The sequence below is a fragment of the Paenibacillus sp. FSL R5-0341 genome (assembly GCF_037975235.1).
Classification (GTDB): Bacteria; Bacillota; Bacilli; order Paenibacillales; family Paenibacillaceae; genus Paenibacillus; species Paenibacillus amylolyticus_A.
The window spans coordinates 1557132-1614802 of the sequence record NZ_CP150241.1; the positions used below are offsets into that span (position 1 = coordinate 1557132).

At 48.1% G+C, this 57671-nt stretch carries 53 protein-coding genes, 1 pseudogene and 1 riboswitch (2 of these 55 cut by a window edge); of the genes and pseudogenes, 40 read left to right on the plus strand and 14 right to left on the minus strand.

Annotation, left to right across the window (positions count from 1 at the left end):
* From MKX75_RS06905 to MKX75_RS06935, 7 genes are all read left to right on the plus strand, one after another.
* On the plus strand, positions 1–680 hold the 3' portion of the coding sequence (locus MKX75_RS06905) for a type II secretion system F family protein (protein WP_145146481.1). Its footprint begins 190 nt before the window's first position; 680 of the gene's 870 nt are visible here — the last part of the coding sequence; the start codon falls outside the window, past its left edge; its stop codon occupies positions 678–680.
* A gap of 11 nt (positions 681–691) precedes the next feature.
* Entirely contained in the window at positions 692–880 is a 189-nt protein-coding gene (locus MKX75_RS06910; protein WP_062833135.1) for a Flp1 family type IVb pilin, read from the plus strand.
* Positions 864–1538, plus strand: a complete 675-nt coding sequence (locus MKX75_RS06915; protein ID WP_145146482.1) for a TadE/TadG family type IV pilus assembly protein — start codon at positions 864–866, stop codon at positions 1536–1538. Before MKX75_RS06910 ends, MKX75_RS06915 begins: the two co-directional genes overlap by 17 nt.
* A 91-nt stretch (positions 1539–1629) precedes the next feature.
* Complete coding sequence (locus tag MKX75_RS06920; protein ID WP_339169005.1) at positions 1630–3747, plus strand: hypothetical protein; 2118 nt, start codon at positions 1630–1632, stop codon at positions 3745–3747.
* Positions 3744–4808: a pilus assembly protein gene (locus MKX75_RS06925; RefSeq protein WP_339169007.1), complete on the plus strand. Its 1065-nt coding sequence runs from the start codon at positions 3744–3746 to the stop codon at positions 4806–4808. Before MKX75_RS06920 ends, MKX75_RS06925 begins: the two co-directional genes overlap by 4 nt.
* An 11-nt stretch (positions 4809–4819) precedes the next feature.
* The gene (locus tag MKX75_RS06930; RefSeq protein ID WP_339170383.1) at positions 4820–5335 is read left to right on the plus strand and encodes an A24 family peptidase; all 516 of its coding nucleotides are present in this window, start codon (positions 4820–4822) and stop codon (positions 5333–5335) included.
* Positions 5336–5672: 337 nt separating this feature from the next.
* Complete coding sequence (locus tag MKX75_RS06935) at positions 5673–7448, plus strand: DUF6382 domain-containing protein (protein WP_076330021.1); 1776 nt, start codon at positions 5673–5675, stop codon at positions 7446–7448.
* A gap of 25 nt (positions 7449–7473) precedes the next feature.
* Here MKX75_RS06935 and MKX75_RS06940 read toward each other — a convergent pair whose 3' ends face one another.
* Together MKX75_RS06940 and MKX75_RS06945 are read right to left on the minus strand one after the other, a co-directional pair.
* Entirely contained in the window at positions 7474–8385 is a 912-nt protein-coding gene (locus MKX75_RS06940) for a TIGR01777 family oxidoreductase (RefSeq protein WP_076330022.1), read from the minus strand.
* Between the two features lie 160 nt (positions 8386–8545).
* On the minus strand, positions 8546–9013 hold the full coding sequence (locus MKX75_RS06945; RefSeq protein ID WP_062833141.1) for a DUF2621 domain-containing protein: 468 nt from the start codon (positions 9011–9013) through the stop codon (positions 8546–8548).
* A 169-nt stretch (positions 9014–9182) separates the two neighbouring features.
* Here MKX75_RS06945 and MKX75_RS06950 point away from each other — a divergent pair, with 169 nt between their 5' ends.
* Positions 9183–10289, plus strand: a complete 1107-nt coding sequence (locus MKX75_RS06950) for a deoxyribonuclease IV (protein ID WP_339169008.1) — start codon at positions 9183–9185, stop codon at positions 10287–10289.
* Positions 10290–10332: 43 nt separating this feature from the next.
* Positions 10333–11226, plus strand: coding sequence for a formyltetrahydrofolate deformylase (gene purU / locus MKX75_RS06955; RefSeq protein ID WP_062833143.1), 894 nt, complete (start codon positions 10333–10335; stop codon positions 11224–11226).
* Positions 11227–11300: 74 nt separating this feature from the next.
* Here purU and MKX75_RS06960 read toward each other — a convergent pair whose 3' ends face one another.
* Positions 11301–11777 (minus strand): hypothetical protein, encoded by a 477-nt coding sequence (locus tag MKX75_RS06960; protein ID WP_339169009.1) that lies wholly within the window; start codon positions 11775–11777, stop codon positions 11301–11303.
* Positions 11778–12211: 434 nt separating this feature from the next.
* Between MKX75_RS06960 and tkt the strand changes: the two genes are divergently transcribed.
* From tkt to MKX75_RS06985, 5 genes are all read left to right on the plus strand, one after another.
* Entirely contained in the window at positions 12212–14254 is a 2043-nt protein-coding gene (gene tkt / locus MKX75_RS06965; protein ID WP_339169010.1) for a transketolase, read from the plus strand.
* Between the two features lie 149 nt (positions 14255–14403).
* Positions 14404–14721 carry a pyrimidine/purine nucleoside phosphorylase gene (locus tag MKX75_RS06970; RefSeq protein WP_017689983.1) on the plus strand — a complete coding sequence of 106 codons (318 nt, stop codon included), beginning with the start codon at positions 14404–14406 and terminating at the stop codon, positions 14719–14721.
* A 185-nt stretch (positions 14722–14906) separates the two neighbouring features.
* The gene (locus tag MKX75_RS06975) at positions 14907–16262 is read left to right on the plus strand and encodes a glucose-6-phosphate isomerase (RefSeq protein WP_017689982.1); all 1356 of its coding nucleotides are present in this window, start codon (positions 14907–14909) and stop codon (positions 16260–16262) included.
* Between the two features lie 182 nt (positions 16263–16444).
* Positions 16445–17077: a YigZ family protein gene (locus MKX75_RS06980; protein WP_036610785.1), complete on the plus strand. Its 633-nt coding sequence runs from the start codon at positions 16445–16447 to the stop codon at positions 17075–17077.
* Positions 17078–17082: 5 nt separating this feature from the next.
* The gene (locus tag MKX75_RS06985; protein WP_017689980.1) at positions 17083–17685 is read left to right on the plus strand and encodes a TetR/AcrR family transcriptional regulator; all 603 of its coding nucleotides are present in this window, start codon (positions 17083–17085) and stop codon (positions 17683–17685) included.
* Between the two features lie 190 nt (positions 17686–17875).
* Here MKX75_RS06985 and MKX75_RS06990 read toward each other — a convergent pair.
* Positions 17876–18277: pseudogene (locus tag MKX75_RS06990) on the minus strand (secondary thiamine-phosphate synthase enzyme YjbQ).
* Positions 18278–18624: 347 nt separating this feature from the next.
* Here MKX75_RS06990 and cysT point away from each other — a divergent pair.
* The 8 genes from cysT (at position 18625) to clpP (ending at position 25677) form a co-directional block, all read left to right on the plus strand.
* Entirely contained in the window at positions 18625–19440 is an 816-nt protein-coding gene (cysT, locus tag MKX75_RS06995) for a sulfate ABC transporter permease subunit CysT (protein ID WP_017689978.1), read from the plus strand.
* Entirely contained in the window at positions 19437–20234 is a 798-nt protein-coding gene (locus tag MKX75_RS07000) for a sulfate ABC transporter permease subunit (RefSeq protein WP_339169011.1), read from the plus strand. Before cysT ends, MKX75_RS07000 begins: the two co-directional genes overlap by 4 nt.
* A gap of 1 nt (position 20235) precedes the next feature.
* Positions 20236–21300 (plus strand): sulfate ABC transporter ATP-binding protein, encoded by a 1065-nt coding sequence (gene cysA / locus MKX75_RS07005; protein ID WP_062833149.1) that lies wholly within the window; start codon positions 20236–20238, stop codon positions 21298–21300.
* 26 nt (positions 21301–21326) lie between these two features.
* A complete protein-coding gene (locus MKX75_RS07010) occupies positions 21327–22391 on the plus strand; it encodes a sulfate ABC transporter substrate-binding protein (RefSeq protein WP_062833150.1) in 1065 nt (354 codons plus the stop codon).
* Between the two features lie 158 nt (positions 22392–22549).
* A complete protein-coding gene (locus tag MKX75_RS07015) occupies positions 22550–22996 on the plus strand; it encodes a hypothetical protein (RefSeq protein WP_076330025.1) in 447 nt (148 codons plus the stop codon).
* Positions 22997–23282: 286 nt separating this feature from the next.
* Positions 23283–24068, plus strand: coding sequence for an MBL fold metallo-hydrolase (locus tag MKX75_RS07020; RefSeq protein WP_339169012.1), 786 nt, complete (start codon positions 23283–23285; stop codon positions 24066–24068).
* 136 nt (positions 24069–24204) lie between these two features.
* Positions 24205–25077 carry an RNA polymerase sigma factor gene (locus MKX75_RS07025; RefSeq protein ID WP_083679392.1) on the plus strand — a complete coding sequence of 291 codons (873 nt, stop codon included), beginning with the start codon at positions 24205–24207 and terminating at the stop codon, positions 25075–25077.
* A gap of 18 nt (positions 25078–25095) precedes the next feature.
* A complete protein-coding gene (clpP, locus tag MKX75_RS07030; RefSeq protein WP_036610761.1) occupies positions 25096–25677 on the plus strand; it encodes an ATP-dependent Clp endopeptidase proteolytic subunit ClpP in 582 nt (193 codons plus the stop codon).
* A gap of 100 nt (positions 25678–25777) precedes the next feature.
* Here clpP and MKX75_RS07035 read toward each other — a convergent pair whose 3' ends face one another.
* The gene (locus tag MKX75_RS07035) at positions 25778–27199 is read right to left on the minus strand and encodes a PLP-dependent aminotransferase family protein (protein WP_235599349.1); all 1422 of its coding nucleotides are present in this window, start codon (positions 27197–27199) and stop codon (positions 25778–25780) included.
* 120 nt (positions 27200–27319) lie between these two features.
* On the opposite strand from MKX75_RS07035, the gene MKX75_RS07040 reads away from it, so the two are divergent.
* Positions 27320–28258 (plus strand): EamA family transporter, encoded by a 939-nt coding sequence (locus MKX75_RS07040; RefSeq protein ID WP_339169014.1) that lies wholly within the window; start codon positions 27320–27322, stop codon positions 28256–28258.
* A 37-nt stretch (positions 28259–28295) separates the two neighbouring features.
* Complete coding sequence (locus tag MKX75_RS07045; protein WP_076330027.1) at positions 28296–28607, plus strand: hypothetical protein; 312 nt, start codon at positions 28296–28298, stop codon at positions 28605–28607.
* Between the two features lie 140 nt (positions 28608–28747).
* Here MKX75_RS07045 and MKX75_RS07050 read toward each other — a convergent pair whose 3' ends face one another.
* On the minus strand, positions 28748–29551 hold the full coding sequence (locus MKX75_RS07050) for a Cof-type HAD-IIB family hydrolase (RefSeq protein WP_339169015.1): 804 nt from the start codon (positions 29549–29551) through the stop codon (positions 28748–28750).
* A 59-nt stretch (positions 29552–29610) separates the two neighbouring features.
* Positions 29611–30615: a lipoate--protein ligase gene (locus MKX75_RS07055; RefSeq protein ID WP_339169016.1), complete on the minus strand. Its 1005-nt coding sequence runs from the start codon at positions 30613–30615 to the stop codon at positions 29611–29613.
* Positions 30616–30868: 253 nt separating this feature from the next.
* On the opposite strand from MKX75_RS07055, the gene cobD reads away from it, so the two are divergent.
* The 11 genes from cobD (at position 30869) to MKX75_RS07110 (ending at position 42289) form a co-directional block, all read left to right on the plus strand.
* The gene (gene cobD, locus MKX75_RS07060; RefSeq protein ID WP_339169017.1) at positions 30869–32023 is read left to right on the plus strand and encodes a threonine-phosphate decarboxylase CobD; all 1155 of its coding nucleotides are present in this window, start codon (positions 30869–30871) and stop codon (positions 32021–32023) included.
* Complete coding sequence (locus MKX75_RS07065; protein ID WP_339169018.1) at positions 32004–32822, plus strand: adenosylcobinamide amidohydrolase; 819 nt, start codon at positions 32004–32006, stop codon at positions 32820–32822. The genes cobD and MKX75_RS07065 overlap by 20 nt, the downstream gene beginning before the upstream one ends.
* A 47-nt stretch (positions 32823–32869) precedes the next feature.
* Complete coding sequence (cbiB, locus tag MKX75_RS07070) at positions 32870–33850, plus strand: adenosylcobinamide-phosphate synthase CbiB (RefSeq protein WP_339170388.1); 981 nt, start codon at positions 32870–32872, stop codon at positions 33848–33850.
* Positions 33841–34488: a histidine phosphatase family protein gene (locus MKX75_RS07075; RefSeq protein WP_339169019.1), complete on the plus strand. Its 648-nt coding sequence runs from the start codon at positions 33841–33843 to the stop codon at positions 34486–34488. Before cbiB ends, MKX75_RS07075 begins: the two co-directional genes overlap by 10 nt.
* 152 nt (positions 34489–34640) lie before the next feature.
* Positions 34641–34788: riboswitch (cobalamin riboswitch) on the plus strand.
* 370 nt (positions 34789–35158) lie between these two features.
* On the plus strand, positions 35159–36157 hold the full coding sequence (locus MKX75_RS07080) for an ABC transporter substrate-binding protein (RefSeq protein WP_145146498.1): 999 nt from the start codon (positions 35159–35161) through the stop codon (positions 36155–36157).
* Positions 36154–37200, plus strand: a complete 1047-nt coding sequence (locus tag MKX75_RS07085; protein ID WP_339169021.1) for an iron chelate uptake ABC transporter family permease subunit — start codon at positions 36154–36156, stop codon at positions 37198–37200. The genes MKX75_RS07080 and MKX75_RS07085 overlap by 4 nt, the downstream gene beginning before the upstream one ends.
* Positions 37201–37247: 47 nt before the next feature.
* Complete coding sequence (locus MKX75_RS07090; protein WP_235599464.1) at positions 37248–38000, plus strand: ABC transporter ATP-binding protein; 753 nt, start codon at positions 37248–37250, stop codon at positions 37998–38000.
* 45 nt (positions 38001–38045) lie between these two features.
* Positions 38046–39203 carry a nicotinate-nucleotide--dimethylbenzimidazole phosphoribosyltransferase gene (cobT, locus tag MKX75_RS07095; RefSeq protein ID WP_339169022.1) on the plus strand — a complete coding sequence of 386 codons (1158 nt, stop codon included), beginning with the start codon at positions 38046–38048 and terminating at the stop codon, positions 39201–39203.
* Entirely contained in the window at positions 39200–39760 is a 561-nt protein-coding gene (cobU, locus tag MKX75_RS07100; protein WP_339169023.1) for a bifunctional adenosylcobinamide kinase/adenosylcobinamide-phosphate guanylyltransferase, read from the plus strand. The genes cobT and cobU overlap by 4 nt, the downstream gene beginning before the upstream one ends.
* Positions 39757–40641 (plus strand): adenosylcobinamide-GDP ribazoletransferase, encoded by an 885-nt coding sequence (gene cobS / locus MKX75_RS07105; RefSeq protein ID WP_339169025.1) that lies wholly within the window; start codon positions 39757–39759, stop codon positions 40639–40641. Before cobU ends, cobS begins: the two co-directional genes overlap by 4 nt.
* A 103-nt stretch (positions 40642–40744) precedes the next feature.
* Entirely contained in the window at positions 40745–42289 is a 1545-nt protein-coding gene (locus tag MKX75_RS07110) for a cobyric acid synthase (RefSeq protein ID WP_339170392.1), read from the plus strand.
* Between the two features lie 133 nt (positions 42290–42422).
* Here the strand turns inward: MKX75_RS07110 and MKX75_RS07115 are convergent, their stop codons facing one another.
* Positions 42423–44123 carry a methyl-accepting chemotaxis protein gene (locus tag MKX75_RS07115; RefSeq protein ID WP_062833170.1) on the minus strand — a complete coding sequence of 567 codons (1701 nt, stop codon included), beginning with the start codon at positions 44121–44123 and terminating at the stop codon, positions 42423–42425.
* Positions 44124–44473: 350 nt separating this feature from the next.
* Between MKX75_RS07115 and MKX75_RS07120 the strand changes: the two genes are divergently transcribed.
* From MKX75_RS07120 to MKX75_RS07130, 3 genes are all read left to right on the plus strand, one after another.
* Positions 44474–45871, plus strand: a complete 1398-nt coding sequence (locus MKX75_RS07120; RefSeq protein ID WP_062833171.1) for an L-cystine transporter — start codon at positions 44474–44476, stop codon at positions 45869–45871.
* A gap of 378 nt (positions 45872–46249) precedes the next feature.
* Positions 46250–46933: a queuosine precursor transporter gene (locus MKX75_RS07125; protein WP_145146500.1), complete on the plus strand. Its 684-nt coding sequence runs from the start codon at positions 46250–46252 to the stop codon at positions 46931–46933.
* Between the two features lie 208 nt (positions 46934–47141).
* On the plus strand, positions 47142–47495 hold the full coding sequence (locus tag MKX75_RS07130) for a hypothetical protein (protein WP_145146501.1): 354 nt from the start codon (positions 47142–47144) through the stop codon (positions 47493–47495).
* A 140-nt stretch (positions 47496–47635) separates the two neighbouring features.
* Here MKX75_RS07130 and MKX75_RS07135 read toward each other — a convergent pair whose 3' ends face one another.
* A complete protein-coding gene (locus MKX75_RS07135; protein ID WP_339169026.1) occupies positions 47636–48724 on the minus strand; it encodes a Xaa-Pro peptidase family protein in 1089 nt (362 codons plus the stop codon).
* Positions 48725–48942: 218 nt separating this feature from the next.
* Between MKX75_RS07135 and MKX75_RS07140 the strand changes: the two genes are divergently transcribed.
* Complete coding sequence (locus tag MKX75_RS07140) at positions 48943–50154, plus strand: PQQ-dependent sugar dehydrogenase (RefSeq protein ID WP_339169027.1); 1212 nt, start codon at positions 48943–48945, stop codon at positions 50152–50154.
* Between the two features lie 514 nt (positions 50155–50668).
* On the opposite strand, the gene MKX75_RS07145 is transcribed toward MKX75_RS07140, so the two are convergent.
* Positions 50669–51400: an MBL fold metallo-hydrolase gene (locus MKX75_RS07145; protein ID WP_339169028.1), complete on the minus strand. Its 732-nt coding sequence runs from the start codon at positions 51398–51400 to the stop codon at positions 50669–50671.
* A gap of 56 nt (positions 51401–51456) precedes the next feature.
* Positions 51457–51999, minus strand: coding sequence for a hypothetical protein (locus tag MKX75_RS07150; protein ID WP_339169029.1), 543 nt, complete (start codon positions 51997–51999; stop codon positions 51457–51459).
* A 103-nt stretch (positions 52000–52102) separates the two neighbouring features.
* Between MKX75_RS07150 and MKX75_RS07155 the strand changes: the two genes are divergently transcribed.
* Complete coding sequence (locus tag MKX75_RS07155) at positions 52103–52966, plus strand: SDR family oxidoreductase (RefSeq protein WP_339169030.1); 864 nt, start codon at positions 52103–52105, stop codon at positions 52964–52966.
* A gap of 47 nt (positions 52967–53013) precedes the next feature.
* Here the strand turns inward: MKX75_RS07155 and thrS are convergent, their stop codons facing one another.
* The 3 genes from thrS to MKX75_RS07170 form a co-directional block, all read right to left on the minus strand.
* Complete coding sequence (gene thrS / locus MKX75_RS07160; protein ID WP_339169031.1) at positions 53014–55014, minus strand: threonine--tRNA ligase; 2001 nt, start codon at positions 55012–55014, stop codon at positions 53014–53016.
* A 471-nt stretch (positions 55015–55485) separates the two neighbouring features.
* Positions 55486–57246: a HAMP domain-containing sensor histidine kinase gene (locus MKX75_RS07165; protein ID WP_339169032.1), complete on the minus strand. Its 1761-nt coding sequence runs from the start codon at positions 57244–57246 to the stop codon at positions 55486–55488.
* A protein-coding gene (locus tag MKX75_RS07170) for a response regulator transcription factor (RefSeq protein WP_076330044.1) crosses the window boundary here: on the minus strand, positions 57243–57671 show its 3' portion. The gene runs 333 nt beyond the window's last position; 429 of the gene's 762 nt are visible here — the last part of the coding sequence; its start codon lies beyond the right edge, outside the window; it ends in the stop codon at positions 57243–57245. Before MKX75_RS07170 ends, MKX75_RS07165 begins: the two co-directional genes overlap by 4 nt.

The following is a 57671-nucleotide window of genomic DNA, read 5'->3' on the forward strand; positions in this document are numbered from 1 at the left end:
TTCGAATGCAACATGCCATTCAGAAAATGTATGGCATACAGCACAGTGGGGAGAAAACGATGCTCTATTGTGCTGAAATGCTGACCTATACGTGGCTCATGTTGATGGTAGGTTGTCTGTTAACACTCGTTGGAGATATGGGCATCGGAGGCATGGTGGGTGGACTCGCGTTGGGTATCGCGTTACCCTTTGCACTCTATAAAGACCTCAATACCAAGGTCCAACGAAGAGATCAGGACATCCTCATGGAGCTGCCCGAGCTGTTGAACCGAATTGTTCTGCTGGTGGGCGCTGGGGAGACCGTTCAGCGTGCCATCGTTCACTGTGTGACAAGCCAGGGAGAACGGGATCATCCGCTGTACAACGAACTCAGAAAGACCGTGGGAGATTGGAATAATGGTTACTCATTTCAACAATCATTTGAACAGTTCAGCCGCCGCTGTGGCGTGCAGGAAGTAACAATTTTTACGACGACGGTGCTGCTGAATTTCCGGCGTGGGGGAGGTGACTTTGTATTGGCGCTGCGGGATCTGTCACATGTGTTGTGGGAGAAACGCAAGGCTGTTAGTCGGTCGAAGGGAGAACAGGCTTCTTCCAAACTGGTGTTTCCGATGGTACTGATCTTTTTTACGATTGTGGTCATGATCGGGGCACCTGCTTTTATGATGATGAATATGTAGGAGGAATTGGGATGATGGAAGTGTTAAAAAACAAGGTAAGCGCATTTTGGAAAGAAGAGGACGGACTCGGCACGTTGGAGCTGATTCTGATTATCGGGGTTATTATCATTATTGCTTTGATTTTTAAAGACCAAATTAAGACGTTGGTAGAGAGACTGTTGAAGAATGTTAGCGATAAAAGTAATGAGTTTTTCGAATAACAGGCTGAAGAAGGAAGAAGGGAGCTTCACCGTTGAAGCCTCCCTGATCTTCCCTGTCGTGCTGTTTATTCTTGTGTTGTTGCTCTTTTTCACCATGTACATGTATCAAAAGACATTTTTGAATCAACACGCCTATGCAGCTTCCGAACGTGCAGCCTATAGCTGGGACAACAGCCACAAGCAGGCGATGACGGGTGAATTTGTCGCTGGAGAGCATGACAATCTGTACTGGAGACTGACGGACGATCGTATGCTTGGCGCACTGTTTGGCTGGGCGGGAGCGGACAATCAGGTTAGCGTTTCTATACCAGCTGGTGAAGGTGGAAGTCTCTCGGAACAGAAATTAGCACAAGCGGTGCAACATATGCCCTCTGCCATGAAAGGAACGATTGAATATCAGAATTCTCTGATTCAGCGGAAGGTAACAACCAAGCTGGACCAGGTAATTTCTTTGCCTCTTCCTTCTTTTTTGTTCGATTCAGGTAACCGTGTTCTCACTCAAGGATCATCCGCAGTTGTTGAACCGGTTGAATTCATTCGAACGGTCGATCTGGTCCGTTATTACGCAGCCAAGTTTAAAGGAAAAGGCGGAGAAGCCGCGAGTACTGCTGCGGAAGCAGGGCAGGTTGTACAGCATTTTGGCAAAAGCAAAAAGTGAGAAAAGGAGGAGGGCGGAGCTGTTTAGAAAAAAAGACGGTGAGTTGGGAGCCGTAACCCTTTTTTTAATATTAATATTGGCCGGAGTTTATATGTTTGTAGCTATATTTATTGATTACGCTCGTATTGCTGCATTTAAAGTGCAGACGGAACGAATGACACATGCTGCGATGAGATCCGTCATGTCAGCCTATGACACCTCACTGCGGGAGTATGGTTTATTCGGGTATGGCGACAGCAGTGGGGATGCAATTATGGCTAAAGTGCTGAATGATAGCGTGAAGCCTTCATCCGTAAAAGATGGCTTCCCCATTCTGGATATCCAGTGGGATACAACTTCGCTGAGCATGGAGCGTGAACTGGGCAGATACGATATTTTCAATCGCCAGATTCAGGAGGATATGAAGTATCGTGCTCCAGTAGATTTTACCCTTGAAGTGATTAATCGGTTCAAACCGATGTCAGACGAGATGAAGGAAGCTGCACACACGGTAGACTTGCTGAAAAAATTACAGAAGTTATATGACAAACGTGAAGAATTACTGGACGAAGCCATCGCCAATCAGACGGAATCCGCGGAGAAACTGAAGAATCTTCCAAAGTTGATCATGGATCCTCCTTCACAGGCCATCTATGAAGAGATGCTGGAAGATACACCAGAGACAGCTGCCGAGGCAGCGGCGCGTTATGCAGATTATCTGAACAAGAAACAGGCAGATGAGGGACTGCCGTTCAGAGAGCAACAATACATATTGGAACTGGCTCGTTATCGGACTGGTGTTGGTAATGTGGGGACAGGCATCAGCATGATCATACAACCGGCGTTACAGGCCCATCAAACGAAGCTGGAGGAAGCACAGTCCAAGATCGAAGAAGCGCGCAAGATTAATGAGGAAATGAAACGTGTGATTGCGGAGGGGGAGAACCGTTCACAGAATGCCAGCTATGACAACGTGGGCAACGCCAATCTGCCTGGAACGAGTCCTGTATCTAGTGGATCAGGCAGTGAAGCCAAAAGCACACGTTCCCTCGCCTCAGAGCTGGTAAGGGCAGATAGCCTATTTGATCAGTTGAAGGCACGTGTGGTTTCACAGAATTCGGACTTCGACAACGTCAGAAGAGACAACATGGAGTTGAATAATCAACTTCGCAACGTTACAGGAATGAGTGGGGTTCCGATTAAACCCGCGGTCAGACAGGCAAGTCAGATTACCGAACGATACATGGACACCTACGTACGCAACGGTCCTGCTAACCTCATTCAACAGAGTAAGCAGCAGCTGGAGAGTGGTCGTGGGTCGGATACCCAGCGTAAGGCGAATGACAAAGAATCCAAAGGGAAATTGAAGGAAGTTAAACGAATCTTGTCGCAGATTCAGAATGGAAGTTCCGGTTCAATGGACGCTTTCAAGCAGTTGGAGGAATATTACAACGCTAATATTGCTTTTAACGAGGCTAGTCGTGAGGATGCCAAAAAGGCAGAGATTGCGGGTGATCCCTATGAATCTGGTGGCGATGCCATGAAGGGAATGGACAGTTTGTTTGGCGGGATGTCGGGTCTGTTGGACAGTCTGGGCGACGAATTATTTCAGAATGAATATGCTTTATCCTATTTCAACTCCATGGACTTTGGGCAGCTATTTACCTGGACTGAAGGTGGTGGAGATGCTGGTGATGTTTTCAAACTGGAGAATCAGGAATTGGAGTATATCGTCTACGGGTTTCATAACCCTTCGGGCAACATCGCTGCGGCATATGCAGAGATCTTTGGGATGAGGTTAGCTATTCGAACGGCAGAAGGGTTAATTGAGCACAGCAAGCTGGGGAATCCTCTTCTCGTGTTATCTGCGGCAATCTTATACGGGATTACAAACGCCATTGCGGATATGGTGAAACTAGCGAAAGAGGGCAGTGTGGAATTGTCGAAGTATATCAAAGTCAAACTGACGTACAGGGACCATCTCCGATTGTTCCTCTTGATGCATAGCAACAATGAGCGCAAAATGTCCAGAATGCTGGCGCTGATCCGATTGAATACCGGTGTGAATCCGGATGAGAAACAGACGTATGCTTCGGGTAACATGCGCAGCAGCATCAAGTTGTGGTTTTTGCCTGGGGTGGTTAGAAGCATAGGTGCAGTTATGGGGAGTGCGGATCAGGTTGAAGATGGGCGATTTTTCATTGAGCGGAAGGCGGATTATTCCTATTGAATGATCGGGATCGTTTCGGTGGAGGGATTATGGATAAGCAGCAACAATATGAAAAAGAAAGCGCACAATTGCAGATTCGTTTAACACGAATAAGCAGATTGCAACGATTGAAGTCTCTGAATAAGCAGATATGTTCTCCGAAAAAGGAACAGGGCAGCATGGTTCTGGAAGCTTCACTGGTGTTGCCTGTCTTTCTGTTCTTTATCATGTTTCTCATCTTCATTGTGCAAATGACTCTAATCTCCACAGCGCTGCAAAGTACGGCGGGGGAAGCGGTAAAGCAGCTGTCGACGAAAATATATCCGGTGTCCCTTGTGTTCACACCTTCTGATTCTGCCGGTGGTGAAGGCTCTGGAGGGGGCTGGAAGATACCTGAGTTGTCTCTAACGGAATGGGCAGAAGGTTATGCTTCTTCTCTACCAGAGCCATTAAGTGATTGGGTGCGTTCAGCTGCGGCCAGTGGTGAACAACCGCTACAGGAGATCAAGACATCCGTCTTGGAAACGGTGCTTGATCCGACGGTCAAACCGTTGCTTCAACCATTTATCGAGCCAACGCTGCTGCATATGGAACGTGTGCATGTGAACGGTGTTTCCATACCTGATCTTAAGAACAAAACAAATCCTTATTTCCGACTTGAACTGAGTTATGAATTGCCGGTAAAAGTACCCTTTCTCAGCAAGTCGCTGCGCATTCAGGCTGCTGCGGCAGAACGGGTATGGATTGGAGATACGGGAGAAGGATCAGATGGCGGTGGAGGAGACGGGGATACTGCGGGTTCAGCAACGGTACTGTCGAAGCCTGACCCGGCTTACATAGGCAACAATGCAACGATCAAGGTGAAGGTAGAACCAGGAGCGACAGCCAACTTAACGATATTTTACAAGTCGGGTGAAAGTTCTGCAAAGCACATCGGTTGGGCCACCGCGGATGAGAATGGAATTATTGAATGGAACTGGTTTGTCGGTACTCGGACAACAGAAGGAACATGGAGTTTTGTTGTCGAGACAGGAGACGGTGTCAAGACGGAGACTACGTTTAACGTGGCCTCCAGAAAATAAGAAAGGAGATGATGGAGGTGGAGTGGTTTTACTTTGCCTGTGGCATATACGTCATTGCAGCTTTTATTACAGATATTCGTTCCATGAAAATTCCAAATCGATTGACTTTACCCGTGACTGCCGCTGGCGTATTAGCCCATATCATATGGAGAGGTTGGGAGGGTTTCTTGTTCTCAGCCGCTGGATTTGCAGCAGGTTTTGGTATCTTGTTCCTGATGTATGCGATTGGAGCGGTAGGGGCAGGAGATGTGAAATTGTTTGGTGGGATAGGCGCATGGACGGGGCTTGCTTTTGGCATTCATGTCATTATTTATTCCGTTTTGTTTGCGGGAGCAATTGGCCTAGTAATACTTCTATTCCGTAAAGATTCAGCAAAACGAATTCGAGGCATGGCAGGTAGTCTTGCAGGTTTCTTCATGCTCGGTTCTCTCAAGCTGGTAAATAAAGAGAAGACATTGAAGTTTCCGTTTATGCTGGCGGTGTTACCTGGATTTATCACGGTGCTTGTCTCAGGACTTTTCCCTTGATATCAGGAGTCTGGAAAACGTTAGGATAACAGTGATCGAAGATAGCACTGCGATTGGAGTGGAAGAGTGTGGTGTATTGTAACTCAACTTATATCAACTAAACTTTTTACACGAGAACGGAGAGGACGGAAAAAACCTGAAGAAGCGGAGCTAAAAGCTTTCTGAAAGAAAGCTGCATCGGAAGCATATGCTTCGCCTTTATCCCCGGATTTTCCCCTTTACAAAGGGAATCAAGAAATCTGGGGATAACAGCGATCGGAAGGTTGTTCCGTCATCGAAGTACCCAGTGTAACTTTCTTTAGTTGATCCTATATAACAACGGAAAGAGAGGATTGGCATGTATGGATTAACGAGAGATTTTATCCGTAATGGCGGGGCTTTCATGGTTTTGGAGAAAGCAGAAGGGTTACGAATGGAGGAATTGAGTCGGGTACAGATGGGGATGTTGTCCTCCAATCAGATTCCGCGAATTCTTCCTGTTCATGTTCGTGAAGTAGACCGAAATGTCACTTTGCAGTACGACATATCAGGCTACAAGATGTTATCCCAGATGTTAAAGTCAAGCAAAATCCAGTTACGTGTTCTGTATGGTCTGTTGTTCCAACTGGCTGATGCCTTTACGGAATGCCGACAATATATGCTGGAGCCTCGCAAACTATGGATTCAGGAGGAATACTTGTTCATGAATGGTTCATTCGAACAGGGTGAGCTTGGGATGGTATATGTACCGATCATGGATGCGGTTGAAGTCGATTCGACGCCTCAGCAATTCCGTGAGCTGGTAATCAGACTGATGGCCCATGTACAGGAACTGCAGGGAGAAGGCATTCAACGTGTTCTGCAACTATGCGACAATGAACACTGGGATATCAGACAGTTGAGAGAGCTTTTACTAGAGTTATACGCTGATGAGCAGGAGAGTGGAGGAAGCGCAGCATTCCTTTCGTCCAAAACGTCGGAAATGGGCGATGCTCCAAGAGCAAGAGGTGCTTCGCATTCGTCGTTAACTGAGCGGGATAACATGCAAGTTACTGGTCATTCTCGACCATATCAACCCAGTACTCCTGTTCAAAATGATTCTGTGGAGCCGCAGCTCAATTTCCGTCAGCCGCAGAAAATGAGTGCTTCTGAGGTTGAAGACATTCCGGAGAGATCCCGAACCTTTCCAGGCAGACGCTCATCTGGACAATCAGCATTGGATGGCTCAAGCGCCATGGATAAGGGACTAAGTAATTCATATGATTCGCTAGAGCATGTTGATGGGGAAATGGAGGAGAAGTCCGGATCTTCCAAAGTAACCTATATCATACTGGGCTGCATGGTGGCCATGGCATTGGTATGGAGATTCGTATACATGGAGCAACCTGGGCAAACACAGATGATCATATCGGCGTTACTAAGCCTTGGTTTGCTTGGTGTAGCAGGATGGACGTGGAAGCGTAAGGGGAGCCCTCAGAATGACGCTGTGAAAAAGCGGTCTTTTTCATTCAGCCTAGGTAAGAACAAAGGCAAGCAAACGGAAGCTGAAGAGGGCCTATTTCAGGAGAGTTGGCGTTGGAATACAGCTGATCGCTCAGAGGGACGTATAAACCAATTGGCTGAATCGGTTTCAGAAGGTCATATGCATTCCCGTTTTCAGAATCTGCATATGACCACAGAACATTCCGAACCAACATTCGTTCAGCACCAGGATAGAACAGTAGATTCAACTTCAGAGCTAATTCGACAGGATGCAGTTGCGGAAGCCACCGTAAACTTGCAGAATCTGGATGGAGGTAACATTATAGCGGCAGGACCGATAGTACCTTCATTTTATCTTGAACGAAGATCCGGAAGCGGTGGCCAACATGAACGGATGGATGTGCAGGGAGCGTCTTTTGTAATCGGAAGATCAGTAGACATGGTTCAGTGGGTGGATACAGCGACCGGTGTGTCCCGTGCTCATGTGGAATTGAGCCGGAACAAATCGGGCTATGTGATTAAGGATCTGGGTTCCGTCAATGGAACCATTCTTCAAGGCAATATTCTTGCTCCTTACAAGGAGTATCCATTGGCGGATGGAGATACTTTTACCCTGGCTGAATCTGTTTACACCTATCGGTCAGTTGGGTAAGCTATGGGTCCTTCCCGTGGTGCAATCAGTCTGATAAGCCACGGTGCTTCAGATCTTCAAGGGCCTGGGTTAAGGTTGGGAAGGTGAACTGGAATCCGTGGTCGAGTGCTTTTTGTGGAATGACTCTCTGCCCTTGAAGCACGACAACGGATAGTTCTCCCACCAAGGTTTTTATCAGGAAGCTGGGTACGGGAAACCAGTGAGGGCGATGATACACCTTACCCACCGTGCGACCAAATTCATCATTGGTAACCGGATTTGGTGTGGAAGCATTGACTGGCCCGGAAATCTGTTTATTCTGAATGGTGAAGTCAATCAGTCTGACGATATCCATAATGTGTATCCAGCTTGTCCACTGCTTGCCACTACCAATCTTTCCGCCAACACCCAGCATATAAGGCAGCTTCATTAATGGAAATGCACCTTTTTTATGTCCGAGTACCAAGCTAACCCGAATCTTAACGAGTCTTACATTTTTAATTGCATCTGCAGCAACTTCCCATTGCTCGGAGACCCGTGATGGGAAATTCATGGACTTTTGCGGACTGCTCTCATCAAAGGTTTCGGTAGGGGAGGTGCCATAGATGGCCATGGCAGAAGCTTGAACGACCACTTCCGGTTTTTGCTCCAGTGATTCCACCAATCGGGCTACCCGGGCGACAGTCGTTACTCTGGATTCAACAATCTCCAACTTCGCCTTGGTTGTCCAACGTTGATTCAACGTTTCTCCGGCAAGGTTAACTAGCGCATCCACACCTTCTATCAATTGAGGTTGTTCTTCGACTTGTTCCCACGATATATATGTAAGATTCTTACTTGGATTATGCAAGTCAGGCAGTTTGCGTGTAATGACTTTCACATGGTGTCCGGCTTGCAGCCAGTAATCCACAAGTGCTCCTCCCACAAACCCGGTACCTCCACAAATGGCAATTTTCATATCGAACATCCTCTCTGTATTTTCACTGCGCTGACGTATGCCCTCGAATCGACAAACAGCCCCGGACGGTAAGCAATGCCTGTTGGGAACGACTTACCTGACGGAGCATATCTGTATCTAATTAACCAAATCCATATATGGCTTAACTCATCTTTGTAATTTATTTAATCAAATGTTGATAAGGGGAATAATCAATTTTGTTTTTCTCCAAAAATTTTACTAAAAACTTATTATCCCGCTTCGGTGTGGCAATAATGTATCCTTTGATGCAATGATCTCTCGAAACTTCCGTGGCATTGTCCTCAACTGCAATTTTACCAATCTCTGCTGCAATGGAATGTTTGGCGATGTCACGAAATGGTCCAGGTACAGGCTCCACAAGTTGATCCAAAAAAGCTTTGGCTTCATCGGTCCATAAGTGACGGCTGGCTTCAACCCAATAATTCTGCCAATCCAGTTTGGACCTTCCGTCCGCTTTTGGTAGCACTTTCAAAAACTTGCGCATCATAAAAAATCCACCGATACACATGCTGCCAAGCAATAAAAAAGTCCAGAATGCGATCGTATTCATAAACCAATTGCTGGGGGAACTGCTGGTCAGTATCATCGCGTAGGAGTCGAAAATCATTGCGGAGTCACCTCGGTTCATTGATTTTCACGGAAAGACGGATTCCGCCCACCATGTTCCACATATTAGCTGCCAAAAATAGCCTCTATCCCGAATTATAGCGCATTTCTAGATTTATTTCGATAATCGCGTTAGAATAAGGGATAATTCAGATTAAGGGGGATCATCAATGCTGAAAATCGGCTCCCACGTGTCCTTTTCGGACAAGGGATTATTGAGTGCAACGAAGGAAGCGTCCTCGTACGGTTCCAGTTCGTTTATGATATATACGGGTGCACCACAGAATACGCGTCGCAAGCCCATTGAGTCCATGTATATTGAAGAAGGCAAGATTGCCATGCAAGAGGGTGGAATGGAAGATATCGTTGTCCATGCACCGTACATTATTAATCTTGGCTCGTACAAAGATAGCACGTTTAGACTGGCTGTAGATTTCCTGCAGGAAGAGATTCGTCGGACACATGCCATTGGTGTGAAAAACATCGTATTACATCCCGGCGCATTTACAGACAAAGATGCTCACTATGGGATCGGACGGATCGCAGAAGGGTTGAATGAAGTGCTGGAGGGTGTGAAAGAGACGGATGTGAACATCGCTCTGGAGACCATGGCTGGCAAAGGTACGGAGATGGGTCGCAGTTTCGAAGAGATCGCCCAGATTATCGAGAAAGTAACATATAACGAGCGTCTGACTGTGTGTATGGATACATGTCACATTCATGATGCCGGATATGATATCGTTAATGATTTTGACGGTGTACTGGAACAATTCGATCGCACGGTAGGACTTGACCGCATTGCCGTAATGCATATTAATGATAGTAAGAATGCTGTGGGTGCGCACAAGGACCGTCATACACCGATTGGCTCTGGCTGGATCGGGTTTGAGGCGATTAACCGCATAGTGAACCATGAGAAGCTTCAAGGACGTCCATTTATTCTGGAGACACCTTGGATTGGTAAAGAGGCCAAGACACAACGTCCAATGTATGAAGTGGAGATTGCGCTGCTGCGTGGGGATGTTGCCGGTCGATTCGGCCAGGAATTCCTGACAGAAGTAGAACAACTGCAACACTTTTTCAAAGCTAAAGAGATTGAGTCTCGTTCGTATATTCTGGATGTATGGACATTGCTCAAAAATGATGCCAAAGCCAAAAAGGCAGATCCGCGCGAGCCGCTGGAACGTCTCTATGACATGGTGACTGAAGCTGCACTGTTCCCGCATTTGAATGAAGAACAACTGAATCATCGCTTGATCGCCTGGCTTGCGGGTTAACCCCCGCAGGTCATGGCTTAATTGAAGGAGGAAGAATAACCCGATGGAGATCCATGCTAAACAAGTACGCCCTGATTCTAAAAACCGCGCCGATCGTGCGCGCATGCTCATTTCCTGTCCGGATGGTCCAGGAATTGTTGCTGCCGTGTCTCATTTCCTGCACCAGCATGGTGCAAACATTGTTCAGTCGGACCAATATACAATGGACCCCGCTGGCGGCATGTTCTTTATGCGAATCGAGTTCGATCTTCCGCAGTTGTTAATCAACCTGCCGAAACTGGAAGCCGATTTTGCAGAAGTGGCAAGCCGTTTCCAAATGGAATGGACGCTATCTGCGGTTAGCCGCAAAAAGAAACTTGCTATCTTTGTATCCAAAGAAGATCACTGTCTGGTTGAATTGTTGTGGCAATGGCAGGCAGGCGACCTGGATGCAGATATTGCTCTTGTGGTCAGCAACCATCTGGACATGAAGGACTATGTAGAATCATTTGGCATTCCATATCATCATATTCCGGTTACAGCAGATACGAAAAAAGAAGCAGAACAGCGTCAACTGGACGTCATCGGCAATGATGTGGATGTGATCATTCTGGCTCGTTACATGCAGATCATCTCTCCAATGTTCATCGAGCACTACCGTAATCGAATCATTAACATCCATCATTCATTCCTGCCAGCCTTCGTGGGTGGTAAACCATATGCGCAAGCGTACAACCGTGGTGTCAAAATTATCGGTGCGACAGCGCACTATGTTACGGAAGAACTGGATGGCGGCCCGATTATTGAACAGGACGTGCAGCGTGTAAGCCACGGTGATGATGTAACCGAACTGAAACGTATTGGACGTACCATTGAGCGTGTTGTGCTAGCACGTGCCGTGAAATGGCATGTCGAAGATCGAGTTCTAGTTCATGAAAATAAAACCGTCGTATTTTAAGCTCATGCTTTAATACTGCGCAAGGTTGATTCGGAACCACGTAATAGACTAACAAAAAGGCGACCCCAATTCGTTTACGAAGTGGGAGTCGCTTTTTTCGCATTCATATACTTTCCGCACAAGCCAAGCACAATACCAAACAGCAGATGTCCAATAACCCAGTAGAGGATGGCTGCCACATCGTACAGGTCTGGCACACGTGAAGATAGTTGAGAGAGTGGGATATAGAGTAGAGACGAAACAGCACCAAGCAAGATTCCTTTGAACATGGGGCGGCCTGACCGTTGTACCCACCACAAATAGAAGATGGCGATGGCAACGGACACGATTAGGTGTAAAGAAAACTCAATGAACTCGGGTAAAGTTGGCGGAAGGCCAGGCACAAAATCGATATTCAGAAGCAGAGTATATACTTGTTCATCAGTGTAGGCCTGAATCATTTTAAGGAAAAATCCCAGGACAACTCCAGAGAGAATACCAGTTAAAATGCCGAATATCCAGGGTAATGAGTGTTTTACGGATGGGGATGGGTGAGCAGCAGGATCTGTCATGATCGCGACCTCCTATGATTGACGCAAGTACATTTGAAAAGTAAACCACAGCGCAACTTTCGAATCCATCTTCAGGAATATTATATGTGAATTACGGATGGATATCTAAAAAATGCATGGTTTTCGGCTTAGAGGTTATACTTCATGCGATGGATTTGCGAGGCTCCTTAAGTCTGCTTTTGGAATTTAGTACCTTGTACAGTACGATTTTTGCTTGATAGACCAAGGATTATTCATCACAAACCACCGATTTTTCCCGAACTTCTAAAAGAAGGTTATGGAAAAGCTTCACGCCAAGTGATACAATACAAAAGTGAATAAGTCAAAATGAAACACTCAAGCGGATTCACTTATTGTGAAATTCGGTTTGCTTGGTTGATGAGAGGGATTCGCTTGCGCACCCGACTTATCTAAAGACATGAGGAGGACAAACCATGACTGACAAGAACGAAGCGATTCAAAAAGACGAGAACACTACAATCGACAACCTGTCGATTACGACCCTACGTACTTTGGCGATTGATGCAATTGAGAAGGCAAATTCCGGACATCCGGGTATGCCTATGGGATCCGCTCCAATGGGGTACCAACTTTTTGCAAAAACGATGACTCATAACCCGGACCACCCAACTTGGGTTAACCGGGACCGTTTTGTCCTGTCTGCAGGACATGGTTCCATGTTGTTGTACAGCTTGCTGCACCTGAGCGGATATGATCTTCCAATGGAAGAGCTGAAACAGTTCCGTCAATGGGGAAGCAAAACTCCGGGTCACCCGGAATTCGGACATACTGCAGGTGTTGATGCAACAACCGGCCCACTGGGTCAAGGTATTGCAATGGCTGTAGGTATGGCGATGGCTGAAGCTCAACTGGGCGCAACATACAATAAAGACAAATTCAACGTAGTTGACCACTACACTTACGCAATCTGTGGCGATGGTGACTTGATGGAAGGCGTATCTCATGAATCAGCTTCCCTGGCTGGACGTTTGCACCTGGGCAAACTGATCATGTTGTTCGACTCCAATGACATCACGTTGGATGGTAAATTGGATTTGTCTTCTTCCGAAAGCATCGCGAAGCGTTTTGAAGCTTATGGCTGGCAAGTGCTGCGCGTTGAAGATGGTAACGATTTGCCTGCAATCGAAAAAGCAATTCAGGAAGGTCAAGCAGATACTTTGCGTCCTACACTGATCGAAGTTAAAACGGTTATCGGTTACGGTAGCCCGAACAAACAAGGTAAAGGCGGCCACGGCGGTACTCACGGATCTCCACTGGGTGCAGACGAAGCTAAATTGACTAAAGAGTATTACAAATGGGTTTACGAAGAAAACTTCCACGTACCAGCTGAAGTTCGCGATCACTTTGCACAAGTGAAAGATCGTGGTATCTCTGCTAACAAAGCTTGGGACGAGAAATTTGCCGAGTACAAAAAAGCATTCCCTGAGCTGGCAGCTCAATTCGAAACAGCGATTAACGGCGACCTTCCAGAAGGTTGGGACCGTGATCTTCCTAAATATGCAGCAACAGACAAAGCTCTTTCCACTCGTGTAGCATCCGGTAACGCTCTGAACGGTCTGGCGCACAACGTGCCACAACTGACAGGTGGATCTGCTGACTTGGAAAGCTCCACAATGACTCATTTGAACAACCTGGAGAACTTCACACCTGAAGATTACTCCGGTCGTAACATCTACTTCGGTATCCGTGAATTCGGTATGGCTGGAGCAATGAACGGTATGGCACTGCACAGCGGTGTGAAAGTATTCGGAGGTACGTTCTTCGTATTTACCGATTACCTGCGTCCGGCTGTTCGTCTGGCTGCCCTGATGGGATTGCCTGTAACGTATGTTCTGACTCACGACAGTATCGCTGTTGGTGAAGATGGTCCTACGCACGAACCGATCGAGCAATTGGCATCCCTGCGTATCATTCCTAACCTGACGGTTATTCGTCCGGCTGATGGTAATGAAACTTCAGCTGCTTGGGCTTATGCGCTTGAGAACAAGAGCAACCCGGTTGCACTCGTACTCACTCGTCAAAATCTGCCGATCCTCGAAGGTACCGTTGAAGGTTCACGTGAGAACGTGAAACGTGGTGCTTATGTTGTCTCTGATGCAAAAGATGGCAAAGCGGTAGCACAAATCATCGCTACAGGTTCTGAAGTGCAATTGGCTGTAAAAGCTCAAGCAGCACTTGCAGAACAAGGCATCCAAGTTCGCGTAATCAGCATGCCGAGCTGGGATCTGTTCGAGAAACAAGACAAAGCTTACAGAGAGTCCGTTCTTCTTCCGGATGTTAAAGCTCGTCTTGCGATTGAAATGGCTTATCCAATGGGCTGGGAGAAATATGTTGGAGATCAAGGTGACATTCTCGGAATCAGCACATTCGGTGCTTCCGCGCCTGGCGACCGTGTTATCCAGGAGTATGGCTTTACAGTGGACAACGTGGTTAGCCGCGTAAAAGCATTGCTGTAATAGCTTCATAAGCGCTGCTATGGTCGCGAGAGCTTCATGCTCTCCTGATCCATGGCAGTAAGTTATTTCCGCAGAGATGGGCGGTGACTGGTTATCGCCCTGATCTGTTTTGCCTTTTGTTTTCATTAACTTCAGGGGAGCGGGTACGCATGTCACAATTCGATCAAGTCAGTGTAGTGAAAGAGGCCAACATTTATTATGATGGTCAGGTAACCAGCAGAACGGTTATTTTGGGGGATGGCAGCAAAGTGACTCTGGGCATCATGCTTCCAGGCAGTTATGAATTCGGTACGGATTCCCGTGAAATTATGGAGATTCTGTCCGGAGATCTGAAAGTATTGCTTCCCGGAGAAGAAGAGTGGCAAGAGATTCAAGGTCAAGCTACGTTCCACGTGCCTGCCGAATCCAAATTCAAACTGGAGATACGCAGCGTTACTGACTACGTCTGCTCGTACCCGGCGGAATAACATAAGAAGGGTAAGCAGAACCGCAACCCGCGGATTCGGTTTACCCTTTTTGCTTCTTGAATTCCAACGACAAAGTTCGAGCGCCAAGCTTGTCAGCCCCGTGGATTTGAAGTATCCTTAAGGCAAGTTGTTTAGAATGGAATACGCGGAAATAATATAACCGAAATCAGGAGGTTTTTGAGATCATGGCAAAAAAAGTGACATTTGACTATAGCACGGCATTGCAATTTGTAAATCAGCACGAAGTGGACTATTTCGCAGAACCGATTCGTCTCGCTCACGAGCAGCTTCACAACGGAACAGGAACAGGCTCCGATTATCTGGGCTGGATTGACCTGCCGACGGCTTATGACAAAGAAGAGTTCGCACGCATTCAAAAAGCAGCTGCCAAAATCCAAAGCGACTCCGAAGTACTGATTGTTATCGGTATCGGTGGATCATATCTGGGTGCACGTGCAGCGATTGAGATGCTGACTCACTCTTTCTATAACAATTTGCCAAAAGACAAACGCAAAACGCCTGAAATCTATTTTGCAGGAAACAATATCAGTTCCACATATGTAACTCATTTGCTGGATCTGGTTGAAGGCAAAGATTTCTCCGTCAACGTCATCTCCAAATCCGGTACAACAACAGAGCCTGCAATTGCTTTCCGTATCTTCCGTGCAGCACTGGAAGAGAAATATGGTAAAGAAGAAGCACGCAAACGCATCTATGCTACAACAGATAAAGCGCGCGGTGCACTGAAAGAACTGGCCAATGCAGAAGGATACGAGTCTTTCATTATCCCGGATGATGTTGGTGGACGTTACTCCGTTCTGACAGCTGTAGGTTTGCTGCCAATCGCGGCAGCTGGTATCAGCATCGAAGAAATGATGCAAGGTGCGGCTGACGCATCCAAAGAATACAGCAACCCGAACGTAGCTGAGAACGAAGCATATCAATATGCAGCTGTTCGTAACGCATTGTATCGCAAAGGCAAAGGTACGGAGATCCTTGTAAACTATGAGCCATCCTTGCACTTCGTATCCGAGTGGTGGAAACAATTGTTCGGAGAGAGCGAAGGTAAAGACTACAAAGGGATCTATCCTGCATCTGTTGATTTCTCTACTGACTTGCACTCCATGGGTCAATTCATCCAGGAAGGTAGCCGGAATATCTTCGAAACTGTTATCCAGGTTACTGAAGTTGCGGAGCATATCTCAATCAAATCCGATCCAGACGATCTGGATGGTTTGAACTTCCTTGAAGGCAAAACTATGGACTTTGTTAATAAAAAAGCGTTCCAAGGAACACTGCTAGCACATACGGATGGTCAAGTACCAAACTTGATTGTGAACATTCCAGATATGACTCCATATTCTTTCGGATATCTGGTATACTTCTTTGAAAAAGCATGCGGCATCAGTGGCTACCTGCTGGGCGTCAATCCGTTTGACCAACCAGGTGTAGAAGCTTACAAGAAAAATATGTTCGCATTGTTGGGCAAACCAGGCTTTGAAGAAGAGAAAGCAGCGCTCGAAGCGAGACTTTCCGAATAATTCATCGGTCTGCTCATATAGTTAAATAAGGTAATGTAACTCTATCCGGGAATCACTGTTTGTGTAAGATGCAGGATTCCCAGATGTAGATAACCAGGGCAGTTCGTCCGCGTTCGCGCGGGGAACTGCTTTCTTGCAAAATGGAGTTGGACTCAGGAAAAGATCAGAAAGTTGGATTTGGAATGATTGAACGTTATCGCACGGTTCGAGGACCGGGCAATCTGGAAATTGTAATCAAGAAGTCGCGATTTATCGGTCATATTATGCCGGTCACGACAGAGGAAGAGGCGGTTGCCTTTATCGATGAGATCAAGAAAAAACATTGGAATGCGACTCATAACTGCTCTGCGTACATGATTGGGGAGCGCGATGAGATCCAGAAGCAATCCGATGACGGGGAACCAAGCGGAACAGCAGGGAAACCCATTCTTGAAGTGATCAAAAATCAGAAATTAAAAAATGTAGCAATTGTGGTTACGCGATACTTCGGGGGAATTATGCTTGGAGCTGGTGGGTTAATTCGTGCTTATACGGATGGAGCTGTAGCAGCCATTGAAGCAGGAGAAGCCATTACCAACGTGCTGCATCGTGAAGTGTTTGTTGAACTGGATTATACGTGGCTGGGTAAAGTGGAAAATGAGTTAAGGAGCCGGGAAGTCCGTACAGGTGAAACTGGATTCACCGATAAGGTTACGTTGACTTGTCTTCCGCCGGATAGTGAAACCGAGGCTTTTGTAGCCTGGATCACGGATTTGACGCAAGGGCAATCCCGGATCACGGAGGGACAGCGGCTTTATTTTATTGAAGGGGAATAAAATATATGGCTAGAAGAGCAGTCGAACAGGAGTTGTCGAGGGAGCGGATACTGGAGGCGGCGAGGCACCTTTTTATTACCAAAGGATACCGCGCCATTTCGATGCGAAGCATCGGCCAGCATCTGGGCTATAGTCATGGGTCGCTGTATTATCACTTTAAGGAAAAGGCAGAGCTGTTCTATGCCATCGTGGTTGAAGATTTTAATCATCTGGGGCATTTACTGCTGCAAGCTATGGTCAGGCCGGTTCGTGATGATGTGAGCAAGGTAGAGCACATTATGATGGAGTTTATTCGCTTTGGTCTGGAGAACCCATACCAATACGAAATTATGTTTATGATCAGGGACGAAGAACTGTTGTCCTATTGTCGTACCGAACAGGGACGCTGCTTCGAATTGTTCGCATCGATTATAAGACAATATATGAATGAAGAGAACTGTACGGAAGAAGACATTCAAAGGGTACCGCGTACGCTATTTTTGGCTATGCACGGATTCATTTCTTATTACATTCAGGACCGTTTAACGTTTGTGGAGATTGAATCGTCTGCGCTGTCTCATGTCAAAGTGCTGTGCCGCAATCTGGGTCAGCAGCCTGGCGTCCAATAATGGCGCTATTGTTGCACCCCTACACTTCAGGGCGGTGATTTGTCATAACTTTAATTCTTTATAACGTTGTCTCGCGAAAGTTAGTATGCGCCAAAAAACAAGTCAGGCGGCTCCGACCCGAAATGAGGGTGGACCGCCTGTTTGTGTTTGCAAAAATGGTGGAGTTGGTGACAGGCCTATTGGGACGAATCTAACCTTCCATGATTTTGAGAAGGTATTCCCGCTCACGGGGGCCATCGAATTCGCAAAAGTAAATGCCTTACCATCGGCCAAGCAGCAGTCTGCCTTCATGAATAATTACCGTCTGTGATGGCCCTGTTGTGATGGATTTGAGATGAGAGGCTGTATTACCTTCGGCATGTCGATATTCGGGATGCTCCCAGGGATACACTTCGTCCAAGCGCAACAATACATCGTGTTTCACATCCGGGTCTGCATTTTCGTTGATGGCGATACCTGCCGTCGTATGTGGACAGTAGATAAGCACCGTCCCATTCTGGACCCCGCTACTCTGGACAACCTGCTTCACGTCCCATGTGATATCCTTCATTTCATCTCGTGTGGACGTGGATATATTCTTCGTATATAACATGCTAGATCGCTCCTTATCATCTCTGTTCTTACCCTCGATTGTACCTTAACCACTACATACCAAACAAACCACATATGCAAGGTAAAAGAGCAAATCGCATGATAACGGAGAGGACAGAAATAACCTGAAGTGATATTTAGTAATCGATCTCATATGTGCCCCAATTTTATTCAATAAAAGCATTGACGATTAGCACTGCAAACTGGTAAAGTATCAGAAAAGCAAAACCAAGTAGACTAATGGGAATAATATTAAAGCAATATCATCCAACTTAGGAAAAATGTCGTATTGAAGCCAGGAAGACTGCCGACCGGAGCTAAAGCCGGAGGCTGGGAGGGAACGCAGCAATGAATACCGTTCTTCGTCATAAGGGATGGACTTGGGGATTTCGCAGTACCGTATTGTTATATTTTATCGTACTTATTGTACTTCCAATCATCGGTGTGTACGTCAATTCCTTCTCCGAAGGATGGAGCAACTTTGTTCAGAGCATTATGGACCCCATCGCGTGGAAAGCCGTACTGCTGACCATTCGACTGGCTGTGATTGCCACGCTGATTAATGTAGTTCTGGGCACGATGATTGCCTGGGTGTTGACAAGGTATCGCTTTGTGGGCCGATCGTTTCTTAACAGTCTGGTTGATCTCCCGTTTGCACTGCCAACAGCGGTGGGCGGCTTGATGATTATGCTGCTTTTGGGTCCGGTCAGTGCCATCGGGAAACTGGCTGAATCCATGGGATTTGAGATTGTGTTTCATCAGCCCGCCATTGTTATCGCGATGACCTTTGTCACGTTTCCGTTTGTTATCCGCGCAGTGCAGCCTTTGCTGGAAGAAATCGATCCTTCCGAGGAAGAGGCCTCGTACACGATGGGGGCATCCAAGGCTCGCACGTTCATGCAGGTTATTCTGCCGTCCATGGCACCTGGCATGATCAGTGGAGGGATGCTCGCTTTCTCCAGAGGACTGGCTGAATTCGGGGCTGTTGTGCTGGTGGCTGGTAACATTCCAGGAAGAACACTGACCGCTTCCGTATTTATCTACGGGGAGATTGAAAGTGATAATCCAACGGGGGCCGCTGCTGTATCCGTGTTGCTCCTGACGCTCTCCTTCCTGATCCTCTGGCTGATCAATCTGGTGCAGATGCGGGGGAGAAGACGATGAGACGACTCTTAATCGGACTGACGTTTGCGGTATTTATTGTACTGTTGATCATCCCGCTTGGCCGTATTTTTATTGGCGCATTTGAAGATGGGGCAGGTGGATTCCTGAAAGGGCTGATGCGCCCTGAGGCGTTACACGCTTTGATGATGACCGGACTGGTTGTCCTGGTGGTCACCCTGTTAAATACATTGTTTGGCATCATGATGGCTCTGTATCTGGTTCGTGCCGGATGGCTGAGTGAACGGATAAAAGGGCTGCTGAACAGCATTGTAGACCTGCCTTATGCCGTATCTCCTGTCATTGGCGGCTTGATGATTGTGTTGATGTTGGGACCTAACAGCATTATGGGTGCTTTTTTTGAAGGGATTGGATTCAATGTGGTCTATGCCTTCCCAGGTATGGTGATCGCAACGTTATTTGTTACCTTTCCACTGATGGTCAGAGAGGTTATGCCTGTCCTGCAGGAACTCGGTTCTCAGCAAGAGGAAGCTGCATCTACACTTGGCGCCTACGGCTGGAGAACGTTCTGGAGTGTAACATGGCCTTCGATCCGCTGGGCGGTAGTGTATGGTCTAGTCTTGACGGTTGCACGCTCGCTTGGGGAATTCGGTGCAGTGCTGGTTGTATCCGGTAATATTATGAACAAAACGCAGACCGCAACAACCCTGGTGTATCAGGATGTTGAGAATTTTAAAGTAGCTGCCGCAAATGGTGTGGCATTGGTGCTGGTCACCTTCTCCGTCGGGCTGCTGCTCATGATGGAATGGGCCAAGAAGCGAAAGGAAGTGCATTGATATGCATGTAGAAGTCCGTGATCTGAACAAACATTTCGGTGATTTTCATGCGGTAAAAGATGTCTCATTCGATATTGCCAAAGGCCATCTGATCGGTCTGCTTGGACCCAGCGGAGGCGGGAAGACGTCCATTCTGCGGATGCTGGCGGGTCTGGAGAATCCGGGTTCCGGAGAGATTCGCTTTCACGGAAAAGTCGTGAACCATCTGCCTCCACAGGAGCGGGGCATCGGATTTGTATTCCAGAACTATGCCTTGTTCAAACATATGACGGTATTTGAGAATATTGCTTTTGGACTTAAGGTCAAGAAGACACCGAAAGCCCAGATTCGTGATCGGGTTATGGAACTTGTTGAACTGACCGGGTTAAAGGGTTTTGAACAGCGTTATCCACATCAGTTGTCTGGTGGGCAGCGTCAGCGTGTGGCTTTTGCCAGAGCACTCGCCCCGGAGCCGCAGCTGTTATTGCTGGATGAACCGTTCGCGGCTATTGATGCGAAGATCCGTCAGGAACTGCGTTCATGGTTACGGGAGCTAATCGAGCGAGTGGGAATCACTTCGATCTTTGTAACGCATGACCAGGATGAAGCAATTGAAGTCGCGGACGAGATTATGATTATCAGCCAAGGTCGTCTGGAACAGAAGGGCACACCTTGGGATATCTACAAAAACCCCCAGACACCGTTTGTCGCTACATTTATCGGGGAGTCTACGGTTGTGGAGGATGCTTCCCAACTGAAAGGATTCGAACATGCCGTTGAGGGTGAACATACCAAAGCGCTTATTCGACCGGAGTATATTGAGATCGGCTTGAAAAACGAGTTCACCATGTTGTCTGCGACGGAAAAAGGTACAGTCAAACATCTTCATTTCCGCGGTAGTGAATGGATGGTAGAGGTAGAAGTACAGGGTCATAAGTTAATCACATACCGTTCCCTGGAGAAAACAACACTGGAGATCGGTCAACAGATAAGAGTCCTTGTGCATCGTGCATACTTGTTCAATGATTCCAACAGTTGGGTGGTTGAGAACCGACTGAAGGAAGATCCGATGCCGGTGATGATTTAGATCGAGTGGAAGAAAGGGGCTTGCCCATGCAGACGAGGAAGAAGAAATCCATACTCTTATATGTTACCCTCATGCTTCTGCTCGTCTGCATGACCGCTGGATGCAGCAAGCAGGAGGAGTCAAGCGAACAGAACGAGTCCTCAGGTAACGATTCATCCAACACGCTGGTAATCGGTGCTTATAGTGTAGCGAAAGACGCTGTAGGTGAGTTGCTACCCAAGTTCCAGGAGGAGTGGAAAGCGAAGACTGGACAGACGATTAACTTCCAGGAATCCTATGAAGCTTCGGGAACACAGGCAAGAGCCATTGTAGGTGGATTCGAGGCTGACGTGGCCTTGCTCGCGATGGAGAGTGATATCGACAAGCTGGTCAAAGCCGACTTGGTTAGCTCCGATTGGAAACAGACCCCGAATGAGGGTATGATCACCCGTTCGATTGTTGTTCTAGGAACAAGAGCAGGCAACCCGCTGGGAATTCGTGATTTTCAGGATTTAACGAAGCCGGGAGTGAAGGTACTGTACCCCAATCCAAAGACATCCGGGGGCGCGCAATGGGATATTAATGCCATTTACGGTGCTGGACTGAAACTGTCGGAGGAGCAAGAGGGGAAGAAAGATCCTGCCGCAGCCAAGGCTTTTCTCGAACAGGTACATCGCAACGTCGAATCATTGGACAAGAGTGGTCGCTCTTCGATGGCGGCATTCGAGTATGGTGTTGGTGATGTGATCGTCACGTATGAAAATGAATTACTTGCCCGGATTGCCAAAGGTGTAGATTATGACATCGTCGTTCCGAAAAATACAATCCTGATTGAGAACCCGGCAGTCGTGGTGAATAAATATGCTGACAAACACGGGAATCGTGAACTGGCGGAAGCCTTTGTCGCCTATCTGCGTACACCGGAAGCACAGCACATTTTTGCCAAGCATGGTTTTCGTTCAGTAGATCCGGATGTATTTGCTCAGACGGAGTCCACATTTCCAACGCCTGAAGGATTATTTGATATCACCTATCTGGGTGGATGGGACGAGGTACGCAGTACGTTGTACTCCAAACGCGGGGTGTGGTATCAGGTGCTCGCGGGAATATGAGTATTGATGATGCAATTGAATAGGTAAACGTACATGTTCATACTAAACCTTCATTTCAATGGAAGTCGAGATGGAGGTTTTTTACTGCCAAAAGGATATAGATAGAGGTATACTAAATCATGATGGTTACATAGTATCTGTAGGAAGGTGTGAGTTGGATGAGTTCAGAGATCAAATTATCCCAAAGTACAGCGATTCGACTGGAGCAGGCCCGTGGTAAGGGGATGCCTGAGGAAGAACTTTTGAAAGCTATTCAAGCAAAAGACGTTTCCGCTTTTGACGCCGTGTCTGAAGAGGAATACCGATATAACGAATTTTTCTCGTATGCGGACGAGCATGGTGAAAATTTGGAGGCAGCAGTCAAAGACGGCTACCGGATTACCTTTAACACGCGTGGTGGACTGGGAATCTGGTTGGAGAAGGCCTTTAAGGTGCAACCAGAGAAAGACTTTACAGTGGGTGAAGGAATCGTCACCGGATTGCAGTTGAAACCGGAACAGGCAGATGTGCTGGCGGAGCGACTTGCGTCAAACTGGGTCATTACAGACTCGAAGGAAGTACCTGCAGGTCGGGAACTCACATTAAAGCTGCGGGCACTGGTGTAGTTCCAGAGCTGGGTTAATGTGACTTAAATCAATCGGGTCATGGCCTGTGAAAAATGGTAAGGCCTGATCTTCATGCGGGCGACCCAGCTGTGAGGGGGCGCACCAGATATGGATGAGCGCAAGCTCCCGATGGAGCGAAGCATGGAATTGTAAGTCTGACGGTGAACGGTCAGACTACGGACTATCCCGAATTGCAGTGGAGAACTGCAGCGGGATGGTCTTTTTTTTGCAAAAACAAAGGCGTACGATTACAATCTACATATCATTAATTCAGGGGGAATGCGGATTGAATCAGCTAACATTTCTGGGCACTGGCGATGCGATGGGCGTTCCACGTGTGTATTGCGATTGCGACGTATGTACAGAGGCGAGGCTTACGGGAGAAAATAGACGGAAACGCTCTGCTGTTCTGATTGACAGTGGTGATGGTGCTAGCGAAGGATTCATGATTGACTGCGGGCCGGACTGGAGATCACAGATGGAGGATCAGGGATTGCGTATGGTGCATACGCTGCTCATCACGCATGCCCATTTTGACCATATTGGAGGATTACCGGAATGGGCAGATGCATGCCGCTGGCTGGGTGTGAAGGGACGTTTATATGCACCGCGTGAAGTGATTGCCACCATTCAGGGACAGTTTCCCTGGTTGGGGCGTCATATGGACTTTCTGGAAACGGATGATGATATTGAACTAGGCGGCTGGAACGTGCATTCCTGGAAAGTGTGCCATGGGCATAACGGGTATTCTTACGCGTATCGGCTGGATCGAGGCGGGTATAGCTTGGCGTACTGTTCAGATGCTATTGACCTGAAGGCCACTGAGAAAAAGCCATTGCATGGACTGGATATGCTGGTGCTCGGAACGAGCTTTGTGCATGAGCTTGCAGAATTCTCGACACGTTCCGTGTACGATATGCTTGAGGCGCAGGAGTTGCTGCGGGAGCTGCAACCGGGTCATACCTATTTTACACATATGTCCCATGATGTCGATGTACGGCAGAATTATAAGCTGGATCCAGGCATTACGATTGCTCTTGCCGGGATGAAGGTGCCGCTTGGAACCTTATAGCTAGAAACGATTGCGTAACTCAACTTAATGAGCGTAACAAAAATAACTTCAGAAGAGCGTATCCTTTGGAGGAGGTTCTTCGTTTACATAGTGTAAGTCAAAATCAATCAGGAACCAGCAAAGGGGGGCCCCCAAGATGGCCTTTGTGAAGTCCGTGGATTGCAGAATCAACAGACCACATGATGATGGTAAAAAAGATAAATACAATATTGAATCCGGTGGCAACGACGGAAAAAATCAATTAAACCCAAATATCCATGCCGTATTACCCGACCTGATGGGTTCGTTGTATGCGTACTGTTTATCGCTGACGAAATCAGTTCCAGAGACGGAGGATCTGGTCCAGGAGACTTGTCTCAAAGTATTGTCGTCGAGTGTCGTTGGAACTTACGGGATGAATAAAGATATAAACTGGGAAGCTTATCTGATCCGTATTGCACGCAACAGCTGGATTGATATCTTACGTCAGCGTGAGAGATTAGCATATAAACTGGATAGCTTGAAGCCGCTTCTGCACGAGATGGAGGAGGAAAGACGATTCGAGGAGTTGGAATCTGCTGTTCAACTTCTTGTAGATAAGCTACCACCGTGGCAGCGAGTGATATATGTATTACGTGAATTAATGGGTTATAAGGCGGCAGAGACTGCGGAAATGCTGGATACGACAGAAGGCGCTGTGAAAGCGGCGTTAAGTCGTGCCCGCTCTGCCATAGCTGAAGTGAGGCACAGGTTGGAACAATCGGACGCTGAATTGCAGTATGAAGTAGGCGCAGTGGAAAACAATCGGGAGGAACTGCGCAGCTATCTGCTGGCATTTCGTAATGGAGATACAGCTCGAATCATTGATCTGTGCCTGAATCGGACTGATGATCCGATGGCTGTGGCGGGTACTATTTTGCAGCAGGCTTTGCCGTCTCCATCCATGCAGCCAATGATGTACGGGTACTCTACTTCTGGTATGAACTCGATGTCGTATGGAGGTGGGGACACGGTCAACATGGTTGCCTAAACCGAGGAGGCGACACACATGAATGTAGTACCCTATGTGGTGGAACAGACAGCTCGCGGAGAACGGAGCTATGATATTTACTCCCGTTTGCTCAAAGATCGGATTATTATGGTGTCCGGAGAGATTGAGGATCAGATGGCAAATGCCATTGTGGCTCAGTTATTGTTTTTGACTGCAGAAGACCCGGAGAAGGACATCCAAATGTACATCAACAGCCCTGGTGGGTCGGTGACTGCGGGGTTCTCGATCTATGACACGATGCAATTCGTGAAGCCGGATATCTCCACGATCTGTACAGGTATGGCTGCGAGCTTTGGCACGATCTTATTGGTGGGAGGAACAAAAGGCAAGCGTATGGCGCTGCCCAACAGTGAAATCATGATCCACCAGCCACATGGCGGTACGCGAGGGCAGGCATCCGATATGTTGATTCATGCTAACCGCATCATTCAACACCGTCAACGCCTTAACAAGCTGTTAGCCGATCATACAGGGCAGTCGATTGAGCGGATTGAGAAGGACTCGGATCGAGATTATTTCCTGACCGCTGCTGAAGCAGTCGAATATGGATTGGTGGATAAGGTCATATCCAGCACATAACAGTAGCCCGGAAGGTCATCTGACCTTTCGGGCTTATTTTGGATTCTAACGATATGCTTATGTCGTACACGCAGGAAGTAGGGTTTATTTTAAATTCAAACTACATTTCTTTGGCCAGTGTAATGAGCCTGCTCATGCCTTCCCGAATCTGCTGCTCATGTGCATAAGAGAAGGACAAACGCAGCTTGCGGTTAGCTGAATCGTCCGAAGAATCGAATACGGTTCCGGGGACAAACGCAACGGATTGCTCCATGCATCGGTGAAGCAGTCTTCCTGTATCCACACCCTCAGGAAGCTCAACCCAAAAGTTGAGTCCACCCTCAGGGCGGGTCCACGTCCAGTCCGTTTCTAAAAGACATTGTTCCATCACTTCCATACGTAGCTGGATGGCGGTCCGCAGCTTGGACAGATGCTGATGCATGCGTTCTGACTGAAAATAACGGAGAAAAAGCTTCTGGTTCAGAAGGGCTGTTCCGTTATCTGTCAGTGATTTTACAGCCTGTAGTCCTGGCATGAATCGTTGACGGCATATGATGGCTGCAATTCGCAGCCCGGGTGCAACATACTTGCTGTAACTTCGAATGTACAGGGTGTGACCGGTGGTGTCGTAGGTGAAAATGGGTGCAGGAGGTTTCTCCTTAAAATAGATATCATAGGTGCTGTCGTCTTCGAGTAGAAAACAACCATACTGTTCTGCAAGTTCCGGTAACTGCTTGCGCTGCTCAACTGGAACATTAACGCCGGTCGGATTATGAAAGGTTGGTGTCGTATAGAATAAGCGTGGTTTCTCCGTTTTCATCAGATGCTCAATCTGCTCCAGATCATACCCATCGGGGTGAATATCCGTAAAGATCAGACGGGCACCCTGTTTGCGGAAAATTTCCATTGCAGGGCCATACGTGGGCCTATCCATCAGAACACGATCACCGGGTCTGACCAGACTGCGAGAGATTACATCGATGGCCTGCTGGGCACCCGAGGTAATGAGCACTTCGTCTGCCGAGAGATAGAAGCGTTCTTTTTTCGTTAAATGGCTTGCCAGCGCACTTCGCAATTCCAGATCTCCCTGAATTGTGGAATACGTCCCGAGCAAACGGGGATATTGATCCAGCAGATCACGCATCAGTTCACCCCAATAACGGTTGGGCAGCAGAGAGGGATCGATTAACGATTTGGAAAACTGGTATTCTGCTTCAAGGGACTGTACCCGTGCTAGTGAATCCCAATGCAGCCAGGCAGACACAGCGGGATCATCCGCCTGATCTGTTACAGAGAAAGGGGTAGCTGGACTGACATAATAGCCAGACTTGTCCTTCACATAAACATTCCCACGTTCTTTTAACTCCTGATACGCTTTGAAAACGGTCAAGCGATGTACGCCGAGTAGCTCGGACAGGCTTCGTACAGATGGCAGTTTCTCATGTTCAGCCCACTCTCCCGCTTCTATACGCACAACGAGATAATGGATGACTTGCTCATATAGTTTCAGGCTGTTATCTGTCATCATCATGGTTTTGCCCACCCGGCTCACACTCCTTTTGAACACTATTGTAACAGCAAACGGAAGATAACTGTTCTGTTTTGTTTATTCTGTTCTGTAGAGAGTGCTATATGATGGAGAACAGATGAAGGAGGGGCTAGCATGGTTGGGATCGCATTTACCGTAATGTGTCTTATTTTTGGAACAACGTTTCTGGCAATTAAAATTGGAGTGGAAGCAGGCATGCCGCCTTTTCTGTCAGCTGGACTCCGTTTCATTGTTGCAGGGGCTTTGATGTTTGCATGGATGTGGATGAAGGGGAAGGTCAATATTTCCCTACTGTGGCGTAAAGAAATGCTCATTACAGGTGCAGGACTGACGTTTGGTACGTTTGCGACCTTATATTGGGCTGAACAATATGTGAGTTCGGGCGTTGGTGCAATTTTGTCAGCTACAGGTCCACTCATGATTATGCTGATGCAGACAGCTTTGTTGCGACAAAAAACATCTGCACGCATGATTACGGGATGTCTGATCGGTTTTGCGGGAGTTGTGCTTGTCGTTCTGCCGGGTGTGTCCATTGGTGGAAGTCCACTATGGCTATGGGGGTGTATTGCCGTTCTGGTGGGCGAACTGTGTTATTCGGCAGGGGCAATATACTCCAAGAAGGTTATTAATCAGTTCAAAGAAGCGAACCCTGTAGCAATCAACGCAGTACAGATGATGTATGGAGGACTGTTGTTAAGCTTGCTCTCAGCGGTTACAGAATCGTGGAATATGTCTGCTCTGGACTGGGTACCTGCTGTCTCGTCCGTAATTTATTTGACTGTCGTTGGCTCGATGGTGGGTCACAGCCTGTTCTACTGGATCATGTCTCGCACGAATCCGCTGTTCCCAGCGACCTGGCTGTACATCTCCCCGCCGATAGCGGTTGGTCTGGGTGCCATTGTCTATAATGAACATGTCAGTTGGATTACGTGGATTGGTGTAGCCTTGGTCGTTACAGGTCTCTTGGCGATGAATGAGAAAGTGATGGATTGGTTAAAACGAGGTGGGCGCACAAATCCGTTGGTTCAGACTTCCAAAACTGTGGTAAAATAGGTTGCATGTAATTCCGAACGGGAATGAGGAAGAAACCATGGATAACAGACAAAAACTTGGAGCAATATTGTTGTTTGCAGGTATTCTACTGTATGGTGCAATTCATATTGCGAGCGTTATACACATGCCAAGCGTGATGGTTTGGTCTGATACGTGGGGGCAGTATTTTGCAGCCGTATCTGAGACACATGGCTGGGTTGGTTATGTCCTGGCCATCCTATTATTTATCGTGGGGGCTTTGCTGTTGTTGACTGTTTTCGTTTCTGAACTTCCTAAGAGTACGATGATACAGGATATCAGGGAACGTGATCAGGAATTCGAAGAGAAGTACAGGAATGGAAGGCACTAGGCGAATGTGATTGCAAAATAGTATCGGGTGGCATATTGATCGGTCTAATTATAATAACAGCCCTGCACAGCGAGCTATCGCTGACAGGGCTGTTTGTGTTGTCATAATACATGTATAAAAGTAAATACTTCGCTTGAACCTTACTCTGCGTTCAATACAAACTTCTCGATAACCTCTTTTACGCCATCTTCGTTATTGCTTGCCGTAATGTAATCAGCCAGCTCTTTAAGAGCAGGGATGGCGTTACCCATTGCTACACCAAGTCCTGCAACTTCCAACATCTCATGGTCATTCCAAGAGTCGCCAATGGCAATGCACTCGCTCAATTGGTGACCAAAGTGGTCTGCGAGGAAGGTAAGAGCATGGCCTTTAGTTCCCTCATTGTGCATGATCTCGAGGAAGTAAGGTTTGGACTTCGTGATATGCACTTGTGGTCCAAGCAACTCACGCAGGTCAACAGCAACCTTATCCAAGTAATCCGGCTCATCGATGATCAGCAGCTTCGGTGTTTTTTGTTCAATGACTTTGATGAAATCAGATTCGATGTAATATTGTGTGCCGTTCAATTTGGCATAATCATGCAGTTTGTCGTTTTCTTCACGAGCATACAGCTTGTCATCAATGTACGTTTGAAGGTGAAGATTATTTTCCAGGCAATAATCGTACAGTTTGCGGGAAGCCTCCTGTGGAACGTAGCGCTCGTAGAGAACTTTTTCGTCCAGTAAGTTCTTCACCAATGCGCCTTGATACGTAATGATTGGCACGTTAAGTCCGGTCTGACGAGCAAGCGCTTGTGCGGAAGCATAAGCACGGCCAGTCGCCAGCGTTACAGTTACACCATGGGCAACCGCTTGTTCCAGCGCAGTTTGCGTGGCAGGGGTTACTTCCTTGTTGTCGTTGATCAGAGTGTCATCAATATCGATTGCGATTAATTTGTAGGTCATGTAAGTTTCTCTCCTTTTTATCTGTATCTATTCGGGTCTTAATCTATATAAATTCAACTTTACTCCTCCAGGAAAACAAGGCCGATAAAGTCTTCCAGCTCAAGGTTGCCAAAGTAGTGTTTTATATCCAGGCCCTCAAGCGCAGTACGCACCTCAGATTCCTCATAACGCTTGCCACGCAGCATATCTTCGATATCCGCCACATCGCCTACGCCGAAAAAGTCACCGAAGATTTTGATATCTTCAATTCGTCCATCTTTGATGTTCATGCGCAGGTCAATAATGCCGACAGGGAATTTGCGGGTATGCTTCACATTGCTTTCCGGAGACAGACCATAGTTCCAGTCCCAGTTGCTATAGCGCTCGGCAGAGATTTCCTTGATCTTGTCCCAGTCTTTCTCTGTGAGTGTATATTGCGGGACGTCTTGCGGCTCCATCCGGAAAATGTGACGCAACAGCTCATCGCGGAACTGTTCAATCGTCAGGTTACTGTCAATCAGGTCACGAATGTTGGCGACCCTGCTGCGGACAGATTTGGTACTCTTGGATTTGAATTTCTCGGGATTTACGTTCAGGGATGCTTGAACATGATCCAGATTCAGGTTAAACATCAATGTGCCGTGACTGAACATGCGACCGCGCGTGGAGAACTGGGCATTGCCCGAAATTTTCTTTTCTCCTACTTGCAGATCGTTACGCCCGGTTAGCTCGGCATTGACCCCAAGTTCCTGCAAGGCTTCAACCACAGGCTGGGTGAACTTGCGGAAGTTGTGGAAGGATTGACCGTCATCGGCTGTAATAAAACTGAAATTCAGGTTGCCGAGGTCGTGATATACCGCTCCGCCTCCCGAAAGACGACGGACAACCTGTACACCGTTATCCTGCACATATTCGATGTTGATCTCTTCAATGGTATTTTGGTGCTTTCCGATAATAATGGACGGGCGATTGATGTAGAACAGTAGATAACTGTCATCCTCCATCGGCAGATGCTTCAGAATATACTCCTCAATCGCGAGGTTTACAGACGGATCTGTAATGCCCTGGTTATCAACAAACAGCATGGTCATTCCTCCATTAATGTATGTGAGGGATCAAGATCCCTTATGTAGTGAACCTTGTAAAACAAACGAAACCGAAATTCCTCTTCTATTGTAAACGAATTGTGGTTGGGACACAAAGGAATTAGAAGGGGTACCGAAGGGTCGCCACGAACGAGCAACATGTAGCCTGGCAAAAAGACTTGTAAAACGGGATTGACCCGTACCTCCCACGCCATCCATAATAAAAAGGACATGTAGAAAGGGTGACGGAAGTATGACCGGTTACATTGAAGTTTTCGGACATGGCGGTGACGTGGAGACGGCCGCATCCCGGTTTGGAGGGAACGCTGCGGATTTCCTCGATTATAGCGCAAACATCAATCCGTTGGGCCCGCCAAAGGTAGTGTTGGAGGCTTTGGAGCAAGGATTGCAGTCGGTTCTTCGTTATCCTGATCCGGGCCATCGAGGGTTCAAATCAGTACTCAGTGAACGTTTGGGTGTGCCACAGGACCGTATTTCGGTAGGCAATGGCGCTGCTGAAAGCATGGCGTTGATCTTGCTCGGACTTGCTCCGCAGAAGGTCGGCACAGTGGAACCTGGATTTTCAGAATATCGTTCTTTAGCGCGACAATTCGGTGCGGAAGTCCAGCATGTGGAGGGACGAGAGGAGCTGGAGTGGCGTGCTGAACCTGAGGACATTGAACGACTGATGGAACAGGTAGACCTGCTGTTTCTTGGTCAGCCCAACAATCCAAATGGCGTACAGTATTCGGTGGAGATATTGCATCGTCTGGCTCGTAAAGCAGAGAAAACAGGTACTATCCTGGTCATCGATGAGGCATTTATGGATTTCATACCTGAATCAAGACAACATTCTCTTGCACCCAGACTGGAGGAATATCCACAGGTGATCATCATTCGATCAATGACGAAGTTTTACGCAATTCCGGGTCTGCGTCTGGGGTATGCCTTGGGACGTCCGGAATGGATTCGTGCGATGACGGAGAAACAGGTAACCTGGAGTGTGAATGGACTGGCGTTGATTGCAGGTGAAGCCTGTCTACGCAGCGGAGAACGGTTCGAACAGGACACACTGGCACAGATCGCACGGGAACGCGCGCGTTTAAAGGCAGGCTTGGAGTCGTATGGTTGTGTGGTAACACCGGGGGAAGCGAATTTTATTTTGGTGCGCCTACCAGAACCTTGGACTGCGGCATCCATGCAGGCAGCCCTGGGCGAGCGTGGCATTCTAATCCGTAGCTGTGCGATGTATCCGGGACTTGGTGAACGACATGTACGTTTGGCAGTAAAGGACGCAGAGGCCAACGAGTGCTTACTCGAAGCGCTAGGAAGTGTAATGGGGCGGCCAGACCACAAGCGACACATGATCGGAGCAGGGGGAACATGCGATGACACTGCCGTTTTATAATTACTACAAGAATGCAGAGGCAGACGAGAATGAATATCGTTCCTCTTCGTGGCCTGGGCTGAAGATTACTGCACACGGTCAATATATCAGAGCTGTGAGTCCTGCTGCTGCAAGTGCACTTTCCAGTGCGGTATATGGCGGCGGGATGCTTGAACTGGATCGGATATTTAACATCTATGTGGACCGACATTATCGCTGTGATGATCCTCCTCGTGATATCGAACGTTCTCTGCATGAATGGAAGGAGCAGCTTGATCAATGTGCGGGACTGTTGACTGCGGTTCGACTGGAGCATACTTCCATTCAGGAATACACAAGTGAGGCATTCGGAATTCTGTGTTGTACAACAGCCGGGGTGTCCAATGCTGCGCGGGCAGGTTCCGCAAGAACCGTATTTGATACGGAGGGAAATGAGGCTGTTGCCGTAGAGCTTTTAAAATCTACAACTCAATCTCACTTTACGAAGCCCTATGTCCCGGGCACGATTAATGTCATGTTATGGTTCAACGGACGAATGACATCGGGAGCAATGGTGAATGCAATCCAGACTGCGGTGGAAGCCAAAGCGGCGGCGCTGGCTGATTTCGGTGTTGCGGACTCGGAGAATGGACTGCTGGCCACAGGGACGACAACGGATGCTATTGTACTTGCGTTGAGTCAGGTGCACGAGCACAAGCCGCTAATTGCTTATGCGGGAACGGCTACAGTCATTGGTGCGGCTATCGGCAGGTTGGTGTATGACACGATCATGGAAAGCCTGCAAGCGGGACAGCAGTGGAAAGAGAGGAACAGGGTGTAATGACATTTCAGATAGGGCAACTGGCCTCCTGGCCATTCTGGACGGGAATGGCAGGTGCCTGGATTATTATAGGGGCATACATACTTGATCGATGCATCGGTGATCCACGCTGGATTCCTCATCCCGTGATTGGCATGGGGAAGGCAATCTCTGCGCTAGAGCGTAGCATTCGTTCCCGTGTGAGCACGGATTCCGGGCTGAAGAGGGCTGGTCTATTATTTCCGCTGCTGATTGCGGGTGGGGCGTTTGTAATTACCTGGGCATTCGTATATGTGCTGGGTCTCATTCATCCGGTCGTAGCAATAGTGGCTGAAGTGGTGCTTATTGCGACTACCATTGCTTCCAAAGGGTTGAAGGATGCAGGCATGGAGGTGTATCACCATCTGGTTCAGAAAGATTGGCCTGCTGCAAGAGGTTCACTTGGCATGATTGTTGGACGTGACACAGCTCATCTGGATGAACCGGAGGTCGTGCGAGGAACGGTGGAGACGGTAGCGGAGAATATTGTGGATGCCATCGTATCCCCTTTGTTCTATGCGTTAATAGGTGGCGCACCACTTGCGATGGCATATCGTGCGGTGAATACATTGGATTCAATGGTTGGTTATAAAAATGAGAAGTACATGCATCTCGGCTGGGCTTCCGCCCGTCTGGACGATTGGGCTAACTGGATTCCCGCACGGCTCACCGCCATCCTGCTGATCTTGGGTGCATGGGTCATGAAACTGGATGCCAAAGGCGCAGCACGTATGGTGACCCGAGATGCCAGATTGCATCCAAGTCCGAATAGTGGTTTTCCCGAATCGGCGGTGGCCGGAGCACTGGGGATCAGACTTGGTGGACACAATGTGTACCATGGCGTAGCTTCTTTTCGTGCCTATATGGGTGAGGCAACACGTCCGATGGCAGCAGAGGATATTGTGCGAACGACACGTCTCATGTTCTGGTCAGCGGGTTCTTTTGTAATCCTGTGTACACTGGTAACGCTCGGAATATGGCTCGCTGGAGGTACATTGTTATGGAAGTAACTGCAGGGCAGAATGGATCACAGCAACGAAATATTCTGTTTATACGTCATGGCACAACCGCATGGAATGTGGAAAAAAAATATCTGGGGCATACCGATATCGCTTTGCTGCCGGATGCAGAAAGAGAACTGGCTTCACTACGCGAGCAATTGAGCAACGTCTCGTGGGACTTGATATATTGCAGTGATCTGCTCCGTTGTCAGCAGACCCTGGCAATGATCGGGCCCCATTTATTAGGCCATGTGAAGCTGGAACCACGTCTGCGAGAGGTTGATTTTGGTCAATGGGAAGGATTAACGTACGATCAACTCAAGGACAACCAACAGTACCGGGACTGGATCGATGCTCCGCAGGACGTCACCCCGCCCGAGGGGGAGTCATGGCAGTCATTCACTGCACGAATCGATTTATTTCTACAAGAGTGCATAGGGTCGAATTGTCCGTCCATGCCCTCTCCTGACTCAGGCGTGCCCACCATTATTGTGGTCACCCACGGCGGTGTAATCCGGTATGCATTATCCCGTCTCATTGCCAATCTGGAATTCTGGGATACGCAGGTGATTCCGGGGCAAGCGATACAGGTGCGGCTGGAACAACATAGAGATCAGTGGGTTGGCACGAGGGTGGATTTTCCGTGAATCGGGTTGTAAGGATGTGCAATATAACCTATAATCACAACAGAAGTGTGACAGCACTGTAGTTTCGTGTGACAGGCAATAATGTCTGAACATGAATGCAGATGGCTCACTTGAATGGGTTAATTCATATCAGCGACCAAGGGTCCCGCGTGCATGCAGTAATGGTTCATGGCTATATCCAGTCATGGATGGCATACGGGTGAAATAGGGAAGCCGGTGCAAGTCCGGCACGGTCCCGCCACTGTAAATCAGGAACAATTCCTGTAAGTCAGGTTACCTGCCCTGGACGTTCAAACCGGTGTTCCTTCGAGGAAAGGACAGCGTTTCGGGCAGTTCTATGTGCATGCACAACAATATGTTGAACATGTACAGATCGCCATATGCGAGACGTCATCCCTGATCCTGACGTAAGGATTAGGGATTTTTTATTGTTCATATAAGATGAACCAGACATTTACACGTTAACGAAGAGTGCAGAACCGATCTGAAGAAACGGAGTGTTCGCTTAAAGCTTTCTACAAGAAAGATACATCGGAAGATGGTACTGCAATCGGAGTGGACCTGTGTGAAATGATGGGTTTAACTTGTACAGGAACACCAAGGCATTGGTAGTAAAAGCTCGAGCACGATGCAAGAAAATAGTACAAATAGAGAAGGGGAGAATAACAGAATGAATTTCAAGAATTGGAAAAGCGTAGCGTCCCTGCTGAGTGCAGCGGCACTCGCACTGGCTTTGGCCGGATGTGGCAATGCAACAACGAACGAGGGCACAGGTACTTCACAGCAACCGGCACAGGAGCAGTCCCAAGGCCAGGCGCAGACGGATCTCAAAACACAATATCCACTTACCGTTACCGATGCAACGGGTGAGTCCTTTACATTTGAAAAGGCACCAGCCAAAATCGTATCCGTGTCTCCAGCTGAGACCGAAACACTATTCGCACTTGGCTTGGACGAGCAGATTGTAGGGGTATCCGACTATGATGATTATCCTGAAGCGGCAACAACCAAAGCGAAAATGGGTGGCATAACGAAGCCGAACGAAGAGTCTATCATTGCGGCTGAAGCTGATATTGTATTCACAGGTATCTCCATGAGCGAAGATGCAGTGAAGAAACTGCGTGAACTGGGCATTACCATTTTCAAAACGGATCCAAAATCCATCGACGATGTGATGAACAATATTGAAACATTCGGTAAAATCACGGATCATCAAGAAAAAGCTCAGGAGATCATCACACAGATGAAACAGGATGTGACAGATGTAACTGAAGCAGTGAAGGCAGTTAAACCGGAAGAGAAGAAAAATGTATACGTTGAATTCTCCCCAGGCTGGACTGTGGGTAAAGGCGAATTTATGGATGAACTCATTACTGTAGCCGGTGGTAGCAATATTGCTTCGGACAAAGAGGGCTGGTATGAAATTAATGAAGAGAACGTAATTGCCTCCAACCCGGATGTGATTCTGTATGCCAACGATGTCATTGATGAAAACTCCAAAACACTGGATCAGATCATTAAAGCTCGCAGTGGCTGGGATCAAATCACGGCTGTGAAGAACGATGCAGTCATCGGCCTAGATGCCAATCTGCTCAGCCGTCCAGGCCCACGTGTAACCGAAGGTCTGAAAGAAGTAGCCAAAGCGATCTATCCTGACCTGTTCCAATGAGTAAAAAACTGGCCGTGTACGCATCGGCAGGGATCGCGCTGCTTGTGTTAACCGTGCTCATCTGCACGGGCATCGGTTCGGTTTCCTTGCCTATTCGTGACATTGCAGGTATTCTGCTTCATCACTTGCCATGGATCGGAGACTGGATCACGCCCGACTGGAGTGCAGCAGCTGAACAGATTATCTGGAAAGTCAGATTCCCACGTGTACTGCTTGCTGTGCTCGTGGGGGCATCGCTGGCGATTGCTGGTGCGGGATTCCAGGGGGTTCTTCGGAACCCGCTGGCAGACCCGTTCACTCTGGGCGTATCATCCGGTGCTTCGGTGGGTGCAGCCTTTTTGATTTTCTTCGGATTGCAGTATGCACTGATCGGAATCTGGACGTTGCCACTGGTAGCTTTTTTGACGGGCGTACTAACATTATGGTTTGTTATGTCCCTGGCTCGTGAAGGGCGCAAAATACCAACACACAGTCTGATTCTGGCTGGTGTAGTGATGCAAAGTTTCTTGGGAGCGGTGGTTTCCTTCCTGTCGACCATGTCGAAACAGACCATTAATGAAATTATATACTGGACGATGGGAAGTCTGGCTCTGCGTGGGTGGTCGTATACGGCCATCCTTTTCCCGTATTTTCTGTTAGGGCTGATCTTTCTCTGGAGCCGTGCACGTTCCTTGAATGTACTTGCGCTGGGAGAACGTCAAGCTGCGCATATCGGGGTTGGCGTCGATCGTTTGAAGTTGTCCGTGCTTGCTGTGGGAACACTTCTTACCGCAGGAGCAGTCTCTGTATCCGGTGTTATTGGCTTCGTTGGATTGGTGATTCCGCATATGCTTCGGCTGCTTGTGGGGCCTGACTATCGATTGCTGGTGCCTTTATCCGCCATTGGTGGCGCCATCTTCATGGTATGGGCAGACACGATTGCCCGATCCTTACTGGCGCCGACCGAAATTCCCCTTGGTGTGGTGACGGCCTTTGTAGGTGCACCATTCTTCGCTTACCTGTTACACCGGAACAAAAAACTGCAGAAGGGGATGATGCCATGAGTATGAATTCGGACGAACCGCTATTCGCAGTTACCGGGGCAGGTAAAATGTATGGCAGTCATCAAGCCCTGGATGCGGTGACCTGGCAGGTTACGGAGGGGGACTGGTGGGGTGTCGTTGGTCCAAATGGCAGTGGCAAGTCTACCCTGCTCCAGCTCCTTGCTGGAACGGAGCAGTCAAGCGCAGGCAGTATACGTATGGATGGCCGGGATATCGCCTCATACAGTCGGAAAGATCTATCACGCATGATTGCTGTGTTACAACAGGATGGCCTGCCTGCAATTTCTTATCCTGTGAGGGATGTCGTGGAGATGGGACGTTATCCATACCAGAATTGGCTTGGGCGAGAATCAGCAGATGGAGCGGCTGTAGTTGATCGTGTACTGGAAGAATTGGGATTGACCGATATGGCTGAAAGGCCTTTGGATGCACTTAGTGGAGGACAGCGTCAGCGGGTGGCACTCGCCAAGGTCATGGCACAGGAACCACGGTTATTATTGCTGGATGAACCCACTACGTTTCTGGATATCAAATATCAATTGCAATTTATGGAGTTATTATCGACATGGCGGCAAAAAAACAGCATTACGATTGTGGCTGTGCTGCACGATCTGAATTTGGCTGCGCAGTTCTGCGACCACATTCTGGCGCTGCGAGAAGGCAAAGTGGTGGGGAATGGAACGCCCCATACCTTGATGACTGAAGACAACATTCAGGACATCTTTCGCGTTAAACCTGCGATGGTGAACCATCCTGACAATGGAATCCCACAGCTCTTGCTGCGGCGGGAGAAGGAATGAACGAAGCGGGGCAACCCATATTTTGATGAAGGAAGTGCTGGCTGTATGAATAATGAACAGGTGTTGGAACGGTTACTGGGTCGGATCGTGGGTCCTAATGAAGAAATTGCGGCAGAAGCCTCCGCACATGTGGATGCATTGACGAAACCACCCGGCAGTCTGGGTAAGCTGGAACAACTGGTTATTCGTCTTGCGGGAATCACTGGCAAGGCTCGTCCACGTTTGGATCGCAGAGCCGTCATTGTGATGGCCGCAGATCACGGCGTGGTGGCGGAAGGTATTAGTGCTTTCCCAGCCGAGGTAACGCCGCAGATGGTCCTTAATTTCCTGGCTGGAGGGGCTGCTGTCAACGTACTTGCCCGCCACGCCGGAGCCGATGTAATCTGTGTGGATATCGGGGTTAATGCCGATCTGGAACATCCTGACCTGCTTTCCCGCAAAGTTCGTAAAGGTACGGCCAACATGGCAAAGGGTGCAGCAATGACTCGTGATGAAGCAATTCAAGCCATTCTTGCAGGTGTCGATGTGGTATCGGCAGAGGTGGCAAAGGGAGCGCAGTTGTTCGTTACCGGGGAAATGGGGATTGGTAATACAACCGCGAGTGCAGCGGTGATGTGTGCATTAACCGGAACTGCACCTGCTTCAGCGGTTGGGCGAGGAACAGGGATTGATGATGCGGGATTGCAGCGTAAAGCCGCCGTGGTTAGCCAGGCACTGAGCGTGAATTCCCCAAATCGGGAAGATGCACTGGACGTACTTTGTAAAGTGGGTGGCCTGGAAATTGCCGGACTGACGGGTGTGATTCTTGCTGCAGCTGCGAACGGATGTCCTGTTGTCGTGGATGGATTCATCTCGACTGCGGCCGCATTAATTGCAAGACAGCTTGCTCCCGTGAGCACGGCTTATATGATTGCTTCTCATACTTCACATGAAAGTGGACATGCAGCTCTGCTTCGTGAACTTGATCTGAAACCGATGCTGGATCTGGACATGCGGCTGGGTGAAGGAACTGGTGGTGTGCTAAGCCTTCATCTGATTGATGCAGCCTGTCTCCTCTTGAATGAGATGGCGACCTTTGCAAGTGCAGGGGTATCTGATGGAACGAACAAGGTTTCGGATGCCGATGTGAGTACAAGTGAGGGTGATGTAGCGGACTCTAATGTTACAGGTGCTTCGTCGGTTCAAGGAGAGGTCTCGCTATGAGTGTGTTGGTGACGGGTGGAGCGCGTAGTGGGAAAAGTTCGTTTGCCGAGCGTCTCTGTATGCAACGCTCCTCAGAGGCTTGGTATGTGGCTACGGCTCAGGCGTATGATGACGAGATGCGTGAGCGTATAGGTTTACACCAGAATCAGCGCGAGGCATCAGGTTATCTATGGCATACGTTGGAGGAACCACTTGCATTACCGGCACTCATTACACGTATGGGAGAAGACCATACGGGTACGTCTGCACCGACGATTCTGGTCGATTGTCTGACGCTCTGGTTGACCAATGTTCTGCTTGCACATGAACACGAAGACGAGCAGATTTTGCAAAATCATATGGATGCTCTGGTAGAAGCGATCAAGTCCTACCCGGGGCTGCTCGTACTTGTCACGAATGAAGTGGGCGATGGTATTGTGCCGGAGTATGCGCTTGGCAGGAAATATCGGGATCTGGCAGGTATATTGAATCAGCGGATTGCAGTCATATGTCGTGAAGTGTTCCTGGTAACTGTAGGCATTGCGATTGAGCTGAAAAGCAAGGAGTATCGTTTATGACAGATCGCAATCATCCTCGTAAACATGCGGCTGCGGCCGCTTTTCAATTTTTATCCCGGTTTCCGGTAAAAATGCAGATTGATTTCGTCCCGCCACTACTGCGGGAAAGTGTCGTGTATTACCCGCTGGTGGGTGCTGCAATTGGACTATGCGTGTGGCTCGCAGGGGCCTTAACGGGTGAGGTACTTCCAGCCTTTCCTGCTGCCGTATTAACCTTAACGTTATGGGTATGGCTCACTGGTGGCCTTCATCTGGATGGTTGGATGGATACGGCGGATGGATTACTAAGCTATCGTACCCGTGAACGGATGCTGGAAATTATGAAGGACAGCCGTGTAGGCGCTATGGGTGTGGTCGCCTGCGTTTTACTGCTGATGATGAAAGCGGCTCTGATCGCCGATTTTATTGCACGTGGCAACTGGATCTATGGTGCGCTGTTAATCCTGCCAATGATCTGGAGTCGTTGGTTTATGGTGTATGCCATCTCAGCCTGGCCGAATGCACGTGGAGATGATGGTCTCGCAGTCTTATTCAAGGGATTGGGTGAGCGTAAGGAGGTCCAGCGTGCACGCAGCTCTGCGGTCGGACTGACCCTTCTTGCAGGTGTAATTACATTTGCTGCCGTATGGATCTTCCGGCCGGATATAGGCACTGCCGATGCCATGATGAGCAGCCTAGGAACATTGCCATGGTGGTTGTATCCTGTGTCGGCTGTAATTATCGTACCTTTTGCGTGTTACATCATCGGTAAATTCGTTGCTGCACGCATCAGTGAAAGGCTGGGCGGGCTTACAGGAGATACGTATGGAGCGATGAATGAGCTGTTGGAAGCGGCTTTGCTAACGGTGCTGAGTATGCTTCAGGGACTCTTTTGGCTGTGAAAAACGCACGGAATGAGTAATGTGAGACATAACACGGAGACTGAGGTGAGGGTACGTGGAAGATACGCCTGTGCAACAATTACAACAACCAGCGGCAGTACTCATGCTGCAAGGAACGGCATCAGATGTAGGGAAAAGCGTGATTACAACGGCGCTGTGCCGTATATTCAAGCAGGATGGCTTCAAGCCTGCCCCGTTCAAGTCACAGAACATGGCACTGAATTCTTACGTAACAGAAGACGGCAAGGAGATTGGCCGTGCCCAAGGCGCGCAGGCCGAAGCCTGCGGTATTGAAGCCACGACGGATATGAATCCGATCCTGATCAAGCCTGTGCGGGACATGCATTCGCAGATCGTGGTACACGGTGTACCTTTTGCTCAGATGAGTGCATCAGATTATCGCCAGAAGTTCCTGCCAGAAGCGAAGCAGACGGTAATGGATGCGCTGAACCGGTTGCGAGACACGTATGATGTGGTGCTGATGGAAGGAGCAGGCAGTCCTGCGGAGATTAATCTGAAAGACCGGGATATCGTCAACATGAATCTGGCAGGTTGGGCCGATGCTCCAGTCATTCTGATCTCTGATATTGATCGGGGCGGTGTATTTGCTTCTATTGTCGGCACTCTGGAGCTGCTAGAGCCACACGAGGTGGAGCGTGTAAAAGGTTTTATCATCAATAAGTTTCGCGGCGATCTGTCTCTTTTGCAGCCTGGACTAGACTGGCTCGAAGAACGTACAGGTATTCCAGTATTAGGTGTATTGCCTTACATAAGAGATATTCAGATTGAAGCAGAGGATTCAGTAGTGCTGGACTCCATGCGTCATGGTAAATCCGGAAAAACAGAGCTGGATCTGGCGGTGATCCGATATCCGCGAATTTCCAATTTTACAGACTTCGATGCCCTTTCCCGTGAACCGGATGTGAATGTGCGTTACGTGACCTCGCCAGAGGAATTGGGAAGTCCTGATGCTATTCTTCTACCGGGTACGAAGGATACGATAGGGGATCTGGCGTTCCTGCGTGAGTCTGGACTGGAGCAAGCGATTGCCAGCCAGACCGAACGTGATAACGTTCAGCTCGTAGGGATATGTGGCGGATACCAGATGCTTGGAAGACATCTGAAGGACCCGTTTGCAGTGGAGGCGAATCAGATCCAGGAAGCGAAGGGACTTGGCTGGCTTCCATTATCGACAACATTTCTTCAGGAAAAGCAGACAGTCAGGGCTTCCGGACGGGTGCAACCTCAGAATCCGATTCGTCTGTATGGTGAAGCAGATGTGGAAGCATCTCCACTACCCATTAATGGATATGAGATTCATATGGGTGTTACGGAGTGCCACGAACCTGAACGTGTAACCGCACTATTTGAAATCTCCCATCCAGGTGGTGAAGCATTCCATGAAGGCTGGGGCACAGTGGATGGCAGCGTGTGGGGAACCTATCTGCATGGTTTGTTTGAAAGTGATCAATTCCGACGTTCGTGGCTTAATGGTTTGCGTGAAGCAAAGGGACTAGCCCCACTTCAGGAGACATATAGTGCGCATGAACGTAAGGAGATGGAGTTCAATCGGGTAGCCGAATCGTTGCGGTCCTCATTGGATATGAAGCGTGTGTACGAGATAATGGGTGTCCAAGCACCCGAGTGAGCTGTTATACAAGAATACCCCCATGTCCGACAAACCGTTTTCTAGAAACGGAATGTTAGCGGCATGGGGGTATTGTATATCCTATGATTAAAAGGCGTTTAAAACAGAGATTGATAGGTTAATGGTTAACCTGTTAGTTTATTTTGAAATTTTTCATGGCGGATTGCAGCTCTACAGCTTGTTCATGCAGATGTCGTACCGTATTCGAATGTGAATCCATCTCGCTGAGCTGAAGATCTGCTGTTGAAGCAATCTGTAGCATGCTCTCGCGGGATTTGGACGTAATCTGTGCCGTTTCTTCAACAGACGCACTCACTTCTTCTGCACCAGCGGATACTTGCTCTGTAGAAGCAGAGACAGTCTGGATGGTTAGATTGACGTTCTGGATCAGTTCATTCAGTTGTTGGAAAGCTGAACCTGCTTGTTGAACGACAGTTGTGCCTGAACCAATCTCTTTGGTTACACGATTCATGGCGTCAACCGAGCGTTCAGCGTCTTCACGAATGGTGCCCAGATAATCTGATATTTCCTCGGTGGCTGTCTTGGATTGCTCGGCCAGTTTGCGGACTTCTCCGGCAACGACAGCGAATCCGCGCCCGTGCTCACCAGCACGCGCTGCTTCAATGGAGGCGTTGAGTGACAACATGTTAATCTGTTTGGTAATTTCAAAAATGGAAGCAACAATGGTGCCGATGGCTACCGAGCGTTCATTCATGGTCTCAACATAGCGCAACGATTCGCTTGCTGTCTGACCTACACGTTCCATCTGCTCAACGGCATTCTGAGCCAGTCGGTTACCATTAACCGCCTCATTGGCTGCTTCGCCAATTTGCTCAGACACTTCAGCAGAAGAAGAAGCGATATGCATGATTCCCTGCGTAATTTCTTCCATGGCTCTGGCGTTCTCGGATGCACTGGAAGCGATACTGATGCTACCTTTTTCTGCATCTTCTGCGGAGCGGCTGGAGTTTCGAACCATACCAGACATTGATTCAACACGCTGAAGCAGGTCGTTGGAGCCTGACACAACTTCATCGGACGTGGACAAGGCACGGCTAATCATTTCTTTCAGGTTATGCGTCATCGTCTGGAAGCTTGCGGCAAGCTGGGCAATTTCATCTTTGCCATGAATCTGGAGTTCGGCGGTTAGATCACCTTGAGATATTTGCTTGCTATGTTGGACGAGCTTGATGATGGGTTTGGTTACTCTTTTGATCATACTAGTAGAGATAAGCCAGCCGAGCACGAAGACTAATGCTGTAATTCCAAGACATAACCAGAAGACCTGGGTAATCTTATCTTGAATGAACTGAGCGTCCATGCTTACAGCCATAATCATGTTACTTCCTGCGATTGGCATAAAGGCTGCTTTATGTACACCAAAGGAATCGGAGTAGACCTCACTGATTACCATTTCTTTGTTCTCGATCGCTGCAGTCATTGTGGGTTCTACACTAATCTCATCCTGGGCTTTCATGCCTGAGGAAGAGTTGGCTACAACCACTTTGGCTGATCCATCTTGAATGGCAACAACGTATGCGGCATCCAGATTGTGTTCTTTTGCTTTGTCAGCCAGATACGATTCTACGGTCATAGCAGCACCTTCAGAACCGGCTCCGCCACTCTGTACCTGTAGAATCTTTGAAGCAGAGGTATTCTTGTATATATCCTGAATGGACGTGTTTAGGACTTTATCGAACTGCGGGAGCACGTAACTTTGAATAATATTCATCGATACGGCATAAAAACTGATACTGAACAACAGGGAAGCAACCAGCAGAACAAGGAACAAAGTGCCTCGGATTTTACCGGCAACGGTGCGATTACGAAACATAGGATCATCCTTTCACGTCATGTTCATTAACATTGTCGCTTTTCCGTTATCATAAGACCTATCTACCAATGAAGAAAGGCCTAATTTATACGTTGAGAAAACTTGGGAATAAGCGGATATACCTATATTACAGAATTAACCGGAGGTTGAATAGAACAATTTTCACGATTTGGTGTATTTTTTTCAGAAATAGATGAATCTGTTACATGCATATTACATAATATCAATTAATACCTACCAGAATAGTTTGTTATATGGTATATTGTAAAATGTCTTGTTGGTCGTATAAAAAATAGAAGAGAAAATCGGATCATTTCCGGTTACACACATGTTGAGGAGGATTTATAGTAATGGATACTTTTCTAGTCATTTTGAATGTAGTGATCATGCTGGCATTTCTGGGTGTGCTCTACTGGATGCAGAAGAAACACATTTCCTTTACGAAACGCGTATTTGCGGGTTTGGGTATGGGGGTTGTATACGGTGTAATTCTTCAATTGGTGTACGCGTCCGGCTCTGATGTCATCACGAAGTCGGTCGATTGGTTCAATCTGGTTGGTTCAGGATATGTTCGTTTGTTACAAATGGTCGTGATTCCATTGATTATGGTATCGATCATCTCAGCCATCATGAATCTGAAAGGCAAGCAAAACCTCGGTAAAATGAGTGTCTCCATTATTGCGATCCTGTTGATCACAACGGCGATTGCCGCAGGGGTCAGCATTGTAACGAGCCTCAGCTTCAACCTGACTTCGATTGAGATCGAGGGTGGAGATCGGGAGCTTGCACAAGGACAACGCATGGAGGAACGTCTAGTTGATGTACAGGATCAGACGATTCCACAGCAAGTGCTGGAATTCATTCCTTCGAATCCATTTGCGGATATGACAGGAGAACGTCGTACATCTACACTGGCGGTTGTTATTTTCTCCGCTTTCATCGGTGTGGCTGTACTTGGATTGGATCGCAAAAAACCACAGCAGGCGGAAACATTCCGAGGCATGGTTAATGCGGTATATGCGGTAGTTATGCGGATTGTAACGTTAGTACTTCGATTGACGCCATACGGTATCTTGGCCCTAATTACGAAGGTAACGGCGACCACGAATCCAGACGAGATTCTGAAGCTGATCAAATTCGTTGTCGCATCCTATGTAGCGTTGCTCGTTATGTTCATCATTCACTTGATTATCATTGCGCTGTCTGGCTTCAACCCACTGACGTATCTGAAAAAGGTTCTGCCAACACTGGTATTTGCCTTTACGTCCCGTTCAAGTGCGGCAGCCATTCCGCTGAATGTGGAGACACAGACGAAGAAACTGGGCGTTTCGGACGGGATTGCGAATCTGTCTGCAAGCTTTGGAGCTACAATTGGGCAAAACGGCTGCGCCGGGATCTATCCGGCCATGCTGGCGGTGATGATTGCTCCAACGGTCGGCATCGATCCGCTGAGCTGGGACTTCATTGTGACTTTGATCCTCGTAGTTATGATCAGTTCATTTGGTGTCGCTGGCGTCGGTGGCGGGGCTACCTTCGCTTCCCTGATCGTATTGTCCACCATGAACCTGCCAGTTGCTTTGGCAGGATTGCTGATCTCCGTTGAACCGCTGATCGACATGGGTCGTACAGCATTGAACGTGAACGGGTCCATGACTTCTGGACTTGTTACCAGCAAAATTTTGAAAGAAAATGATCAAGACACATTCAATGATCAAAGCCGTGAACTGGATTCAGCTGTTCAGGCGTAATACAGAATGGACTTGGTAGAGCCTCATATAAGAGGCAAATCCATCTAAAGTTCATGCAAGTAAAGCCGTCCTTCGGAGAAATCCGGAAGGCGGTTTTTTTGTGGTAATCGCATCATCATACCTGTGCACGTTGTGTGAAGCCGGCTACTTTTTGATACACGTGGTAAACGGCATGAAGGTAGGAAAAACGTAATAAGGTCGAGAGGGGACAGAGGAGTTATATAGAAGGGACTTGTAGTCACTTAGGTAGGCTTGGGGTTATTTAGTGCTGTTCAAGGGACGAGAAATGTGATAGAGTATTCATGTTTTGGCCCTGAGCCAAACCGCGGTTCGTAACCATCCCGCGTAATCAAAACTAGGAAGGCAGTGTATGTATTTATGTTTAACTTAGGGTGGGGAGCGGTTTTCGTTCTCGTAACTTATGGATTTTTCCTGCTGTGTTACCGCTTGTTCGGTAAAAAAGGTCTCTATGCCTGGATTGGTGTGGCTACGGTTATAGCCAACATTCAGGTGACCAAAACGATAGATATTATGGGGATCGTACTGACGTTAGGCAACACGATGTATGTCAGCATGTATCTGACCAGTGACCTTCTGAATGAGAAGTATGGATCGGGTGAAGCGCGGAAGGCCGTATGGTTCGGATTTTTCACGTTAATCATGACGACTGTTCTGATGCAGATGGTGTTGTTCTTTGACCCGGCACCGACGGACTTTGCACAGGATTCGATGAAAACATTGTTCGGTCTGCTGCCACGTCTGGCACTCGGAAGTCTGACTGCTTACTTCATCAGTCAGTTCCTGGATGTGCGACTGTTCAGCTGGCTACGAAAGGTAGCACCTGGACGTAATCAGTTGTGGATTCGTACCAACGGTAGTTCGATCATCAGCTCATTTGTAGATACACTGGTGTTCTGCACCATCGCGTTTGCGTTCATCTACCCTTGGGATATCTGGCTGGAAATCTTCCTGACCACGTACGTCATCAAATTCGTATTGACTGCGGTTGGAACGCCGTTTCTGTATGCTGCACGTAGCTTTAAGTTTAAGGATGAAGCTTAGACAATATTCAAAGAGTATCCCTTAAAATCCCCCTCTGCACAGTCAATTGTAATTCGGACTCTGCAAGGGGATTTTTTATAGAAAACATATCTCCCCAAAACAAGAAAATCCTTTTTACATTTTTATGAAAAAGTTATAATATAAGCGACCTGTCGTTATGAGCGTGTATCATTAGCCAACGATGATTTCAACCAAAGGGGATTCGCACATGTACTCTACACTGCGTTATACACTGGAAAGCAATGGCACAACATACGAGAATGATAACATTAATGCCTCGTTATTGGTGGAGTTGATCTCCAATCTGGAATTGCAGGAATACGTAGTACTTGGACCTTCGGAGCTGGTGGAGGGAAGTATGTATATGCAGGCTGCTGCGCTTGAGGAACCAGGGCAGATGGTGGCGGAGATTCGTTTGCAGGAAGGTGAGGACGGTTTCCGGCATTACAGCTACAGCACAGCAGATACGACTGTGATTATTCAATGGTTTCTGGATTACTGGGGGAAGCAACAGCTGCCACAGCTGGAATCCTGGCAGGATATCACGCATGAGTTTGACTAGTGGTAAATAAGTGAGCAGGAATAAGATCACGTAGAATGCAGACGGAGTAATGTAGGATATGCTTCGTATTAATTAAAATCCCGCAAACCCATGATATTATGGGTTTGCGGGATTTTGTTTTTGACATAGATCCAATTGGATTAGTCGGTAAGGATTTGCAGCTCTTTTGGATATGTTGTCAGAACTTCGACACCCTTCTCGGTCACGATTACATCATCCTCGATGCGAACGCCGCCTGCTGCGGTATATATGCCTGGTTCAATTGTGAATACGGTACCTTCATTTAGGATGTCCATGTTTTCTCCATGGAGGGAAGGATATTCATGCACATCGATACCCAATCCATGACCTACTCTATGCATGAAGCGCTCGCCGTATCCCGCTTCTTCCGTCACCTGGCGTGCCGCACGATCCACTTCAGCGCAGGTGATGCCTGGTTTCACGATTTGGATAGCAGCTTCGTTCGCTGCGAGCACCGTGTTATAGATGGTTTTGAGTTCAGGTGAGATGTCACCAAAGGCGAATGTACGTGTGATATCCGAGGCATACCCTCCAGCATACACACCCATATCAAACATCAACAGGTCACCATGTTGCAGTTTCCGTTCACCTGGTGTACCGTGTGGCAGACCTGTTTTGGGGCCTGTGAGTACCATGGTATCAAAGGAAGGGCCATCAGCACCCAGTTTCTTCATCTGATACTCCATCTCGGCGACAAGCTCGATCTCGGTTACGCCTGTGCGAACATGAGAGAGGCCTTGACGAAGAGTTTCTTCAATTAGATGAATGGCGTGGCGAATGCGAGCTACTTCATCAGGTGTTTTTTTCACACGTAATGTGCGAAGCAATGGGCCAACATCTTCAAAGCTGGCTGCACCCAGTGCAGCGGTCAACTGCTCATAACGTGAGACAGTCACGTATTCTTTTTCGAGACCTACTCGGCCCAAGCGCCCCTGATAACGATCAAACAAAGCGTACGGATTATCCGTATCCGTGTGAGTGGCAATGTTGGATACCGAGGAAGCGGCTGCGGCAGCTTCTGCGTCAAGTGCGGGTACGATCAATAATGGTTCTTCGCCACGTGCGAGTACCAGACCAAGGAAGCGTTCATGCGGATTGCTCGCAAAGCCAGTTAAATAGTAGATATGTTTCGGATCTGTGATCAGCATAGCGTCCAATCCTTGCCCGGACAGATCGGCTTCAAGACGAGATAAAGGGTTTTGATTCATGAGTGTAGTTGTCCACCTTTCCATTCATACTATCCTTCTATTATAAAAGATTATGGTGGAATTCCAAACTGCAGTGATTTCATGTCTCTCGAGTCCGTTGAATTCGCCGTTTAAGTGGCTGGTATGAAGGGTAATACAGGGCGAAACCGCTTTACAGAAGAATAATAGCATCACAACTATAGAGAACAAAAAAATCATATGCGAAGGGAGATGTAATCATGAATAATCGAGTAACCGTTCCGCTGTATGCTTCATTATTAAGTGTGGCACTGTTGACAGCGTCATGCTCTTCAGGCGATCCCTCTACAGGAGGAACAGAGCAGACGTCTCAGGGGCAGGGAACAGGTCAGGGACAGACAGCCAATGGAGGCAATGGCAGTGCGATTGGAAACGAGAGTGGAGCGCAGGGAGAGGCGGTTATTCCGTATCAGGTTTCCGTTCTGGTTGAAGGACTGAATGCACCATGGGAGATTGTGAGTGTGCCTGATGGTCGGATGTTTGTAACGGAACGCCCAGGTGCGATTCGGGTCATTGAGGATGGAAAACTAACCCCTGAACCACTGATTGAATTCTCAGCCCCGTTTAATGAAGAAGGTGAAGGAGGTCTGTTGGGTCTTGCAGCAGATCCGGACTTTGAGGAGAACGGTTACTTGTATGCGTACCACTCCTATCTGGAAGGCGACGACATTGCCAATCGGGTGTTACGTCTCAAGGTGAATGATGGGAAAGCGGTCATAGATCAAGAGCTGCTTGGTAATATTCCAGGCGGAACGAATCATAATGGTGGGCGGATCAAGATCGGCCTGGACAAGTTGCTCTATATTACGACAGGTGAGCGCTATGAACCGGAACTGTCACAGAACGAAGATAGCCTTGGGGGTAAAATATTGCGGATTGGTCTCGACGGATCGATCCCTGCAGACAACCCATGGCCTAATTCGCCTGTGTACAGTATGGGACACCGTAACGCACAGGGACTGGCCTGGAACCCAGACAACGGTTATCTCTATTCTACCGAGCATGGTCAGCGGAATCATGATGAGATTAACCGGATTGTGGCTGGTGAGAATTATGGCTGGCCCGAGGTGGAGGGAGACGAAGATGACAACGGCGCATATCAGGCTCCGCTTGCACATAGTGGGAATGACACATGGGCTCCGTCCGGTGTAGCTTTTGTTGAAGAAGGACCATGGGCCGGTTCACTGATTGCCGCGAATCTGCGTGGAGAGCAGTTGTTGAAGGTTACTCTTTCGGAAGATGGTACGCAGGTCGAGCAGGTGGAACCGATCTTCGAAGATGAGTGGGGCCGAATTCGCAATGTGAGTGCTGGCGAGGACGGAAAGTTATACGTGCTTACGAACAATCGGGATGGACGGGGATCGCCACGTGATGGGGATGACAAGCTGATAGTGCTTACTCCTCAGAGTTAAGTAGGGAGTCAGGTGAGATAAATCAGTGTTGAAGGACGCGTCCAACTGAATGGGGATCGCCGTTTTTTCTAACGAACCTGACACACCTTATATGAACGTTTAGAGGTCGATGAAGAATGTAACGAACCTCAGCCACGTTATATCACCAAAATTCACTTGAAACCTGCGGAAAAACCAGTGAAACTCGTGAATAAGATGTCTGGAGTTCGTTAGAAAATCTTAATGCTCAAAATATAGCATATTGCGTGTCTGAGATTCGTTAGAGGATACTGTGGACATGTCGTGGTGCAATATAAGATATCGTACGCACAACAGTGCAGTAGTAGAAGTACATGGTTAATGAATCAAAGGAGCTGTCCCGTCAAATTCATGACGTATGGGACAGCTCCTTGATTGTAATATATGTGTCATCCTAATCTTGAATGAGCCACTCCGCACAATGCCGCACGAAGAGAAACAGCGTTAATAGGATGCTTGTGTAATTCCAAAAACACTCACGAGTTGCGTTCTTTACCTATTCTGCGCGCTCCGCAAGTGTGGCAATACGCTGAGCCGGATCATTGGTGTACTCTCCACCGTGATAACAGAGAACCTTATTGAGCTTAAGGTCTGTCAGTTTCTTCAGGCTTCGTAGCGCTTCAGGCATGTCCGGTGTCGCGGGTGGCGCAGGACCAACCAGTTCATCATCGACCACACGAAGTTCATCGGCAGCGAGCAGGAATTGTTGCTCCCCGAAATACAAGCAGATATGACCTGGGGTATGTCCTGGTGTATGAATGACCTGTGTACCGCCTTGAAGGGGTAATAAGTCTCCGTCTGCCAGCGTTCTGCTAATGTTCACTTCAGGCAGCTGCAAGAGCAATTGATCTGCCAGTGCCAAAACGGGCGCGGGCAACAGAGCACGACGTTCAGGCGTGAATTTGATCAAAGGTTTCTCACCGGTTAGATACGGAATTTCATCGGCATGTGCCCAGATTTCCAGATCAGGGATGGCATCCAGAAGAGCGCCCAGGTTACCGATATGATCGATGTCCTGATGAGTAATAATCACACGTTTGACGTCCGAGAGTTGAACGCCCTCTTGTTCCAAAGCGGATTGAAGTTCAGCAAATTGTCCAATCATGCCCGTATCCACCAAGGTAACACCATCTACATCACGAAGCATGACGGGGAATATGGGGCTGTTCCCGGAAGGTGTGGGAATCTGAAGATTTAGCACAGTAATTGAAGTTGTTGGATGGCTCATGGTTATCCGGACCGTAGTCCGGTACACCTCCTTTTCTTTTTTAGCGATGATCGTTGTTATTCAGGGCGATTATATTTTAAATGTTTTCTATATTTTTTAACGGTATGGAGCAGCGCTTCGAACGTTTCTTCTTCATTACTGCCATCCTTAACGATGGACACAAACGAGAAGTTATCATGAACGAGTTTGTTCCTCGTCTGAAACACCTGGCTAAGGGCTTCAGCGAAGTGTTCTTTTTCAGATTCCAGGGTAATGAATTCTTTACTCAATTCGGCCTGAATAATCTCCATATTGGAGCGTGCACGGTAGGCAGGAGTTTTCATCAGCTGGGTCGAATTAAACTTTTTCTGATATACGTCTCTGTACAGTTGATGTAACATTTGTTCAGTAATGGCGCATAGTTCGATGACCAATGAAGCATATCTTCGGTTTTTGCGTTTTCGGGTGAGTTCACGTGTTTCTTCCTGGTCCAAAATACCGTATTTTTCATACAGCGAAGTGTCAACGTTCTGCAAGATATCCTGATATTCCTGTTCGAGTAGTGCGACTTCAAGTTTGGCTTGTTTTTTAACTTTTTTAAAATCTTCTTTGGTCAGCATACTTGTCCTCCCATGGAAACCGAGATGTGATCCTATCATTATCTCATATTGTCCGTCGTCGCGCCTCTAATTTCGGAACCTCATGTTCAGAAGGGAAGTACCTATGTCCAATCAGACAGCAATAGTAACAGGAGCTAACTCAGGTATGGGGTTGGCAACCACCATTGAACTTGCAAGGCAAGGATATCACGTAATTATGGCATGCCGCAGTGAGAAGCGCGGACAGGAGGCTCTTCAGGAAGCTGTGGGTCAGTCCGGCTCTTCTGCGATTGAATTGATGCTGTGTGACCTGGGGGCACTCGAAAGCATACGCCAATTTGCCCGCACATTCCGCGAGCGTCATGATCGCCTTGACGTTCTGGTTAATAATGCGGGGGTGGTGATGGTCAAACGGAAGGAAACCTCAGACGGGTTCGAACAGAGTATTGGCATTAACCATCTGGGGCATTTCCTGCTGACCTTACTTTTGATAGAACCTCTGAAAGCTGCGAAGCAGGGACGAGTGGTGAACGTTTCGTCAGGTGCGTACAAGGCTGGTAAAATTCACTTCGAAGATCCACATCTGCATAAAGGTTATAATCCGATCAAAAGCTACGCCCAATCCAAATTGGCTAACGTGCTATTCACTCGTGCATTGGCCGGCAAAATGTCAGGTACGTCTGTGACGGTAAACTGTCTACACCCTGGTGCGGTGGGAACGAGTATTGGCGTAGATCGTAATACCGGATTCGGCACACGCATTATGGCGTTTGTGGGTAAGCTTCCATTCTTTCTATCGCCTGAAGAAGGGGCGCGAACGGCTGTCTATCTGGCCACAAGCCCTGAAGTCGTAGGGATCACCGGGCGTTACTACTATCAACAGAAAGAGCAGCAGCTGAAGGCACATGCCGTTGATGATGCTTCAGCTGAGCGTTTTTGGACGTGGAGCGAAGAACAGGTGGGGCTAAGAGATGATGAGAAGTTGTAATTCAGCACAAGCTGATGAGTGACCCATGAATTGAGTCGTTACATCTTTTATACTTTTGCCTTCACAGCTTGTTGGATCATTTCAATAAAAGCTTGAATAGATTGAATGCCTTGATCTCCCTGACCGTATGCACGGACAGAGGCGGATGAGGCATTTTTCTCATTCTCACCGAGCACGAGTGAATAAGGCACTTTTTCCATCTGGGCTTCACGGATTTTGTACCCGAGCTTCTCACTGCGCAGATCTGTTTCTACCCGAATGCCCGCAGCCCGGAGCTGACTCTGTACTTGGAGCGCATAGTCTGCGTAATGATCTGATACAGGCAGCAGCTTCACTTGCACAGGTGCGAGCCAGAGTGGGAACGCGCCTGCATAATGTTCAGTCAGGATGCCGATGAAACGATCGATGGAACCATAGATGGCACGGTGGATTACGACCGGACGGTGTTTCAGGCTATCCTCGCCAATGTAAGTGAGGTCGAACTTCTCCGGCATTTGAAAATCAAGCTGGATTGTTCCGCACTGCCAGCTGCGCTTCAACGCATCGAGGATATGAAAGTCAATTTTCGGTCCATAAAAGGCACCGTCTCCTTCGTTAATGCGATATTCCACGCCTCGACGATCCAGTACATTTTGCAATGCGCGTTCCGCCTGATCCCACAGCTCTTCTGATCCCATGGAATCTTCCGGACGAGTGGACAACTCAATCTTATATTCGAATCCGAAGATATCGTACATGCGTCCGATCAGTGAGATCGCCTGATTAATCTCGTCCTCGATCTGCTCTGGCATGACGTAGAGATGGGCATCATCCTGGCAGAACGTCCGTACACGCATCATGCCGTTCAGCGCACCTGAGAATTCATGACGGTGAACCTGACCGAATTCCATCATGCGAATCGGCAATTCGCGGTAGGAATGGAGTGTATTTTTGAAGATCAGCATGTGTCCGGGACAGTTCATCGGTTTCAGTGCAAAAGTCGCATCGTCCACTTCCGAGAAATACATATTGTCCTTGTAATGCTCCCAGTGGCCGGATTGCTCCCACAGCCGATTGTTCATCATAAGAGGAGTCCGGACTTCCTGATATCCTTCTTGCAATTGCAACTCACGGGAGAACTGCTCCAGTTCAGTGCGAACAGTCATACCTTTGGGCAGATAGAAGGGCATGCCGGGCGCTTCTTCGGAGAACATGAATAGTTCAAGCTCTTTGCCGAGTTTACGATGATCCCGTTTCTTCGCTTCTTCGAGCATGTGCAGATGTTCATCCAGCTGGGCTTTGTTCGGGAAAGCAGTGCCGTAGATGCGTTGCAGCATCTTATTATCCGAGTTCCCCCGCCAGTACGCGCCAGCTACATTCAACAGCTTGAACGCTTTGATTCGACCAGTGGATGGAAGATGGGGACCGCGACACAGATCGAAGAACTCTCCTTGATCATAGATCGAAAGCTCGGCGTCCTCTGGCAAATCCCGAATCAGTTCAAGCTTGTACGGGTCCTGGATTTCTTCAAAGATGCGAAGGGCTTCCTCCCGGCTAACTACCCGGCGGCTGATCTTTTCATTTTCCTGAATGATTTTGTTCATTTCCCGCTCAATGGCAGCCAGATCACTGATGGACAAGGCATGTTCCAGATCAACATCGTAATAAAAACCGTCTTCGATTACGGGTCCAATTCCCAGTTTCACTTTTTCCGCACCATAGATGCGTTTGAGTGCCTGTGCGAGCACATGTGCTGCGCTGTGACGATAACGATATAGACCTTCCGCACTGTCCAAAGTAACGATAACAAGTTCGCAATTTTGCTCAAGCACCCAATCAAGATCGACATTCTGACCATCTACAATACCACCAATGGCTTGTTTTCCAAGACTTGTGCTGATCGATGAGGCAACCGCACCTACAGTGATGCCTGCTTCGTAAGAACGTACCGTGCCACCTTGCAGACGGACCTCAATGAAATGACTGGATGGTTGCAGATCATTTGCTCGGCTGTTTATTTCGTTACCTGATTTGTTGCTTGCTGAGTTAATATTTTCTTGTTTGCTCATGTGAACCACTCTCCATTTCTTAAAATGAAAGCGCAAAAAACACCCGTCCCGGAAAAGGGACGAGTGCGCTTGGCTCGTGGTTCCACCCTAATTTGGTTATGGTACGCCCTGATCTCGGCCAGCCGCCGGAACAGAAAACATCATAACCCTCATTGGAATCCGTTATCGGGGATCAGACGGTGGACTCTACTGGCAACATACCGAACATCCGAAGGAGGTCCAAAATGCTGAGGTTCGAGGTCACGGCTGCAGAGGGGTAATTCCGGTCCGTTCGCTGAAGAAGGTTTCACCAATCCCCTCTCTCTCTGGGCAGCACGCAAACGAAATCATGTCTCTGGTCATCGCCAAATATGTTAGATCAACTCATTAAAGTTATCTTGAAATGTGTTGCATTCAATATCAATATATTGGAACAGGTGTTATTGAGTGTCGATTATATAGACTGAAAATGGAAAGGTCAAGCGGAATATTTTAATTAGTTTCGGACGGCCCATCCCATATTAAGCGAATGATCGTTCCTTCACCAGGCGTGGAATGTACCTCAATACGGCCTTTCATGGCTTCAATCAAACCTTTGGTTACGGCCATGCCCAGGCCTGATCCAACATCCGACGTGCCTGTATCTGTACCGCGATAGTATCGTTCAAATAACTTCCATACCGTCTCAGGATCCATACCTCTTCCGTTATCGGCAAATTGAATGCTGAACTCATCTGCCTGTTTACCTGAATGAACACTGACGATCAGGGTGGACTCGGGCGGATTGTGAAGAAGGGCATTGGCGGTCAGATTATCCACGATTCGTTCAAACGATGGAATATGAACAAGTCCATACACAGGCACTTCGGACGGTTGGAATAGGATGCGACCTTCGCCATATGCAGGATTCCGTTCGGCGCGCTGGATCAGATCACGAAGTAACGCATTTACGTCAGTTTCCTCCGTCACAGGTTGATATCCCCCACTCCGTAATCGGTAAGTCATGGCAAGGTCATTAACAAGCCTGTCCATATACATGGATTTATCGAGCATTATGCCTGCGAATTCCCTGACTTCTCCCTCGGTCCAGCTATATTTATCTGCCTCAAGCATATGGGCATAACCCTGGATGGAGGATAGGGGCGTCTTCAGATCATGTGTTATGCCGGCGATCCATTCCTCCCGTAGAGACTCGGTCTGTTTGCGGAGTTCTTCATCTTGCTTCAACGTGTGGGACAGGGCCTGCATGGAGCGAAGCACTTCAGCATACACATGATATTTTCGTTTCCACTTTCCGTTGCGCCGCTGACTGCGAGGCACTCCGAAGGCTCCGGTAGGTTCCTCATAATGTCCTCGCTCCAGACGCTGTAACCATTGGAGCATATGCAGCATGGGCGAGCCGAATCGGTTGGCATACCAGAAGGCAAGCAAGATGAGCAGAATGATGATCGATACAATCAATACGACCAATGCCGGTTCCAGAATAAAACGGTAGGGATTCTGATCACCGCTCACTGCTGGATCACCAGGAATGCTAATCAGCCAAGTGGTTTCATTCTGTTCGTCGTACCACGTGGCAATAGACTTCCCTGATCGACTTGGATAGCGAATTTGCAGAACCAATTCCTGGATGGTGTATTCGCTTGGTACGCCCAAAGCTGGTTTGTTATAGGAGGAGAGTTCGCGTCCCGACGCATCCAATACTTGAAGATAGGCATTGGCAGAACGAAAGGCTTCCTGTTGGCTCGGTTGAAGATTAAACTTCCCGTTGGTGAGAGTGAGATCCGAACGAATATTATTCATGAGCGACTTGGCCGGATTACTCTCGCCATACAACAAAGTGAAATTCTTCCCGTTCTTCTCCCGGATGAGCATAACAATCTGATAAGGGAAGGGCTTTTGATTTTCCCAGTATGCAATCAATTCCCCTGGTTTGTAGTGAGTTGGGACATCGGCGGGAGTGTGGTAGTCATCAATGGCGTAGCCGTTTTCATCCAGCACTTGGAGCCAGCCTTGATATTTATCTACTTGCTTCAGCAATTCGGGGTCATACCGGATCGTGTTATCCGGCAGGATCTCTGCTGTATTAATCAATTGGTCCAGACCGTTAAGGGCAAAATCATCGACCAGATTCACTTCATTTACCTTTTGCACGACCCAGTAAGTGGCTACAGAACCAAGCAGGATGATAAGAACAACGGCTCCGGCAAGCATCCCGATAAACCGGGTCATTAACCTGCGACGAATACTCATGGGCGTGACACATGTTCCGGCTGAATCAGTTTGTAACCCAGACCCCGGACGTTAACGAGAAATACTGGATTGGAAGGATCGGCTTCAATACGCTCCCGGATGCGGTGAATATGAACCATCACGGTGTTGTCATCACTAATGGCTTCAGAGCCCCAGACCCGCTCATATAGATCTGATTTGGTGAAAATGCGATTGGGATGCTTGCAAAAAAAGAGCAACAATTGAAATACGAGTGCCGGACAGGATACGGATTCTCCTTCAACCCGAAGCTCGCCAGCCCATTCCAGCACCTGGAATCGTCCAAAGTCGTACACACCTTCCGATGTGCTGGGAGATGACGTATTTACGTTAGATGGGACGTGGTCCGAGATCGCTACAGTTTTAGAAGGTAAATAACGTTTCAGTAATGATTTAATACGAGCAAC

Bases quoted from the DNA above. Each gene is read 5' to 3' on its own strand.
- MKX75_RS07085 (WP_339169021.1), top strand. From the start codon at position 36,154: ATGAGTAAAAAACTGGCCGTGTACGCATCGGCAGGGATCGCGCTGCTT.
- MKX75_RS06915 (WP_145146482.1), top strand. From the start codon at position 864: ATGAGTTTTTCGAATAACAGGCTGAAGAAGGAAGAAGGGAGCTTCACC.
- MKX75_RS06950 (WP_339169008.1), top strand. From the start codon at position 9,183: ATGCTGAAAATCGGCTCCCACGTGTCCTTTTCGGACAAGGGATTATTG.
- MKX75_RS06975 (WP_017689982.1), top strand. From the start codon at position 14,907: ATGGCAAAAAAAGTGACATTTGACTATAGCACGGCATTGCAATTTGTA.
- cbiB (WP_339170388.1), top strand. From the start codon at position 32,870: ATGGCAGGTGCCTGGATTATTATAGGGGCATACATACTTGATCGATGC.
- MKX75_RS07045 (WP_076330027.1), top strand. From the start codon at position 28,296: ATGGATAACAGACAAAAACTTGGAGCAATATTGTTGTTTGCAGGTATT.
- MKX75_RS06930 (WP_339170383.1), top strand. From the start codon at position 4,820: ATGGAGGTGGAGTGGTTTTACTTTGCCTGTGGCATATACGTCATTGCA.
- purU (WP_062833143.1), top strand. From the start codon at position 10,333: ATGGAGATCCATGCTAAACAAGTACGCCCTGATTCTAAAAACCGCGCC.
- MKX75_RS07025 (WP_083679392.1), top strand. From the start codon at position 24,205: ATGGCCTTTGTGAAGTCCGTGGATTGCAGAATCAACAGACCACATGAT.
- MKX75_RS07055 (WP_339169016.1), bottom strand. From the start codon at position 30,615: ATGCTGTTTGTTGATAACCAGGGCATTACAGATCCGTCTGTAAACCTC.
- MKX75_RS06910 (WP_062833135.1), top strand. From the start codon at position 692: ATGATGGAAGTGTTAAAAAACAAGGTAAGCGCATTTTGGAAAGAAGAG.
- thrS (WP_339169031.1), bottom strand. From the start codon at position 55,014: ATGAGCAAACAAGAAAATATTAACTCAGCAAGCAACAAATCAGGTAAC.
- cobD (WP_339169017.1), top strand. From the start codon at position 30,869: ATGACCGGTTACATTGAAGTTTTCGGACATGGCGGTGACGTGGAGACG.
- MKX75_RS06920 (WP_339169005.1), top strand. From the start codon at position 1,630: ATGTTTGTAGCTATATTTATTGATTACGCTCGTATTGCTGCATTTAAA.
- MKX75_RS06985 (WP_017689980.1), top strand. From the start codon at position 17,083: ATGGCTAGAAGAGCAGTCGAACAGGAGTTGTCGAGGGAGCGGATACTG.
- MKX75_RS07130 (WP_145146501.1), top strand. From the start codon at position 47,142: ATGTACTCTACACTGCGTTATACACTGGAAAGCAATGGCACAACATAC.
- tkt (WP_339169010.1), top strand. From the start codon at position 12,212: ATGACTGACAAGAACGAAGCGATTCAAAAAGACGAGAACACTACAATC.
- MKX75_RS07115 (WP_062833170.1), bottom strand. From the start codon at position 44,123: ATGTTTCGTAATCGCACCGTTGCCGGTAAAATCCGAGGCACTTTGTTC.
- MKX75_RS07065 (WP_339169018.1), top strand. From the start codon at position 32,004: ATGACACTGCCGTTTTATAATTACTACAAGAATGCAGAGGCAGACGAG.
- MKX75_RS07120 (WP_062833171.1), top strand. From the start codon at position 44,474: ATGGATACTTTTCTAGTCATTTTGAATGTAGTGATCATGCTGGCATTT.
- MKX75_RS06970 (WP_017689983.1), top strand. From the start codon at position 14,404: ATGTCACAATTCGATCAAGTCAGTGTAGTGAAAGAGGCCAACATTTAT.
- MKX75_RS06940 (WP_076330022.1), bottom strand. From the start codon at position 8,385: ATGAAAATTGCCATTTGTGGAGGTACCGGGTTTGTGGGAGGAGCACTT.
- MKX75_RS07090 (WP_235599464.1), top strand. From the start codon at position 37,248: ATGTATGGCAGTCATCAAGCCCTGGATGCGGTGACCTGGCAGGTTACG.
- MKX75_RS07150 (WP_339169029.1), bottom strand. From the start codon at position 51,999: ATGCTGACCAAAGAAGATTTTAAAAAAGTTAAAAAACAAGCCAAACTT.
- MKX75_RS06980 (WP_036610785.1), top strand. From the start codon at position 16,445: ATGATTGAACGTTATCGCACGGTTCGAGGACCGGGCAATCTGGAAATT.
- MKX75_RS07080 (WP_145146498.1), top strand. From the start codon at position 35,159: ATGAATTTCAAGAATTGGAAAAGCGTAGCGTCCCTGCTGAGTGCAGCG.
- MKX75_RS06935 (WP_076330021.1), top strand. From the start codon at position 5,673: ATGTATGGATTAACGAGAGATTTTATCCGTAATGGCGGGGCTTTCATG.
- MKX75_RS07140 (WP_339169027.1), top strand. From the start codon at position 48,943: ATGAATAATCGAGTAACCGTTCCGCTGTATGCTTCATTATTAAGTGTG.
- cobT (WP_339169022.1), top strand. From the start codon at position 38,046: ATGAATAATGAACAGGTGTTGGAACGGTTACTGGGTCGGATCGTGGGT.
- MKX75_RS06960 (WP_339169009.1), bottom strand. From the start codon at position 11,777: ATGACAGATCCTGCTGCTCACCCATCCCCATCCGTAAAACACTCATTA.
- cysT (WP_017689978.1), top strand. From the start codon at position 18,625: ATGAATACCGTTCTTCGTCATAAGGGATGGACTTGGGGATTTCGCAGT.
- clpP (WP_036610761.1), top strand. From the start codon at position 25,096: ATGAATGTAGTACCCTATGTGGTGGAACAGACAGCTCGCGGAGAACGG.
- MKX75_RS07145 (WP_339169028.1), bottom strand. From the start codon at position 51,400: ATGAGCCATCCAACAACTTCAATTACTGTGCTAAATCTTCAGATTCCC.
- cysA (WP_062833149.1), top strand. From the start codon at position 20,236: ATGCATGTAGAAGTCCGTGATCTGAACAAACATTTCGGTGATTTTCAT.
- cobS (WP_339169025.1), top strand. From the start codon at position 39,757: ATGACAGATCGCAATCATCCTCGTAAACATGCGGCTGCGGCCGCTTTT.
- MKX75_RS07125 (WP_145146500.1), top strand. From the start codon at position 46,250: ATGTTTAACTTAGGGTGGGGAGCGGTTTTCGTTCTCGTAACTTATGGA.
- MKX75_RS06945 (WP_062833141.1), bottom strand. From the start codon at position 9,013: ATGATTTTCGACTCCTACGCGATGATACTGACCAGCAGTTCCCCCAGC.
- MKX75_RS07010 (WP_062833150.1), top strand. From the start codon at position 21,327: ATGCAGACGAGGAAGAAGAAATCCATACTCTTATATGTTACCCTCATG.
- cobU (WP_339169023.1), top strand. From the start codon at position 39,200: ATGAGTGTGTTGGTGACGGGTGGAGCGCGTAGTGGGAAAAGTTCGTTT.
- MKX75_RS07155 (WP_339169030.1), top strand. From the start codon at position 52,103: ATGTCCAATCAGACAGCAATAGTAACAGGAGCTAACTCAGGTATGGGG.
- MKX75_RS07075 (WP_339169019.1), top strand. From the start codon at position 33,841: ATGGAAGTAACTGCAGGGCAGAATGGATCACAGCAACGAAATATTCTG.
- MKX75_RS07000 (WP_339169011.1), top strand. From the start codon at position 19,437: ATGAGACGACTCTTAATCGGACTGACGTTTGCGGTATTTATTGTACTG.
- MKX75_RS07135 (WP_339169026.1), bottom strand. From the start codon at position 48,724: ATGAATCAAAACCCTTTATCTCGTCTTGAAGCCGATCTGTCCGGGCAA.
- MKX75_RS07015 (WP_076330025.1), top strand. From the start codon at position 22,550: ATGAGTTCAGAGATCAAATTATCCCAAAGTACAGCGATTCGACTGGAG.
- MKX75_RS07110 (WP_339170392.1), top strand. From the start codon at position 40,745: ATGCTGCAAGGAACGGCATCAGATGTAGGGAAAAGCGTGATTACAACG.
- MKX75_RS07165 (WP_339169032.1), bottom strand. From the start codon at position 57,246: ATGAGTATTCGTCGCAGGTTAATGACCCGGTTTATCGGGATGCTTGCC.
- MKX75_RS07040 (WP_339169014.1), top strand. From the start codon at position 27,320: ATGGTTGGGATCGCATTTACCGTAATGTGTCTTATTTTTGGAACAACG.
- MKX75_RS07050 (WP_339169015.1), bottom strand. From the start codon at position 29,551: ATGACCTACAAATTAATCGCAATCGATATTGATGACACTCTGATCAAC.